The organism is Streptomyces curacoi, assembly GCF_001513975.1.
GTDB classification, from domain to species: Bacteria; Actinomycetota; Actinomycetes; order Streptomycetales; family Streptomycetaceae; genus Streptomyces; species Streptomyces curacoi.
Map to the genome: position 1 here is coordinate 1,105,486 of NZ_KQ947984.1, position 57,671 is coordinate 1,163,156.

A 57,671-nucleotide genomic window follows, 5' to 3' on the forward strand; every position below is an offset into this window, starting at 1 on the left:
CGACTTGTTCGGTACGACACGGGCGATACGGCCGTCGGGGAGGTACTCGACGTCGTAGAACGCCGGGATGTACACGCCGCCGGTCTTGGCCAGGCGGAACAGCACCTCCTCGCGACCGCCCGGGCGGCCCTCCGCCTTCCACTCGCGGATGATCCGCGTCATGTCGAGGACGGCCTGCTCGCCGTCGCCGATGACGGCGGCGTCGATGAAGTCGGCGATCGGCTCGGGGTTGAAGGCCGCGTGGCCGCCGGCCAGGACGATCGGGTCGTCGATGGTCCGGTCCTTGGACTCCAGGGGGATGCCCGCCAGGTCCAGGGCCGTGAGCATGTTCGTGTAGCCGAGCTCGGTGGAGAAGGACAGGCCCAGTACGTCGAAGGCCTTCACCGGGCGGTGGCTGTCCACCGTGAACTGCGGGACGCCGTGCTCCCGCATCAGCGCCTCCAGGTCCGGCCACACGCTGTACGTGCGCTCGGCGAGGACGCCCTCCTGCTCGTTCAGGACCTCGTAAAGGATCATGACGCCCTGGTTGGGCAGTCCGACCTCGTACGCGTCGGGGTACATGAGCGCCCAGCGGACGTCACAGGACTCCCACGGCTTGACCGTGGAGTTGAGCTCTCCACCGACGTACTGGATCGGCTTCTGCACATGCGGGAGCAGAGCTTCGAGCTGCGGGAACACGGACTCGGCGGCCGCAGCGGCTTCGGCAGGCATGTCGCGAACCTTCGTGAGCTGGACTGAACTGACAGGGGTGACCATCTAGCCTAACGCGACCGCGACGGCCCCCCGCACGCTCAGACCGCGGCCCGGGCCTTGAGCCCTCCCCCGCACGCTCAGACCGCGGCCCGCGCCTTGATCTCCGCCCAGGCCCGGGGCAGCTCCGCCTCGTCCGCCGCCGCCCGCCGCTCCTCGTACCCGTACAGCAGCCCGTAGGTGAACGAGCTCTCCCCCGCCGCGTGCGCCTGCCGCGCCAGCTGCCGCAGCGCCTCCCGGGCCATCACGCTGTCCTGGTGGTCGCCGAGCAGGGACTGCAGGCTCTTCATCGACCGCACCAGCCCGGCGGCCGGATCGCCCAGCGCCGGCACCGCGGACTCCGCCGAGTACCGCGTCCGCTTCGCCTCCTTGCGGGCCTCGTGCAGGGCGAGATCGCGGTCCTGGCCCGGTGGCAGGGCGAGGGCCCGCTCGACCAGCCCGGACAGCCTCCCGAAGTCCTTGCGCACGGCCGTGCCGATCACCTTGCCCGGCTTCCCGCCGGCCGCCTTCAGCAGGGGCGGCCGCTGGACCAGGGCGTCGAGGCTCTCCAGCAGCCGCACATACCGCTTTCCGTCCAGTACGGCGACGAGCCGCCGCCGTGATCCGCCGCTGCGGGCGTGCGACCAGGTGCGCAGCCGGGTGCGCACGGGCCCGGACACCAGGGTGCGCGGCAAGTCGTCGATGGCCCCCGTCAGCCGCTCGGTCAGCACCTCCTGGTCCCGGTCGACGCCCAGCTCCGCGGCCAGCCACTTCAGCTCCTCGGCGATCGGGCCGGTCACGGCCGGGTCCAGCACCTTGCCGTACGACCGGAAGGCGCTGCGCATCCTGCGCGTGGCGACCCGCATCCCGTGCACCGAGTCGTACACGTCCCTGCGGACGGCGGGGTCCAGCTCGACGATGGCGTCCCGCTGGGCGCGCAGGTAGGCGAGAACGTGATCACCGGCCGTCACCGGCTCTCTCGTCACCCGCCCCTTGCCGCCCCGCTTCTTCCTGGGTGCCGTCTCCGCCAGGGCCCGCGCCAGCTTCGACGCCGAGGAGGAGGGCCGCACGCCCGCCTTCCGCAGCCGTTTCTCCACCTTGTCGAGGAACGCCGGGTCACCGCCGTCAGCCAGCTCCACCTCGATCTCGGTCCACTGGGCGGTGCCACCGCCGGTGAGCCGCTCGGCGCGTACCGCGTCCACGCCGACCTCTGCCAGCACCCGGCCGTCGGCGTCGACGAGATCACGTACGTCACGGTCGGAGCGCAGCCGGACCACGGGCAGCAGCTCGGCATCCCGGACCCGGGAGCGGACCAGGCCGGCGAGGGCGCGGGGCAGGGTGTCGGACAGCGGGGCCCGGATCTCGTCCCGGACACCCGGGGCGACGGGGAACTTCAGATGCCAGCCCGCGTCGGAACCGCCCGTCCTGCGGCGCAGGGTGACCGACGAGGCGGCGAGACGCTCGTCCGCGGTGTCGTAGTAGGTGGCGTCCAGGTGCGCGACCCCCTTGTCGATGACGGCCGCCACCCCGGCGACGCCGGTCAGGTCGGGCAGGCCGCTGTCGTCGGACTCGTACTTCCGCTCGATCTCGCGCTTCGTGTCCGCCATGGACCGAATCTAGTGGGAGTCACGAGGCGACAACAGGGCTCACCGGCCAGGAACCCCGGGGGCCCGAAGGGTGCCGGCAACGCGGCACCGGGCGGGCCGGAGGCAGGGCCACCGGCCCCGGCCCCGGCCCGTCGCAGCGGCTAGGCGGACATCGGCCGTTGCACCCGGATCGACTGCAGCAACCCCACCGCCACCCACACGGCGAACATCGACGACCCGCCGTACGACACGAACGGCAGCGGCAGACCGGTCACCGGCATGATCCCCAGCGTCATCCCGATGTTCTCGAACGCCTGGAAGGCGAACCACGCCACGATCCCCGCCGCCACGATCGTCCCGTACAGCTCGGTCGTCTCGCGGGCGATCCGGCAGGCCCGCCACAGGATCACGCCCAGGAGGACGATGATCAGTCCGCCGCCGACGAAGCCCAGTTCCTCGCCCGCCACGGTGAAGACGAAGTCGGTCTGCTGCTCCGGCACGAACTGTCCGGTGGTCTGCGAGCCGTGGAACAGCCCCGCGCCCATCAGCCCGCCGGAACCGATCGCGATACGTGCCTGGTTGGTGTTGTAGCCGACGCCCGCCGGGTCCAGTTCGGGGTTGGCGAAGGCCGCGAAGCGGGCGATCTGGTAGTCGTCCAGGACGCCCAGCTGCCAGACCGTGATCGCGCCGATCGTCCCCGCGCCGATCAGCCCGAAGACCCACCGGTTGGAGGCACCGGACGCGAGCAGCACGCCCAGCACGATCACCACCATGACCATGACCGAGCCGAGGTCGGGCATGAGCAGCACGATGAGCATCGGCACGGCTGCCAGGCCGAGGGCCTGCACCACCGTGCGGTGGTCGGGGTACTGCTTGTCCCCCGCGTCCACTCTCGTCGCCAGCAGCATCGCCATGCCCAGGATGATCGTGACCTTCACGAACTCCGAGGGCTGGAGCGAGAAGCCGCCGGGGAGCTTGATCCAGGAGTGGGCGCCGTTGATGGTGGAGCCGAGCGGGGTGAGCACCAGCAGGATCAGGAAGACCGAGACGCCGTACAGGATCGGCACGGCCGTGCGCAGGGTGCGGTGGCCGAGCCAGACCGTGCCGGCCATCAGGGCGAAGCCGATGCCGGTGTTCAGCAGATGGCGGACCAGGAAGTAGTACTGGTCGCCCTGGTTGAGCTCGGTGCGGTTACGGGTCGCCGAGTAGACGAGGAGCGTGCCGAGCAGCGACAGGGCCAACGCCGACAGCAGTATCGGCCAGTCGAGCCTGCGGGCGAGCGAGTCGCGGGCGAAGAGGCGGGTCCAGCCCGCCCGTTCCGGCCCGTACCCGGAGACCTGGAAGCTGTTGGCGCCGGTCATGTGAGCATCCTCCGGCTTCCCCGGCCGCGGTTCCTGCGTCGCCTGCGCCGAGTGTCCCGGTTCTCCGGCGTGGGCGACGCCACCGTCCCGGCGAGCTGCTGCTCGTCCGGCGCGGTCTCGTCCTTCTGGCTGGCCCGCTGTTCCTTCGCCGGGTCCTTGGAGACCTTGGGCGAGGTGATGGTCCCGTCCGTCCGGACCTTCGGCAGGCTCTTCTGCGGCTTGGGCAGCAGCGCGTTCTTCTTGTCGATGGTGCCGTCGTCGGCGACGCCGTACAGCGCGTCGTAGATGTTGCGCACGGCCGGACCGGAGGCGCCGGAACCGGTACCACCCTGAGAGATCGTCATGACGATCGCGTAGTCCTTGGTGTACGTCGCGAACCACGAGGTCGTCTGCTTGCCGTAGACCTCCGCCGTACCGGTCTTGGCGTGCATCGGGATCTTGTCCTGCGGCCAGCCGTCGTTCGCGAACCGCCACGCGGCCGTACCGCGGGTGGCGACGCCCTCAAGGGCCTCGTCCATCTGGGCCAGCGTCTGCCTGCTCATGGGCAGCTTGCCGTGCGCCTTGGGCTCGATCTCCCGGACGGCCTTGCCGTCGGCGCTGATGACGGCCTTGCCGACGGTCGGGTTGTAGAGGGTGCCGCCGTTGGAGATGGCCGCGTAGATGGTGGCCATCTGGATGGGGGTGACGAGGGTGTCGCCCTGTCCGATGGAGTAGTTGACGGAGTCACCGGCGCGCATCCGGTTGCCTTCGAGGCAGTTCTCGTAGGCGATCTTCTCGGCGTAGCTGCCGTCCTTCTTGCCGTACTTGCACCAGGCGCCCTTGTTGGCCTTCCAGTAGTCCTGCTTCCACTGGCGGTCGGGGACGCGGCCGGTGACCTCGTTGGGCAGGTCGATGCCGGTCTCCGCGCCGAGGCCGAACTGGTGGGCCGTCTTGTAGAACCAGTCGTTGGCGTTCTTCTTCGGCTTGGTGCCGCCGTCCCGCTTCCACTCCTCGTGGGCGAGCCGGTAGAAGACGGTGTCGCAGGAGACCTCCAGGGCGCGGCCGAGGCTGATCGGGCCGTATCCCTTGGACTCGAAGTTCTTGAAGACCTGGCCGCCGATCGAGTAGGAGCTCGAGCACTGGTAAGGGCCGTCGAAGGAGTAGCCGGCGTTGACCGCGGCGGCCGTGGGGATCACCTTGAAGACGGAGCCGGGCGCCGACTGGCCCTGGATCGCGCGGTTGAGCAGCGGGTAGTTGGAGCTCTTGCCGGTGAGCTTCTTGTAGTCCTTGGCGGAGATGCCGCCCACCCAGGCGTTCGGGTCGTACGTCGGGTTGGACGCCATGGCGACGATACGGCCGGTCTTGGCCTCCATCACCACGACCGCGCCCGAGTCGGCCTTGTACTTCTCGCCCGTGTTGCGGTCCCAGACGTCACGGGCCTTCTTCATCGCGTCGTTCAGCTCGTACTCGGCGACCCGCTGGACCCGGGCGTCGATGCTGGTGACGAGGTTGGAGCCGGGCTCGGCGGGGTCGGCCTTGGCCTGGCCGATGACCCGGCCGAGGTTGTCGACCTCGTAGCGGGTGACGCCGGCCTTGCCGCGCAGTTGCTTGTCGTACTGGCGCTCCAGGCCCGAGCGGCCGACCTGGTCGGAGCGCAGATAGGGCGAGTCGGTGTCCTGGGCCTGCTGGAGCTCCTCGTCGGTGACCGGGGAGAGATAGCCGAGCACCTGGGCGGTGTTGGCCTCGCCGGGGCTCGGGTAGCGGCGCAGCGCCTGTGGTTCGGCGGTGATGCCGGGGAAGTCCTCGGCGCGCTCGCGGATCTGCAGGGCCTGCTTGGGGGTGGCCTCGTCGGTGATGGGGATCGGCTGGTACGGCGAGCCGTTCCAGCACGGCTGCGGGGTCTCGGCGTCACACAGCCGGACCTTCTCCATGACCTCCTTGGGCTTCATGCCCAGCACACCGGCCAGCTTGGTGAGGACGGCCTTGCCGTCGTCCGGCATCTTCAGCAGGTCGGTGCGGGAGGCGGAGACCACGAGCCGTGTCTCGTTGTCGGCGAGCGCCACTCCGCGCGCGTCCAGGATCGAGCCGCGCACGGCGGGCTGGACGACCTGCTGGACGTGGTTGCCGGACGCCTCCTTGGCGTAGGCGTCGCCCTCGCGGATCTGCAGGTACCACAGGCGTCCGCCGAGGGTGCCGAGGAGGGAGAGGACGAGGATCTGGATGACGACGAGCCGGATCTGGACGCGTGGCGTCCGGCCGGTCTCGGGGATGTTGGTCACTGCGGCTGTCTCCCCCTCTCAGTGCGCGTACGAAGGCGTGGGTACGAGTGACGAACGCGAGCGTGTGTATGCGAGTGACGGACGTCGGCGTGTATGTACGAGTGACGGACGCCGACGTGGGTGCACGAGTGACGGACGCCGGCGTGTGTGTACGAGTGAGGAACGACAGGCCCACACGGCCGGGTTCCTCCCGGGCTCACCCGATCCGGTGAACTCTCCTGACATCACAGCCGCTTGACCCCCTTGATGCGCCCGGCGCGAGCCGTCCGCGCCCGCACCGCCTTCACCTTCAGACCGCCCTTCAGCCCGCCCAGCCCGCCGCGCCCGCCGCGCTGGCCGCCGATGCGCAGGCCGGTGCCGCCGGAGAGCCAGCCGGAGGAGATGTTGGGCTTCTTCGCCTGGGAGTTGGTCTCGGCGAGCGGGTCGTTCTCCGCGCGCCGGGCCAGCGCCATGATCCCGGGGACCACGAACGGCGCGAGCAGCAGGTCGTACAGCGCGGCCGTGAACAGCAGGCTGCCGAGGCCCACATGGCGGGCGGCGGTGTCCCCGACGAGGGCGCCGACACCGGCGTACAGCAGGGTGGAGCCGATCGCGGCGGCGGCCACGACCACCATCGGCCCGGTGGCCGACTTGAGCCGGCCGTTCTCCGGCTTGACGAGCCCGGCGAGATAGCCGATGACGCACAGCACCAGCGCATAGCGGCCGGCGGCGTGGTCGGCGGGTGGGGCGAGGTCGGCGAGCAGGCCGGCGCCGAAGCCGACGAGGGCGCCGCCGACATGGCCGTAGACCAGGGCGAGGCCCAGCACGGTGAGCAGCAGCAGGTCGGGGACGGCACCCGGGAGGTGGAGGCGGGCGAGGACGCTCACCTGGAGCACCAGGGCGACGACGACCAGGGAGGAGGAGAGCAGGATTCGGTTGACGCGCATCAGGCTTCAGCTCCTACTGCTCTTGCTCGTACTGGTTCTGGCCGTCGGCCGGGGGCTGGTACTGACCGTCGGCCTGAGGCTCGTACTGACCGTCGGCCTGGGGCTGGTTCTGGCCGTCGCCCGGGACCTCGGCGCCCGGCGTGACGGTGACCGTCACGGTAGGCGTCGGGGTCGGCTCGGGTTTGTCGGGGAGCACCGTGTCGCGCGGGTCCTTCGCGGGGGCCTGCACGACGACACCGACGATGTCGAGCTTGCTGAAGCCGACATACGGCGTGACGTAGAGGGTGCGGGTCAGGTTGCCGCCGGACGGGTCGACACGGGAGACGACGCCGACGGGGACGCCGGGCACGAAGGGCTTGTCGGCCTGCGAGCCGAAGGTGACGAGCCGGTCGCCCTTCTTCACCTCGGCCTTGCCGTTGAGGAGTTCGACGCGCAGCGGGCGGTCGCCCTGGCCGGAGGCGAAGCCGAGTTCGTCGGTCGACTCCATGCGGGTGCCGACGGTGAAGTCGGGGTCGTTGGCGAGGAGCACGGTCGCGGTGTTCGGGCCGACGGTGGTGACCCGCCCGACCAGCCCGTCGCCGTTCAGGACGGTCATGTCGCGCTGGATGCCGTCGTTCGCGCCGGCGTCGATGGTGATGGTCCAGGAGAAGCCCTGGGCCGCTCCTATCGCGATGACCTCGGCGCCCTTGATGCCGTACTGGCCCTCGCCGGCGATCTTCAGCATCTTGTCGAGCTGCTTGAGCCGGCTGCGGTTGCGGTCGTCGCTGCCGAGCTTCGCCTTGAGGGCGGCGTTCTCCTGCTCCAGCCGGGCGAGCCGGTCGTGCCGCTCACCGGAGTCGCGGATCGCGGCGACCGCGTTGCCGACCGGGTCGACCGCCGAGGACACACTGTTCTCGATCGGGCCGAATACCGCGGCCGCGGCGGACCGGGCGCCGTCGACAGGGGAATCCTCACCGCCGCGGATGTCCACCGTGATCAACGCGAACGCGATGGCGACCAGCAGCACCAGCAGCAGCCGGCTCTCTCGTGTGTCCCTCACGTGCGGCGGCCGTGCCCTTCCTCATAGGAAATCGGGAAACCCCCGGGAAACCCCCGAGGGGCTCTGCATGCGGAGTTTGTATACGGACTCGAAGCGAAGTCGTCTGTGCGGTTTCGAGGCTCTCCGGGAAGCTTATGCCTCTATATCAACGATCCGCCGTACGAGAGGAGATCATCCCGTACGGCGGAATCGAAGAGTTACGTCATCTGCGCGGCTGGGCGTCCAGCACCTGCTGCAACGCCTCGAACTCCTCGACGCACTTGCCGGACCCGAGCGCGACGCTGTCCAGCGGGTCCTCGGCGATGTGGATCGGCATGCCGGTCTCCCGGCGCAGCCGCTCGTCGAGGCCACGCAGCAGGGCGCCGCCGCCGGTCAGAACGATTCCTCGGTCCATGATGTCGCCGGACAGCTCCGGCGGGCACTTGTCGAGGGTCGTCTTGACCGCGTCGACGATCGCGTTGACCGGCTCCTCGATGGCCTTGCGCACTTCGGCCGCGGAGATGACGACGGTCTTCGGCAGCCCGGAGACCAGATCCCGGCCGCGGATTTCGGTGTGCTCGTCGGAATCGAGATCGTACGCCGAACCGATCGTGATCTTGATCTGTTCGGCCGTCCGCTCACCCAGCAGAAGGGAGTACTCCTTCTTGATGTGCTGGATGATCGCGTTGTCCAGTTCGTCGCCCGCGACGCGGATGGACTGGGCGGTGACGATGCCGCCGAGGGAGATGACCGCGACCTCCGTGGTGCCGCCGCCGATGTCGACCACCATGTTGCCCGTGGCCTCGTGGACCGGCAGGCCGGAGCCGATGGCCGCGGCCATGGGCTCCTCGATGATGTGCACCTGGCGGGCGCCGGCCTGGGACGACGCCTCGATGACGGCGCGGCGCTCGACGCCGGTGATGCCGGAGGGCACACAGACGACGACCCGCGGACGAGCCAGATACCGCCGCTTGTGGATCTTCAGGATGAAGTAGCGGAGCATCCGCTCGGTGATCTCGAAGTCGGCGATCACGCCGTCCTTCAGCGGACGAACGGCAACGATGTTGCCGGGCGTGCGCCCGATCATCTTCTTGGCTTCGGCACCGACCGCGAGGATGCCACCGGTGTTGGTGTTGATCGCGACGACGGACGGCTCGTTGAGTACGATCCCGCGACCCCTGACGTACACCAGCGTGTTGGCGGTCCCGAGGTCGACAGCCATGTCACGGCCGATGAACGACATTGAGTTCCCCATCAGGATTCGTCTGGCCTTCCTGGGAGCTTTTTGACAGCTTTTCAGGTCGGCGAAGTGGGTGCTGTGACGTGAAGGCTTCCATCGTAGACGCGCTTTCACGAACACTGCGGGAGGGTCTTCGCCATTGTCATCAGATGACGAGCCGCCCCGCTTGTGGAGACGGGCCATCGGGGGCACTCGTTCCCTCGATCGCCACGCATATGCCGCAGGGCGGCCGGGTTTCTACGGCCGCCCCAGGTCGGGCCGGGTCGGCGGGCTCAGGCGCGGCCCGGGAAGAAGATCTTCACCTCGCGCTCGGCGGACTCCTCGGAGTCGGAGGCGTGGATGAGATTCTCGCGGACGATCACGCCATAATCACCCCGAATGGAGCCGGGTGCGGCGGCGATCGGGTCGGTCGGGCCGGCCAGCTGACGCAGCCCCTCGATGACCCGCTCGCCCTCGACGATCAGAGCGACGACCGGGCCGGAGGCCATGAATTCCACCAACGGCTCGTAGAAGGGCTTGCCCTTGTGCTCGCCGTAGTGCTGCTCCAGCGTCTCCTGGTCCAGCGTGCGCAGCTCCAGCGCGGTGATCTGCCAGCCGGCCTTGCGCTCGATACGGCTGATGATCTCGCCGGTCAGGCCTCGACGGACGGCGTCGGGCTTGAGGAGGACGAGGGTGCGCTGGGTCACGGGAGGGCTCCTTCTTACTGCCGGTGTGCGGTGGGATGAGGTTACAGGGCTGAGCTGGACATCCGTTACGGAGTGTCAGCTTGCGCAGGTGCCGTCCCCGTGGGTCTCTCGCTCTCAAGCGCCGGACGGGCTGGTTTTGTCACTCTGCGCTGCGAATCGGGCCTTCGCCTCGTCGACTTTCCTCCCGAAGTGCACCGAAGCCCACCACAGTGCCGCGAAGACCACGCCCAGGAAGAACATCGTCGGGACGACGAACCCGGAGGCGATGAGGGCGATCTGGAGAGCCCAGCCGAGGACGACACCGCCGGGGCGGGTCACCAGGCCGCACAGCACCAGGCACAGGAACATCGCGATGCCGCTGACCGTCCACACCTGTGCCATGGACAGGTCGGGGTCCTTCATGGCGACCAGACCGGCGAAGCCGATGACGAAGAACTCGCCGATCAGGGTCGAGGAACAGAGCGTACGCATCTTTCGGACTCAGCCCTTCTTCAGCAGCAGCCGGGCCTCGCCGACCGTGATGACGGAACCGGTGACGAGCACACCGCCGCCCGCGAACTCGCCCTCCTCCTCGGCCAGCGTGATCGCGGCCTCCAGGGCGTCCGGCAGCCGCGGCTCGACCTGCACCCGCTCCTCGCCGAACACCTCGACGGCGATCGCGGCGAGTTCGTCGGCGTCCATGGCGCGGTGCGAGGAGTTCTGGGTGACGACGATCTCGGCGAAGATCGGCTCGAAGGCCTCCAGGAGCCCCCGGACGTTCTTGTCGCCGCTCGCGCCCACGACCCCGATCAGCCGGCTGAAGTCGAAGGCCTCCCCGACCGCCTCGGCGGTGACCCGCGCGCCGGCCGGGTTGTGGGCGGCGTCCAGCACGACGGTCGGCGACCGCCGTACGACCTCCATCCGCCCCGGCGAGGCGACGGCGGCGAAGGCCTTGCGGACGGTGTCGATGTCGAGCGTCTCGGCCCGCGCGGCGCCGACGCCGAAGAACGCCTCCACGGCGGCGAGGGCGACGGCCGCGTTGTGCGCCTGGTGCGCGCCGTGCAGCGGCAGATACACCTCGGTGTACTCACCGCCCAGTCCGCGCAGGGTGACCAGCTGCCCGCCGACGGCGACCTGACGGGACACCACGCCGAACTCCAGCCCCTCACGGGCCACGGTGGCGTCGACCTCCACCGCCTTCTTCAGCAGCACCTGGGCCGCGTCCACCGGCTGCTGAGCCATGATCACGGTGGCGCCCTGCTTGACGATGCCGGACTTCTCGCCGGCGATCTCGCCCGGGGTCTCGCCCAGCCGGTCGGTGTGGTCGAGGTCGATGGGGGTCACGACGGCGACATCGGCGTCGATGACGTTGGTGGCGTCCCAGGAGCCGCCCATCCCCACTTCCACGACGGCGACATCGACGGGCGCGTCCGCGAAGGCGGCGTACGCCATGCCCGTGAGCACCTCGAAGAAGGACAGGCGGTACTCCTGCGAGGCGTCGACCATCTCGACGTACGGCTTGATGTCGTTGTACGTCTCGATGAAGCGCTCGGCGGAGATCGGGGCGCCGTCGAGGCTGATCCGCTCGGTGATCGACTGGACGTGCGGGGAGGTGTAGCGGCCGGTGCGGAGCTCGAAGGCGCCGAGGAGGGCCTCGATCATGCGGGCGGTCGACGTCTTGCCGTTGGTACCGGTGATGTGGATGGAGGGGTACGAGCGCTGCGGCTCGCCCAGCACGTCCATGAGCGCGGCGATGCGGCTGACCGACGGCTCCAGCTTGGTCTCACCCCAGCGGGTGGCCAGCTCCGCCTCGACCTCGCGCAGGGCCTTGTCGACCTCGGGATCCTCCGGACGCGCGGGCACGTCGGCGCTCGGCGGGCCGCCCTGGGTGCGCAGGGTGCGGCTGCCGGCCTCGATGACCGCGAGGTCGGGGTCGCGGTCGGTCTCGGTCGCGATGATCTCTTCGAAGGAGTCGAGGGGGTCGGGCTCGTTCTGGTCGCTCACGAGGTCAGTCTACGGACGGGGACTGACAGAGTGCCCATGGAGTGGGGTGGTGTGTGTTCGCCGCGGCTGCGGGTCGGTGGGGCTGGTCGCGCCCATGCGGCGGAGCCGCATATTGATACAGCCCCGCGCCCCTGGGTAGGCAAAGGCCCCCGGCGCCATGCAGCGCCGGGGGCCTTCAGTCACGTTTAAAACGACTCACGCTTCCGGCAGCCGCTCCAGCTGCGCAGCAATCCGCGCGATGTCCTCCTCGGCCTTCGCCAGCCGCCCGCGGATCTTCTCCACCACGTGGTCCGGCGCCTTCGCCAGGAACGCCTCGTTGCCGAGCTTGGCCGTGGCCTGGGCCTTCTCCTTCTCGGCGGCGGCGAGGTCCTTCGCCAGGCGCTTGCGCTCGGCCGCGACGTCGATCGCACCGGAGAGGTCCAGCGCGACCTCCGCGCCCGCCACCGGCAGCGTCGCCGTGGCCGTGAAGGCGTCGCCCTCGGGCTGGAGGCGCAGCAGCTGGCGGATGGCCGGCTCGTGCGGGGCGAGCGCCGTGCCGTCCAGGGACAGGCGGGCCGGGACGCGCTGGCCCGGCTGCAGGCCCTGGTCGGCGCGGAAGCGGCGGACCTCGGTGATGACCTGCTGGAGCGTGGCGATCTCCTGCTCGGCCGCCGCGTCCCGGAAGCCACTGTCCTTCGGCCACTCGGCGATGACCACCGACTCGCCGCCCGTGAGCGTGGTCCAGAGGGTCTCCGTGACGAACGGGACCACCGGGTGCAGCAGCTTCAGCGTGACGTCCAGGACCTCGCCGAGGACACGCTTGGAGACCTCCGCGGCCTCACCACCCGCGGCGAACGTCGTCTTCGACAGCTCGACGTACCAGTCGAAGACCTCGTCCCACGCGAAGTGGAAGAGCGCGTCCGACAGCTTGGCGAACTGGAAGTCCTCGTAGAACGCGTCGACTTCGGCGACGACGGAGTTCAGCCGCGACAGAATCCAGCGGTCGGTCGAGGACATCTTCGACGGCTCCGGCAGCGGGCCGTCCACCGTCGCGCCGTTCATCAGCGCGAAGCGCGTCGCGTTCCAGATCTTGTTGGCGAAGTTCCGGGAGCCCTGGACCCAGTCCTCGCCGATCGGGACGTCGACACCGGGGTTCGCGCCACGGGCGAGGGTGAACCTGAGCGCGTCGCTGCCGTACTTGTCCATCCAGTCCAGCGGGTTCACCGCGTTGCCGAAGGACTTCGACATCTTCTTGCCGAACTGGTCGCGGACCATGCCGTGCAGGGCGATGGTGTGGAACGGCGGGGTGCCGTCCATCGCGTACAGGCCGAACATCATCATCCGGGCGACCCAGAAGAAGAGGATGTCGTAGCCGGTGACCAGGACGGAGTTCGGGTAGAACTTCGCGAGCGACTCGGTCTGTTCGGGCCAGCCGAGGGTCGAGAACGGCCACAGGCCGGAGGAGAACCAAGTGTCGAGGACGTCGGTGTCCTGGTGCCAGCCCTCGCCGCTCGGCGGCTGCTCGTCGGGGCCGACGCAGACGACCTCGCCGTTCGGGCCGTACCAGACCGGAATCCGGTGACCCCACCACAACTGCCGCGAAATACACCAGTCGTGGAGGTTGTCGACCCAGTCGAAGTAGCGCTTCTCCATCTCCTGCGGGTGGATCTTGACCCGGCCGTCGCGGACCGCGTCACCGGCGGCCTTGGCGAGCGGGCCGACCTTGACCCACCACTGCATGGACAGACGCGGCTCGATGGTGGTCTTGCAGCGCGAGCAGTGGCCGACGGAGTGGACGTACGGCCGCTTCTCGGCGACGATCCGGCCCTCGGCGCGCAGCGCTCCGACGATGGCCGAGCGGGCCTCCAGGCGGTCCAGGCCCTGGAAGGGGCCGTGGGCCGTGATGACCGCGTGCTCGTCCATGACGGTCAGGGACGGCAGGTTGTGGCGCTGGCCGATCTCGAAGTCGTTCGGATCGTGCGCCGGGGTGACCTTGACGGCGCCCGTGCCGAACTCGGGGTCGACGTGCTCGTCGGCGACGACCGGGATACGGCGGCCGGTGAGCGGCAGCTCGATCTCGCGGCCGATGAGGTGGCGGTAGCGCTCGTCCTCGGGGTGGACGGCGACGGCGGTGTCACCGAGCATCGTCTCGGCGCGGGTCGTGGCCACGACGATGGAGTCGTCGCCTGCGCCGTACCGGATGGAGACGAGCTCGCCGTCGTCGTCCTGGTACTCGACCTCGATGTCCGAGATGGCCGTCAGACACCGGGGGCACCAGTTGATGATGCGCTCGGCGCGGTAGATCAGCTCGTCGTCGTAGAGCCGCTTGAAGATGGTCTGGACGGCCTGGGACAGGCCCTCGTCCATGGTGAAGCGCTCGCGCGACCAGGCGACACCGTCACCGAGGCGGCGCATCTGGCCGCTGATCTGCCCGCCGGACTCGCCCTTCCACTGCCAGACCCGCTCGACGAAGGCCTCACGGCCCAGGTCGTGCCGGGACTTGCCCTCCTTGGCCAGCTCCCGCTCGACGACGTTCTGCGTGGCGATACCGGCGTGGTCCATGCCGGGCTGCCACAGCGTCTCGTAACCCTGCATGCGCTTGCGGCGCGTGAGGGCGTCGATGAGGGTGTGCTCGAAGGCGTGCCCGAGGTGCAGGCTGCCCGTGACATTCGGCGGCGGGATGACGATGGTGTACGGCGGCTTGTCGCTCTTCTCGTCCGCCTCGAAGTAACCCCGCTCTACCCAGCGCTCGTACAGCGGCCCCTCTACGTCGGCCGGCGCGTACTGGGTCGGCAGTTCGGTGTCGGGCGCTGGTGGCTGCTGCTGAGCGTTCTCGGTCACGGGCTCAGTTTAGGGGTGTCGCGGGCGTGTCCCGAAACGCGTTTGTTCTGTAACGGTGGGCACCCCGATGCCGTGCGGTGGCTGCGTTTGCGCCAGGATGTCGTGAACACATAAGCATCTGGAGGGGAACCCAGAAATGAGCTACAACCAGCCGGGCCCGTACGGCGGGCAGCCCCAGCAGCCCGGACCGTACGGCCAGCCGGGTCCGTACGGCCAGCAGCCGCAGGCGCCCCAGCCCGGCTACGGCTACCCCCAGCAGGCTCCCCCGGCCCAGCCGCAGCCCGGCTACGGCTACCCGCAGCAGCCCCCGCAGGGCGTCCCGCCCCAGCAGGGCTACCCCCAGCAGGGCTATGCCCAGCAGCCCCCGTACGGCCAGCAGCCGCCCTACGGCCAGGCCCCGTACGGGATGCCGCAGCCGCCGGCTCCGGGGGGCGGCGCCAAGAAGACCGGCCTGATCATCGGCGCGGTGGCCGTCGTGGCCGCGATCGGCGTGGGGGCGTACTTCGTGTTCGGCGGCGGGGGCGGCGCGGGTGCCCTGGAGGACGACGGCGCGCACAAGCTGACGACGCCGCAGACGGTGCTCGGCGACTACAAGCTGTTCACCAAGACCTCCTCCAGCTCCAGCTCAGGCGACAAGGAAGACCTGGAGAAGAGCGGCGTCAAGAACGGCACCGGGGTGTCGGGCATGTACTCGACGGCGAACCTGAGCGACTTCGACGCCAACGACCCCAGCACCATTCCCGACGCGTCCGAACTCGCGACGAACAAGACCATCACGCTCTTCGGCGCCTACGGTGAGATCGCCGATCCCGAGGCAGCCCTGGACAAGTTCTTCGCCCAGGCCGAGAAGGAGTCCCAGGAGAACTCCTCCGGCAGCTCCGCCCTCAAGACCGAGCTGGTCGGCGAGCCGGAGGAGGCCGACATCGAAGGCGCCGTCATGAAGTGCCAGGCGGCCAAGGGCACCGACCCGACCACGAAGAAGGAGAAGACCGACTGGTTCTGCGTGTGGGCCGACTACAGCACGATGGCCATGGTCTCCCCCGGTGACGCCACCCAGAACATGTCGAAGGACGCGGCCGCGGACATCACCGCGAAGCTCCGCAAGGCGATCCGCGTCAAGGCCTGACGCCCGGCTCGTCCACCACGAAGGGCCCCGGTCGGCTGACCGGGGCCCTTCGTACGTCTGCGGTACGGCTACGCCGTCTTCTGCTCGCCCGACCCGCGCCCGCGCGCATCCCGCGGGATCAGCGTCGGGTTCACGTTCGAGTGAACGACGTCCGCTGTGATGACGACCCGCGCCACGTCCTTGCGGGACGGAACCTCGTACATCACGGACATCAGGACCTCTTCCATGATGGCCCTGAGCCCGCGTGCGCCCGTCTGGCGGAGGATGGCCTGGTCGGCGATGGCCTCCAGGGCCTCGCGCTCGAAGTCGAGTTCCACGCCGTCGAGTTCGAAGAGGCGCTGGTACTGCTTCACCAGGGCGTTGCGGGGCTCCACCAGGATCTGGAGGAGGGCTTCCCGGTCCAGGTTGTGCACGCTCGTGATCACCGGCAGACGGCCGATGAACTCGGGGATCATGCCGAACTTGACCAGGTCCTCCGGCATGACGTCCTCGAACTGGTCCTTGGCCTCCAGCTCGCGCTTGGAGCGGATCGTCGCGCCGAAGCCGATGCCCTTGGCGCCGGCCCGGGACTCGATGATCTTCTCCAGACCCGCGAACGCGCCGCCCACGATGAACAGGACGTTCGTCGTGTCGATCTGGATGAACTCCTGGTGGGGGTGCTTGCGGCCGCCCTGCGGCGGGACCGAGGCCGTGGTGCCCTCCAGGATCTTCAGCAGGGCCTGCTGGACGCCCTCGCCGCTCACATCCCGGGTGATCGACGGATTTTCACTCTTCCGCGCGACCTTGTCGATCTCGTCGATGTAGATGATCCCGGTCTCGGCCTTCTTGACGTCGTAGTCGGCCGCCTGGATCAGTTTGAGCAGGATGTTCTCGACGTCCTCGCCGACATACCCCGCCTCCGTGAGCGCCGTCGCGTCCGCGATGGCGAACGGGACGTTCAGCATGCGGGCCAGGGTCTGCGCCAGCAGGGTCTTGCCGGAGCCCGTGGGGCCCAGCAGCAGGATGTTGGACTTCGCCAACTCGATGGCGTCCTCGCGGCTTTGACCGCCGCCGTTCTCGCCGGCCTGGACGCGCTTGTAGTGGTTGTAGACGGCGACGGAGAGGGCCTTCTTCGCCGCCTCCTGGCCGACCACGTATCCCTCGAGGAACTCGTAGATCTCGCGCGGCTTGGGCAGTTCCTCCCAGCGGACCTCACTGGTCTCCGCGAGCTCTTCCTCGATGATCTCGTTGCAGAGATCGATGCACTCGTCGCAGATGTACACACCAGGGCCTGCGATGAGCTTCTTGACCTGCTTCTGGCTCTTGCCGCAGAACGAGCACTTGAGCAGATCGCCGCCGTCACCGATGCGTGCCACGGTGTGCTTCCCCTTCGCCTGGGAGACGCCTGGACGTTTTCGAATCCAGCGGCTCCTGGTGCTGCCTTATGTCCGACGGTACCTTGCCTGACCCCCCGTTCGGGCCCCCCTTGGCGCGGTTCACTTTGACGTGCACCGTCCCAAACCGTGCCAAGGGGCAGCAGACAATACCCGGTCCGCGTCAGCGAACCTCGGCGTTGTTCATCTTCCGGGTGGAGATGATCTGGTCGATCAGCCCGTACGACAGCGCGTCCTCGGCCGTGAGGATCTTGTCGCGCTCGATGTCCTCGCGGATCTTCTCGATCGGCGTGGTGGAGTGCTTGGCCAGCATCTCCTCCAGCTGCGAGCGCATCCGCAGGATCTCGTTGGCGGCGATCTCCAGGTCGGAGACCTGACCGCGGCCGGTCTCGCTGTACGGCTGGTGGATCAGCACCCGGGCGTTCGGGAGCGCCATGCGCTTGCCGGGCGTGCCGGCGGCCAGCAGGACGGCGGCGGCGGAGGCCGCCTGGCCCATGCAGACCGTCTGGATGTCCGGCTTCACGAACTGCATCGTGTCGTAGATGGCCGTGAGCGCGGTGAAGGAGCCGCCCGGGCTGTTGATGTAGACCGAGATGTCCCGGTCGGGGTCCATCGACTCCAGGCACAGCAGCTGCGCCATGACGTCGTTGGCGGACGCGTCGTCGATCTGTACACCGAGGAAGATCACGCGTTCTTCGAACAGCTTCGCGTACGGGTCGTACTCGCGGATGCCCTGCGAGGTGCGCTCGACGAAGCGGGGGATCACATAGCGGGACTCGGCGACGGGCACCGTGCTCTCGGCGCGTGCGCGGTCGAACAGGCCGCTGCCGGGGAAGTCGTTCACTGTCTGTCTCCTAGGGGCTGAGGCGGTCGGCTGGGGGCTGTGCGGGGCGCTGTGGCCATCCGCTGGGGCTCAGGCCCCGGTGCCGCCGCCGCCCGGCATGCCGGCGGCCGTGGCGATCACGTCGTCGATGAGGCCGTAATCCTTGGCCTCGAAGGCGTCGAACCAGCGGTCGCGGTCCGAGTCCCGGGTGATCTGCTCGATCGTCTGGCCCGTGTGCTGCGCCGTGAGCTCGGCCATGCGCTTCTTCGTGTGCAGCAGCCGCTCGGCGTGGATCTTGATGTCCGAGGCCGAGCCGGCCAGGCCCGCGGAGGGCTGGTGGATCAGGATCTCGGCGTTCGGCAGCGCGAAGCGCTTGCCCGGCGTGCCCGCGCTGAGCAGGAACTGGCCCATCGAGGCCGCGAGGCCCATGGCGATGGTCACCACGTCGTTCTTGATGTACTGCATGGTGTCGTAGATCGCCATACCGGCCGTGATCGAACCGCCCGGGCTGTTGATGTACAGGTAAATGTCCTTGTCCGGGTCGGCGGCAAGGAGCAGCAGCTGCGCGGTGATCTTGTTCGCGATGTCGTCGTCGACCGGCTGGCCGAGGAAGATGATCCGCTCGTTGAGCAGCCGGTTGTAGACATGGTCGCCGAGGCCACCGCCGATGGAAGGCTCGCCGGCGGCGGAGGGCATCAGATTCGTCACGTATCCACCTGCTCGTCTTACGACGGCGCCGGGCCGTCTCACGTGTCCTGCGTGGGCAACGGGGACTCCCCTGCCCTCATACTCATGGACCCTAACGCGGTGGCCCTGCGCTGCAATCCCGGTTCTGGTGGTGTTCGCTGTGAGCGCATGGCTCCGCCGGTGGGGCGATTGCCCGCGCGGTTCCCCGCGCCCCCCTCAGGGGCGCGGCACAGCCGTACGACAGAAGGGCCCCGGGGAGCATGCCTCCCCAGGGCCCTTCGTACGGCTTACAAGGCTCCGTGGGCTCAGCCCTCGGACTTCTCCTCGTCGGCGGCGTCAGCGGTGCCCTCGGCGGCCTCCACCGTCTCCGTGGCCTGCTCGGCCTCGTCCTCGTCGTCCAGGTCGATGATCTCGCCGTTGGTGTCCTTGACCGTGGCCTTCTCGACCACGAGGGCCAGGGCCTTGCCGCGGGCGACCTCGCCGACCAGGAGCGGCACCTGGCCGCCCTCGACGACCGCCTGGGCGAACTGGTCGGGGGACATGCCGGAGGAAGCGGCGCGGCGCATGAGGTGCTCGGTGAGCTCCTCCTGGTTGACGTTCAGCTTCTCCTGCTTGACGAGCTCGTCGAGCACGAACTGGGTCTTGATGCCCTTGACCGCGGCTTCCTTGGTCTCGGTCTCGAATTCCTCGGCGCTCTTGCCCTGGATCTCCAGGTACTTGTCGAGGGTGAGGCCCATCTGGCCGAGCTGGTGGTGCTCCAGGTTGTGCTTACGGGTGTTGATCTCGTCCTCGAGCAGCTTCTCGGGGACGGGCACCTCGACGAGCTCCAGCAGCTTCTCCAGGACGCGCTCCTGAGCCTGCGTGGCCTGGTCGTACTGCTTCATGTTCTCCAGGCGCTTGCGGCTGTCCGCCTTGAGCTCGTCGAGGGTGTCGAACTCGGAGGCGAGCTGCGCGAAGTCGTCGTCCAGCTCGGGCAGTTCGCGCGCGGCGACCTGGGTGACCTTGACGGTGACCTCGGCCTCCTTGCCGGCCGCCGAGCCGCCCTTGAGCTCGGAGGTGAAGGTGGCCTCCTCGCCGGCGGACAGGCCCTTGACGGCGTCGTCGATGCCGTCGAGCAGCTCACCCGAGCCGATGGTGTAGGAGACGCCCTCGGCGACGCCGTCCTCGAGGACCTCGCCGTCGACCTTGGCCTGCAGGTCGATCGTGACGACGTCGCCGTCCTCGGCGGCGCGCTCGACCGGGGAGGTCGACGCGAAGCGCTCGCGGAGCTGCTCGACCGACTTCTCGACGTCCTCGTCGGTGACCTCGACGGCGTCGACCTCGACCTCGATGCCGGAGTAGTCCGGGATCTCGATGGCCGGGCGGACGTCGACCTCGGCGGTGAAGTTCAGCGTCTCGCCGTCCTTCAGCTCGGTGATGTCGACCTCGGGCTGGCCCAGGACGTTGAGCTCGGCCTCGTTGACCGCTTCGGTGTAGAACTTCGGGAGCGCGTCGTTGACGGCCTCCTCCAGCACGGCGCCGCGGCCGAACCGCTGGTCGATGACGCGGGCCGGGATCTTGCCCTTGCGGAAGCCCTTCACCGTGACCTGCTGGTTGATCTTCTTGTACGCCGCGTCGAGGCTGTCCTTGAGCTCCTCGAAGGGCACCTCGACAGTGAGCCGAACCCGGGTCGGGTTCAGGGTCTCCACGGCGCTCTTCACGGTTCGGTCTCCTTGTGGCTGACTTCTTGGGTTCTGCCGGAGCCAGACTGGTCCGGCGGATTTCGCCGCCCGGAGGACTTCATCAGACGAGAGACACACGGGCGCGCAGCTTGCATAGTAACCGCAGCCGACGAACGCCCCAAAAGGCGATCGGGCGTGGTGATCGCGCAGGTGGCCGATGACCGGCCGGTCGTGGTCGGGGTGGCGGGATTTGAACCCACGGCCTTCCGCTCCCAAAGCGGACGCGCTACCAAGCTGCGCCACACCCCGTGCTGGTGCGACACGTAGGGTACATGCCCGCAGGCAGTGGGGCCGTCGCATTTCGCGGCCAGGAACGGTAGGGCGGCTGCGCGCGGCAATGGGGTGTGCGTCGAGGGGGCCCGAACCGCTACGATGCCTGCAGTGCCGCGGTCAGCTGACCTGCGGCGCGTCCCTGTGCGGGCGTAGCTCAATGGTAGAGCCCTAGTCTTCCAAACTAGCTACGCGGGTTCGATTCCCGTCGCCCGCTCTGTACGGCCGAAGGGCCCGGTTCCGCGGAACCGGGCCCTTCGCGTTGCGCGGGTGCCCTTCCCGGGCCCTGGTCTCAGAGGTTGCGTACGTCCACGGAGTACACCGAACGGATGCCGTACGGGACGTACAGGGCGTCGCCGACGAGGACCAGGGGGGCGCCGACCCCGCTGATGCCGGCGGTGCCGCCGTCGTCTCGGCCCTGGAGGGTGGCCTCGACGGCGCCGGTGCGCAGGTCCAGGGCCGCCAGGCGGCCGCTGGGGGAGGCCAGGTAGAGGTGGCTGCCGGAGACGATCGGGGGGCCGGAGGACTCCACGGTGGAGTTGCTCTCCCAGATCTGGCGCCCGGTGTCCGGGGCGACCGCGCGGACGCTGCCGCTGGGGAAGGTGAAGTAGAGCCTGTCGTTCAGCAGGGTGGGGGTCGCGGCCTCGGGCTGGGCGGGGGACAGCCGTACGTTCGTCACGACGTGCGAGGCCGTGTTGATCAGGGTCACCTCGCGGCGGGTGCCGGTCGTGTCGAGCACGACGAGGCGCCCTGCGGCCGCCCCGACGATGTCCTGCTCCCCCGTGACCTGCACGGTCCAGCGGGGACGGCCGGTGGCCGGGTCGAGCTGCGCGACGCTCGTGCCGGTGATGTCCTCCTCGCTCCACTTCTGGCAGACCAGGTAGGCGTGCCGGGCGGCGCTGCGGAGCAGGCACATCTGGGTGTCCGGGTCGGGCATCGGGCGCTTCCAGCGGACCTTGCCGTCGACGGCGTCGAGCAGGGCGTACTGCTGCCCCTTCGCGCCGTAGACGGTGACGATGCCCTCGGGTACGGCGGCGGAGGCGCCGTGGTCGCTGTTCGGCTCGGTGGCCTCGTCGCTGTCGCCGGTGACCGTCTTCCAGATCACCTTGCCGGTCTCGGCGTCGAGCGCCTGGATCGTGTAGCGGGTCGGGTTGAACTCGTTCTCGCCGACGGTCCGGTCGTCGGCGCCGTAGACGTACACGCGGCCGCTGCGGGCGGCGATGATCGTGCCCAGATCGCCGCTGCCGAGATCGTCGGTGGTCTCGTCGATCGGCCGGGCCCAGGTGTTGCGGCCGTCGGCGAGGGCGAAGCGGGTCGCCATGACGTCGTCACCGGCGCACACGAGGGAGCTGCCGGTGGCCGCGCAGCGGCTGAACGGGGCGTCGGCGCCGATCGGGTCCTTGTCGACGCTCGGGTCCTTGGACTTCTTGTGCCAGGCCTGCCATCCGGTGGGCAGATCGCGCTCGGCCGGGGTCGGCTCGGCGTTGACCGCCACGACGGTGAGGGCGGTCGCTGCGGCCAGCAGCAGGGCGCTCACCAGGGAGGCGAGCAGCAGCCGTCTGCGGCCGCGTCGGCGGGGTGCGGCCGGCTCGTCCGGGGTGGGGCCGGTCTCGGGCGCGGGGCGCGGCTCGGGGAGCCGGCCGTCGCGCAGCAGGTCCAGGAGCTCGCCCGCGCTCGGCCGTGATTTGGGGTGCTTTTCCAGACAGAGATGGACGAAGGGGAGCAACTCATCCGGGACGCCGTCGAGTTCCGGGTCGCCGTCGACGACCCGGATGGCCGTCTCGTAGGGGCTCGGGCTGTCGAACGGGCCGCGGCCGGTGGCGGCGTACGCGACGACCGAGCCCAGGGAGAAGATGTCGGCGGCCGGGCCCACGTCCTGCGGGGAGGAGAACTGCTCGGGGGACATGAAGGGCGGGGTGCCCATGACGCGGCCGGTCTGGGTGAGGACGTCCTGGGCCGCGAACTCGGCGGCGCGGGAGATGCCGAAGTCGATGACGCGGGGGCCGTCCTCGGCGAGCATCACATTGGCCGGCTTCAGGTCCCGGTGGACCATGCCCGCGCGGTGGATGTCGCGCAGGGCCTCGGCGAGACCGGCGGCCAGTTCGCGGAGCTTGGGCAGCGGCAGGGGGCCATGGCGGCGGACATGGGTGCCGAGGTCCTCGCCGGGGATGTAGAGCGTGGCCATCCAGGGGCGCGCCGCGTCGGCGTCGGCGTCCACGACGGGAGCGGTGAAGGCGCCGCTGACCTGGCGGGCGGCGGCCACCTCGCGGCGGAAGCGGATGCGGAACTCGTCGTCGTCGGCGTACTGCGCGTGCACGACCTTCAGGGCGAGGCGGCGGCCGGAGGCGGAGCGGGCCAGATAGACCACGCCCATGCCGCCGGAGCCCAGGCGGTCCTCGATGTGGTAGCCGCCCACCTCTGCCGGATCGGTCTCGCGCAGCGCCATCCCGTACGTTCCCCCGTTCCGGACCGTTCGACGATCACGAACGAGGGTATCCGTACTCTTCCGGGCCGCCCCAGGGACCCTAGAACTGGATCGAGTTGATGGTCTCGGCTATCGAGTTGAGGAACCGCTGGATGTCGTCCGCCATGCCGGTCGAGGCGAGGAAGAAGCCGAACAGCACGGCGACGACGGCGGGGCCGGCCTTCAGTGAACCGCCACGGATCAACACCACCAAGATGATCGCCAACAGCAACACCACTGACAGCGAAATGGCCACAACAGATCACACCCTCGGTCGGTCCGCTCTCCCGGCCCGGAGATGCAACCCCGCGCACCCCCGCCAGAACCATCGTGCCACCAACCGGGCTTCGCTATGCGGCACGTGACGTTTCGTTCGCCACACCTGTGCCGGATCTGTGCGGGCCTCGCGCGGGCACCGACCTCTCCTGTCGCGCCCGTACGGTCCCGTACGGTATTTCGAAGGGGCACCCGGTGGGGGAATTCGACGGAATCGTTTCCATCGCCACACAATGTGTTCGCGTGCCTTTCGAATTCTTCCCACGCAGATCATTACACCGGAGTCACATCCTGGCCCTATCCACCCTTTAGTCCGGATGAATCCGGACAAGGTGGGTGCCCAACGGGTGTCAGACAGGTGCATGTTCGTTGTACACGCGCCATCGAGCGCAATACCCCGGAATGACCTCGCAGGTTTTACGAAATCACACAGGCGACGCTAGGGTGCCTCAGATGTTCCACGCTGCCTCGTCCCCCGCATGCGCAGCGAGGTCCTGGATCGACTCCCCCGGATTCCGGCGGGAGGGTCTGTGACGAACTCGCTGCGACCGCAAGGCCACAACAGAGCGCCACTCCCCCCGGCACAGTCGTCGGCGGACGGAGTGCCGAGTCCGCGCTCGCCCCAGAACCAGAAGGCTCAAGCGAACAGCAGACCCGCGTCCAGCGGCGCCAAGCAGCGCGACGCGTTCTTCGACAACGCCAAGTACCTGGCGATCGTGCTCGTCGCCATAGGACACGCCTGGGAGCCGATCAAGGGCGACAGCCGGATCCTGGAGGCCGTGTACACCGTCGTGTACACCTTCCACATGCCGGCGTTCATCATCATCTCCGGCTTCTTCTCGCGCAGTTTCGACGCGAGCCCCAGCCGGCTCAAGCGCCTGATCACGGGCGTGGCGGTGCCGTACATCGTCTTCGAGACGGCCTATCCGCTCTTCAAGCGCTGGATCGACGAGGACCCGAGCCAGGAGATCAGTCTTCTGGACCCGTGGTATCTGACGTGGTTCCTGTGCGCGCTGTTCATCTGGCGGATGACCACCCCCATCTGGAAGATGGTGCGCTGGCCGCTGCCGCTCGCGCTCGGCCTCGCCATGGCGGCGACCGTCACCCCGGAGATCGGGGACGACCTGGACCTGCAGCGGGTTCTGCAGTTCCTGCCGTACTTCGTGCTGGGTCTGTGCATGAAGCCCGAGCACTTCCACATGGTCCGTACGCGCACGGTGCGGTTGCTGTCCGTGCCGGTGGGCGCGGTCGCGCTGGCCTTCGGCTGGTGGGCGGTGCCGCGTATGAACACCGCGTGGTTCTACCACCGTGACGCGGCGCAGGAGCTGGGCGCGCCGTGGTGGAGCGGGCCGGTCATGGTGCTGGCGATGTTCGGCTGCTCGCTGCTGCTGACGGCCTGCTTCTTCGCCTGGGTGCCGCGCCGCCACATGTGGTTCACGGCGCTCGGCGCGGGCACGCTGTACGGCTATCTGCTGCACGGCTTCTTCGTGAAGGCCGGTGACTACCAGGGCTGGTTCGAGGCCGCCTGGCTGCACCGTCCGCTCGGGGAGATCTTCGTCACCGTCTGCGCGGCCGTCGGTGTCACGCTGCTGTGCACCAAGCCGGTGCAGCGGGTCTTCCGGTTCGCCATGGAGCCCAGGATGGAGTGGGCGTTCAAGCGGGACGCGGCGGAGCTGGCCCGGGAGCGCGAGAAGCGGGACGGTGCGGCCGCGCGCGAGAAGGTCAACGCCTGACCGCAAGCCGCAAGTCCCCGTCGCGGGACGTCACTCATCGACCAGACCGAGAAGGGCGCGCATCCGCGCGTACTTCTCGGTCAGTCGTTTCCGGGTGGTCTCGTCGAGGGCCGCGAGGCGTGCCGGGTCCGCGTTGTGCGCCAGGTCCGCCGTCTTCACCAGCAGTGCGCCGTCTGTGGCGAGGATGCGTCCGGCGTAGGCCTCGGGGGGCTCGTCCGCGCGCTTGGTGACCGCGCGGACGATGTCCTTCGTACGGGGGCTCAGGGCGGCCTCTTCCAGCCACTGCTCGGAGAGTGCGTCGTCTTCTACGGCGTCGTGCAGCCAGGCCGCGGCGATCTGGTCGGCGTCGCCGCCGCGGGAGCGTACGCCTTCGGCGACGGCCCTGAGGTGCTCGGTGTAGGGCTGTCCGGCCTTGTCCGTCTGGTCGGCGTGGGCGGCTCGGGCGATGGCCTCCACGGCGGCGAGGGAGAGCGGGGCTCGGGGAGTCTCGGTCACGCGTCCAGTGTCTCGCCCCCGCCGCCCCTACCCGTCCCATCCCCCAGGGGCTCCGCCCCTTCAACCCCGGACCCCCCTGGGGGCCTGCGACCCCCAGACCCCCGCTTCGGCCCTGAACGGGCCTCGTCCTCAAACGCCGGACGGGCTGAAAGATGCCGACCGGCGTTGAGACGTGACCGCCGCCGGGTGCGCGGCCACAGCGGGTGGGTGGGGGTTAGGGATGGGGCGGGCCTCGGCCTCGAACGCCGGACCGGCTGAGGGACGCCAACCGCGCTGGGATGTGACCGCCGCCGGGTGCCCGGCCACAGCCGGCGGGTGGGGGCTGGGGATGGGGCGGGCCTCGGCCTCGAACGCCGGGCGGGCTGAAGGCTGCTGGGCCGGCGTTGGGAAGGGACCATCGCCAGGGGGGTGCGGTCCCAGCGGGTGGGTGGGGGTTGGGGATGGCGTGGGCTCGGCCTCGGATGCCGGGCGGGCCGACTGGTGCCGAGCGGCGCCGGGAAGGGGCCGCCGTCGGTGTGCGGCCCCAGCGGGTGGGTGGGGGCTGGGGGTGGGTCAGCGTGGTGGGGGCTGGGTCGTTGGGCCCTCTCGGCAGATCAGTAGGAGGGCTCTGTCGTCGTTGACGTCCTTCGCCACCGCTTCGATGAGGTGCCAGGCGGCGCCGTGGAAGCCGCCGGCGACATAGCGGTCGGCCTCGCCGGTGAGGCGGTCTATGCCCTCGACGATGTCGCGGTCGGACGTTTCGACCAGGCCGTCCGTGAAGAGCATCAGGACGTCGCCGGGGCGCAGCGAGCCCTTCACGGGGTCGAACTGGGCGCCGTCGTACACGCCGAGGAGGGGGCCCTCGGCCGCCTTCTCCTCCCAGCGGCCGCTGCCTGCGCTCAGTTGGAGGCCGGGCGGGTGGCCCGCGGAGTAGAGCTCGTAGTCTCCCGAGTCCAGGTCCAGGACCAGGTGGATCGACGTCGCGAAGCCCTCGTCCCAGTCCTGGCGGAGCAGGTAGCCGTTGGCCGCCGGGAGGAACGCGTGCGGGGGCAGGCTGCCCAGGAGGCCGCCGAAGGCTCCGGAGAGGAGCAGGGCGCGCGAACCCGCGTCCATGCCCTTGCCGGACACGTCCGTCAGGACGACCTCCAGCGTGCGGCCGCCGTTCGTGCGGGCCGCCACGACGAAGTCGCCGGAGAAGGACTGGCCGCCCGCCGGGCGCAGCGCCATCTCGCGGTGCCAGCCGTGCGGCAGGCTCGGCAGCTTGCTCTGGACGCGGATGCGTTCGCGCAGGTCGAAGAGCATCGTGCCGCCGCGCCGCCAGGGCACGCCGACGCGGCTGCGGAACTGCGCGATCAGCAGGCCGAAGAAGCCGCAGGCGGCCACGACCAGGACCACGCCAGGGGTTACGCGGGACGGGCCTTCCGTGTACGGGCCCAGCTGCACGGACTCGACGATCAGGGCAGTGGCGGCAGCGGCGTACAGGCCCAGCAGGCTCGCCGGGCGCAGCAGCAGCCCGCCCGCCACGATCGGCAGGACCAGTGCGGCCGGGGAGAACCACACCGGGTTGGCCATCGTCAGGGAGCAGATCAGCGGCACCATCAGGAGGAGGCCGGCCAGGGCGATCCAGTCCGAGCCGTCCCCGCGGAAGTAGTCCACGGCGCTTCTGCGCACGCCGACGCGGGCCCGGTGCCACTGCATCTTCAACCGGGCCGTGAACGTCTCGGCCGCCGTGCGCCGCTCTCGTCCTGCTGCCATTAGTTCGGGACCCTATCCATCGGACCAGCTGCTTGGCACGGGAGGTCCCACTTGTCCCCCGTCCGAGGTTCGACTTCACAGTGAACTTCACGGAAAGCCGTCCCGCCGCCGCCAACGAGAAATTCCCTCGCTGGTCCCGCAATGCCCTGGTACGCATGGTTCATGGCGAAAGACAGTGCGAGCGATCCCGGTCAGTCCGGCCGTCCCGAACTGCGGGTGCTGCGGCAGGACGAGTGGAACATTTGGTACGACAGCCTGATCCGCGCCTTCAGCGGAGTCCCGGAGGCGTCCGAGGAGCGGGAGTTGTGGGACGCCCTCACCGAGCTCGACCGTTCCATCGGCGCCTGGGACGGGGACGCGTGCGTGGGGACGGCGGGCGCGTTCAGCTTCCGGCTCACGGTGCCCGGCGGTGCGTCCGTGCCCGCCGCGGGCGTCACGATGGTCAGCGTCGCCGCCACGCACCGCCGGCGCGGTGTGCTGACGTCGATGATGCGACAGCAGCTGGACGATGTGCGTGCGTGGGGCTGGCCCCTCGCCGTACTGACCGCCTCCGAGCCGGAGATCTACGGCCGTTTCGGGTACGGCGTCGGCACCTTCCATGTGAACGCCGAGATCGACACGACACGCGTACGGCTGTCCGTGCCGCCCGGCACCGATGACGTCCGTCTGCGGTACGCCGTACCGGCCGACGTCCTCGACGTGTGCGAGGCGGTGTACGCGCGCAAGGTGCCCGGCCGGCCGGGGATGCTCGCGCGGCTGCCCGGCTGGGAGCGGCTCGGGCTGCTCGACCCGGAGAGCGACCGGGACGGCGCGTCACCGCTGCAGTGCGTGCTGGCGGAGCGGGACGGCGAGGTCGTGGGGTACGCCCGCTTCCGCGTCAAGCCGGAGTGGGATGCCTCCGGGCCCAAGGGCTCGGTGCTGCTGCGGGACACCGAGGCCCTCGACCCGGCGGCGCAGGCCGCGCTGTGGCGGTTCCTGTTCGACATCGACCTGACGGCGACCGTGAAGGCGTACGGGCGGCCGATGGACGAGGCCTGGCAGCACCAGGTGTCCGACATCCGGCGGTGTGCGCCGCGGGTGCGGGACTCTTTGCACGTTCGGCTGGTGGACGTCGGGGCCGCGCTGGAGGCGCGGACCTATCAGGCGCCGGTGGATGTGGTGTTCGAGGTGGAGGACGCCTTCTGCCCCTGGAACGCGGGGCGTTGGCGGCTGTCCGGGGACGCCAAGGGCGCGTCGTGCGAGCGTACGACGGACGCTGCCGATCTCTCCCTGTCCGTACGGGAGTTGGGGGCGGCCTATCTCGGCGGCGTGAGCCTGGGCGCGCTGGCCGGCGCCGGGCGGGTGCGGGAGCTGCGGCAGGGGGCGCTGGCGGAGGCGTCGGTGGGGTTCGCGTCGGCCGTGGCGCCGTGGCTGCCGCACGGCTTCTGAGCCGGGGCGACTGCCTTACGGGGTCTGGCAGTCCGGGCACCAGAAGAGGTTGCGGGCGGCGAGGTCGGCGGTGCGGATCTCGCCGCCACAGATGTGGCAGGGCAGGTTGGCCCTGCGGTAGACGTAGACCTCGCCGCCGTGGTCGTCGACGCGCGGCGGGCGGCCCATCGCCTCCGGGGTGTGCTCGGGGCGGACGGTGTCGATGCGGTTGTTGCGCACGCCCTCGCGCATGAGCTCGACGAGGTCGGTCCAGATGGCGTCCCACTGCGCGGGGGTGATGTCCCTGCCCGCGCGGTACGGGTCGATGCGGTGCCGGAAGAGGACCTCGGCGCGGTAGACGTTGCCGACGCCCGCGATGACCTTCTGGTCCATGAGCAGGGCGGCGATCGTCGTACGGCTGCGGGAGATCCTCTGGTACGCGGTGTGCGGGTCCGCGTCGGCGCGCAGGGGGTCGGGGCCCAGGCGGTCGTGTATCGCCTGCTTGTCGGTGTGCGTGATCAGGGCGCAGGTGGTGGGGCCGCGGAGATCGACGTACGACGTGCTGTTCGCGAGGCGGAGGCGGACGGTGTCCGTGGGCGGGGGCGCGGGGGCGGCGCCGAAGTCGACCTTGCCGAAGAGGCCGAGGTGGATGTGGATCCAGTCGGCGGCCTCGGCGTCGCGGAAGCCGAGGAAGAGGTGTTTGCCGTGGGCCTCGGTGCGGGTGAGCTCCGAGCCGTTGAGGAGTTCCGCGGCGTCCGAGAACTTGCCCTGGGGACTGGTGACGCGGGGGGTCGTGCCGAGGAACGCGGCGGCGTAGTCCTGGGCCAGCCGGTGGATGGTGTGCCCCTCAGGCACGGTGGCTCCTTCTTCGTGTGCGGGTGAGGGGGGCGGCGTGTGAGGGTTTCGCCCCCGCCGCCCCTGCCCGTTCCCCTCCTGAGGGGGCTGAGCCCCTTCGACCCCGGCCAGGGGGCTGCCGCCCCCTGGACCCCGCTTCGGCGGGCCGCAATGCGCGGCCGGAGTCGCGCGGAAGCTACTGCTGCGGGTGGTGCGGCGGGATCGGGGGCAGGTCGCCCGTCGTCTCGTACTCGGCCAGCATGGTGATGCGGCGGGTGTGACGGTCGTCACCGGAGTACGGGGTGCCCAGGAACGTCTCGACGAACTTCGTCGCCTCTTCCGTGGTGTGCATGCGCGCACCCACCGCGACGACGTTCGCGTTGTTGTGCTGGCGGCCCAGCGCCGCCGTCTCCTCGCTCCAGGCCAGCGCCGCGCGCACACCCTTCACCTTGTTCGCGGCGATCTGCTCACCGTTGCCGGAGCCGCCGATCACGATGCCGAGGGAGTCGGGGTCCGCGGCCGTCTTCTCCGCCGCGCGGAGGCAGAAGGGCGGGTAGTCGTCCTGGGCGTCGTAGATGTGGGGGCCGCAGTCGACCGGGTCGTGCCCCGCCGCCTTGAGCCACTCGACGAGGTGGTTCTTGAGTTCGAAGCCCGCATGGTCGGAGCCGAGATACACGCGCATGGAATGAGTGTGACACGACCGTTTCGGGGCAACAGCGCCGGGTGTCGATCGCGTCAAATGTGACGCACGCTATGGAAGCTCAAGAAAACCTCAAGTAACAATCCCGAATCAAAGGTTCCCGAATCCGATCTCCTCCGATTCACTGGTCCGACTCGTACACCGCTCGTTCACCCCCGGTACGAGAACTGCTCCCCATGGCGCAAAGGAAATCCGTTCCATGACTTCGCAGCCGACTCAGAAGACGGCCCCGCCGGCCCCAGGCGGCCACGGCCTGCAGGCCGGACTGAAGAACCGCCACCTCTCCATGATCGCCATCGGCGGTGTCATCGGTGCCGGGCTCTTCGTCGGGTCCAGCTCCGGTATCGCCACCGCCGGACCCGGCATCCTCCTGTCGTACGCCCTCGTCGGCACGCTCGTGGTGCTGGTGATGCGGATGCTCGGTGAGATGTCCGCGGCCAACCCGACGTCCGGGTCGTTCTCCGAACACGCCGACCGGGCGCTCGGGCGCTGGGCCGGGTTCTCCATCGGCTGGCTGTACTGGTTCTTCTGGGTCGTCGTGCTGGCGGTCGAGGCGACCGCCGGTGCGGCGATCCTGGAGGGCTGGATCCCGCAGGTGCCGCAGTGGGGCTGGGCCCTGATCGTGATGGTGGTGCTGACCGCCACCAACCTCGTCTCCGTCGGGTCGTACGGCGAGTTCGAGTTCTGGTTCGCCGGGATCAAGGTCGTCGCCATCGCGGCGTTCATCGTCATCGGCGGGCTGGCCGTGTTCGGGGTGCTCCCGGGCGTCGACAGCGAGCAGGCCGGGCTGAGCAACCTCACCGAGCACGGCGGCTTCCTGCCCAACGGACCGGGGGCGATCCTCACCGGTGTGCTGCTGGTCGTCTTCTCCTTCATGGGCAGCGAGATCGCCACCCTCGCCGCCGGTGAGTCCGAGGACCCGCAGCGGGCCGTCACCAAGGCCACCAACAGCATCATCTGGCGAGTCGCCGTCTTCTACCTCGGCTCGATCCTCGTCGTGGTGGCCCTGCTGCCCTGGGACAGCAAGGCGATCGCCGACAAGGGCTCGTACGTCGCCGCGCTCGACTCCCTCGGCATCCCGCACGCCGGTCAGATCATGAACTTCATCGTGCTGACCTCGGTGCTGTCCTGTCTCAACTCCGGCCTCTACACCGCCTCCCGCATGGCCTTCTCCCTCGGCCAGCGCGGTGACGCGCCGAAGTCCTTCGCTCGGACGACCGGCAGCGGTGTGCCGCGGACGGCGATCCTCGCGTCTGTCGTGTTCGGCTTCGTGGCCGTCTTCTTCAACTACAAGTTCCCGGACTCCGTCTTCCTCTTCCTCGTCAACTCCTCCGGTGCGGTCGCCCTGTTCGTCTGGCTGGTGATCTGCTTCTCGCAGCTGCGCATGCGGAAGATCATCAAGGCGGAGGCGCCGGAGAAGCTCGTCGTGAAGATGTGGCTGTACCCGTATCTGACCTGGGCGACGGCCGCGCTGATCGTGTTCGTGCTCGGTTACATGCTGACCGACACCGAGCACGACGGGCGCAAGACCGTGCTGCTGTCCCTGCTCGTGGCCGCGGTCGTGCTGATCGTCGCCCTCGTGAAGGAGAAGATCGGCGGCGGGCGCGCGACGGCCTCCGTGGAGGTGCGTGACGACGTCAAGGTCGGCTGACCTCTGACTGCGGGCCGGGGGCCCTGTGGTGTCGTACGGCGCACCGCAGGGCCCCTTGGCGTGCCTCAGAGCACGGTGAAGCTGTCCCTGACCTCACCGTAGGTCCTCAAGGCCTCCCTCTCGACGTCCGGCTGGTACCAGGTGTTGATCTGGTACGACTTGCCGTCCGCGGTGAAGCCCAGCAGCCGGGCGTGCCAGGGGAGGCCCTGGAGGGTGAAGGTGTACTCCCAGACGACCGCGGGGTGCCCGCGGAACGTCGTCCGCTCCAGGCGGATCTTGCGGTAGTCCTGGCCCTGGTGGGCGTTCTGCTCCGACTTCTCCCAGGAGTCCATCAGGTCGCCGCGGGCCAGGGCCGACTTGGCGGCCAGTTCCTGTCTGCCGTCCGGTGACGTGTAGTGCACCTCCGACCCGGTCTTGATGTCCCGCCGCCAGCCCTCGGGCGTCACCCACGCGAACCCGCCCGCCTCCCGGCGCGCCCCGGGCGGCAGGCTCTGCGGCCGCGATGTGCCCTCGACCGTGGGCGACGGGCTGCTGCCCGGGGAGGACGCGGCCGAGGAGGACGGCGACGCGGGGGAACCGGCCTGATCGTCGTCCCTGGGTGACCCGGAGTTGGTCGCCAGGACGACCGCCACGACAGCGCCCGCGGCGAGGACTCCCACGGCGATCATCCCCGTACGGCGACGCTCGCGCCGGGGCCCGGCCGAGGCCACAGGGCCGGGAAACCCGCCCGGCGGCACGGCGGGATACGACCGGGCACCGCCGGACGCGCGCCCCTCCGCCGGGGCGGGCCGCCGCTCGGTCATCGCTTCGGCACGGGCCAGGGAGGCGCCGGCCCTGCGGGGTGCGGGGCCGATGGGAGAACGTTCGGTCGGGGTTGCGGAGCGCACCTCCGAGCGCGCTTCGGAGACGAGTTCTGTGGAGGCGTTGGGGGGCTTGGGGAGTTCTGGGGCGGGAGTGGGTGCGGGGGCGGCGGTGGCGGCTTGGGGTGGGGTGGCTTCGGACCGGGGTGCGGCAGGGGTCACCGAGGTCGGCGGCGCGGTCGTGCGAGTGCGGTCGGGGGCGGGAGTGGGCGTGGGGTGCCGCGGGGTGTCGGTGGGGGCGGGGCGGACGTCCGCGGTCGGGGGCTCCTCGCCGAGGGGCAAGAGCTGGGGCGGTATCGCGTCGCGTACGGCATCCGGCTGCCGGGGATGGGGCCGGGTGGGGACGCGGGAGGCCTCCAAGTAGGCCGGGGTGGGCGATTCCCTCGGGGAGTTCGGCCTCCCGGGGAGGTGAGGGGTCGCCGCATCCGGTGAGGGCTGGTTAGGGGTCGGGCGCGTCGGGGTGGCCGGCGCGGGGTGTCGGTTCGGGGCCGGGTGGGGCTCGGGGGGCGGGGTGGGGGCATGTGCCGGCGCGGGCTCGGACGTGGGGATGGGGGGCGGCGGCTTCAGCTCTGGGCCGGTGGGTTGCGCGGGGGGCTGTTCGGACGCGGGGCCGGGGGTGGTCTCCGGCTCGGGGAGGGGCACGGGTATGGGCACGGGGTGGTCGGGGCCGGGGGTGGTCTCCGGCTCGGGGAGGGGCACGGGTATGGGCACGGGGTGGTCGGGGTCGAGGTCGGTTGTGCCTTCGGGCGTAGGTGGACGTACGGCTTCCGGCCCACGGACGGCTCCGGGCTCAAGTCGCCCCACGGGCTGGGCTCCACGGATGGCATCGGCCTCAACACCACTAACGGGCTGGGGTCGACGGACGGCTCCGTCCTCAACGCCCCCCACGGGCGGGCCTCCACGGACGGCATCGGCCTCAAGACCCCCCACAGGCTGGGTCTCACTGCCAGCTCCGGCCTCAGCGCCACCCCCGGATTCAGGCTCACGTGCAGCTCCAGGCTCCGAGCCATGCCCGGCTTCGGGCCCTCGGCGACCCATCGCCCCAGTCCCCGGCACGCCCCCGCCCCACGACTCGGACGTGGGCCCGGACCCAAACTCGGACCCGGTCCCGACCTCAGACCCGGACGCGAGCCCGGCCCCAGCCCCGGACGCGGGCTCGACCCCAGCCCCGGACCCAGCCCCGGCCGGGGACCCGGACCAGGCCCCGGACGCGGCCCGAGACCCAGCCCCGGACTCGGACTCGGCCCCAGCCGGGGGCCCAGACCCGATCTCAGACCCGGACGCGAGCCCGGCCCCAGGCCCAGACGCGGGCTCGACCCCAGACCCGGACCTAGGCCCCGGCCCAGTCCCAGTCGGGGTCCCACACCAGGCCCCAGGCCCGGACGCAGACCCAGACCCAGCCCCGGCCGGGGGCCCGGGCCAGGCCCCGGACTCGGCCCGAGACCCAGACCCAGACCCGGACTCGGACTCGGACTCGGCCCCAGCCGGGGGCCCAGACCCGACCTCAGACCCGGACGCGAGCCCGGCCCCAGGCCCGGACGCCGGCTCGACCCCAGACCCGGACCCAGGCCCAGTCCCAGCCCCAGCCGGGGTCCCACACCAGGCCCCAGGCCCGGACGCAGACCCGGACCCAGACCCCGGCCCAGACCCAGCCCCGGCCGGGGGCCCGGACCAGGCCCCGGACGCGGCCCGAGACCCAGCCCCGGACTCGGACCCAGCCCCGGACTCGGACCCAGCCTCGAACCCCGACCCGGACGCACCCCCGAACCAGGTCCCGGCCATCACCCCTCCCCCCACCCCACCCCCTCCCCCAACCACCGGCATCGTCGGTGTAGGTGTCGGAAACGCCACCGGCTGTAGGGCCGTTTCCAGGTCGTCCAGGGTCGGGCGGGTGGACGGGTCCTTTTCCAGGAGGGCGGCCAGGATCTCGCGCAACGGGCCTGCGGAGGGCGGGAGTTCGGGCTCCTCATAGAGGACCGCGTGCAGGGTGGCCAGCGTCGTGTCGCGGGAGAAGGGGGAGTGCCCGGCGAGGGCCGCGCTCAGGGTGGCGCCGAGGGACCAGATGTCGGACGGTGGGCCCTGGGGGCGGCCGGAGATGCGTTCGGGGGCCATGTAGTCGGGGGAGCCGACCAGCATGCCGACCATGGTGAGGGCCTTGGCGTCCTGGATCGCCGCGATGCCGAAGTCGGTCAGGACCACCCTGCCCCGCCCCCTCGTCACCACCGACTCCACCAGGACGTTGCCCGGTTTGATGTCCCGATGGAGCACTCCCCTGGCGTGCACCTGGCGCAGTGCCGCCACCAGGCCCATGCCGATGCGGGCCGTTTCGGCCGGGCGCAGGGGGCCTTCCTCCGCCATGATGCGTTCCAGGGAGCGGCCGGCCACCAACTCCATGACGATCCACAGGCGTTCGCCCTCGTCGACCACGTCATAGACGCGTACGACGTTGGGGTGGTCGATCCTCGCCGTCGCCCGCGCCTCACGCAGCGTGCGCTCCCGGCGTGTGCGTGTGTCCTCCGGGTCGAGGCCGTCGATGCGCATTTCCTTGACGGCGACCAGGCGATCGAGTATTTCGTCGACGGCTCGCCACACCCGCCCCATTCCCCCCTGGCCAATACTCTCGACCAGTCGGTAGCGCCCTGTCACGAGTAGACCTGGAACCCCGCCGCTCCTCGTGTTTCCCGTATTTCCCGGCAATCCGCTGCACCCCCTCCACGACGCCTCTGACATCCCCGACCGAAACACAATGGTCACACTTCACGCGGTACCAGCATAGTGCGGAGAAATCTTGTGGTAGCTCTTCAAGTACTGCGAATTCAGACGCAGGCAAGGGGGACGAACATGAGTTCTCGTCGCACGACGACCATCGCGGGATCGCTGGTCGCGGCATCTTTCTCGGCAGTGCTGATCCTTTCCGCCACTGCCGGTGCGGATGACCAGGGACCGGGAAGCAGCAAGGGGGGAAAGGTCATCGACGAGGCGCCGGCAGGGGTGAAGCTCACCACTGCGCTGCCCGGAAAAATCTCGGTGGACAACAGTTCGCAAGAGGCCGACATCACCGCCACGGTGAAGAACGAAGGGACCAAGGACAGCGGAGAGATCAGGCTTTTGGTCGTCGGTTTCGACGGCCTCACGGTCAAGAATGTCGAGGGCTGTTCAGCGATCGAGAAAAACGGCCTTCCGGAGGGCTCGAACAGCGGTTTCAGTTGTTCCCTCGACAATCTCCCGGCCGGTGAGTCGAAGTCGTACGCCGTCGCCGCGACGTACGACCTGAGCAAGACGGGCAAGATCTGCCTTCCCGTCCAGAGCGGCGACGGCAAGAAGACGTACTGGCAGCAGGGCCCGGTGCCGTTCGGCACGACGAACCCGTCACCCGACGCCCCGGCCACCCCGCTGCTCCTCGGCACCGACAACAAGCCGGTCGCACCGGGCGCCGACAAGCTGCCCAAGACCGGCGTCGGCCGTGACGTCCTGCCGCTGGGCGCGGCCGGCGCGACGCTGATCGCGGCGGGCGCGGCCGGGCTGTGGTGGGCGCGGCAGCGGCGGCCGGAGCGCCAGGCGGACTGAGCGGAAGTCGGCGGCGGAAAGTCGAGCGACGAATCGGCCGGTGAATCGGCCGGATAACCTGACGGCACCTGTCAGGTTATCCGGCCACTGTGCAGGCCATGACCTCCACGCAGCAGCTGACAGATCTGTCCCTCCTCCGCCCCGGCGACCCCGGCTACGACGACGAACTCGCCGGTTTCCAGACCGGGTTCGCCCAGCGGCCCGACATCGTCGTCCCGGCCGGTTCCGCCGCCGACGTGGCCGCCGCCGTGCGGTACGCGGCCGAGCGGGGGCTGCCGGTCGGCGTCCAGGCCACCGGGCACGGGCTGCCCGGGCCGGCCGAGGGCGGGATCCTCGTCACGACCCGGCGTATGGACCGGGTGACCGTCGATCCCGAGGCCCGCACCGCCCGCGTCCAGGCAGGTGTGCGCTGGGGTCAGGTCGTGGCGGCAGCGGAGCCGTACGGGCTCGCGCCGCTCAACGGTTCGGCCCCGTCCGTCGGAGCCGTGTCGTACACGCTGGGCGGCGGACTCGGCATCCTGGCGCGGCAGTTCGGGTACGCGGCCGACCACGTCCGCTCGCTCGACGTCGTCACCGCCGACGGCCGACCCCGCCATGTCACCCCTGAGTCCGACCTGTACTGGGGCCTCCTCGGCGGCGGCCACACCCTCGGCGTCGTCACCGAGCTGGAGATCGGCCTCGTACCGGTCAGGACCCTGTACGGCGGCTCCCTCGCCTTCGACGGACGCGAGGTCGGCCCGGCGGCCGTACTGCGGGCGTACGAGGAGTGGACGCGGACCGTGCCCGACGGGCTGACCTCGTCCTTCGCCGCCGTACCGTACCCGGCCATCCCGGGGCTGCCGTCGCGGCTGCGCGGGCGGTACGTCATCTCGGTGCGGGTCGCGTACACCGGGGCCGACGGGGACCGGCTCGTCGCCCCGCTGCGGAGGATCGGGCCGGTGCTCGCCGACTCCCTGCGCGAGATGCCGTACGCCGAGAGCCACACCATCCACAGCGACCCGGACTTCCCGCACGCCTACTACGGGGACAGCGCGGTGCTGAGTGAGTTGGACACCGACAGGGTGGCCGGCCTGCTCGCCCGTACCGGGCCGGAGGCCGCGGCCATGTGTGTCGTGCAGATCAATCATCTGGGCGGGGCGCTGGCCGAGCCCGCGCCGAACTCGGTGCCGTACCGCGAAGGGACGTTCCTGGTGCGGCTGTTGACCACGGCGGACCGGGAGCGGGCCCGGGAGATCCTGGACCCCGCCTTCGGCCTGCTCGCTCCCGTCACGCTCGGCCGGGCGCTCAACTTCGCCCTCGGGGCCGGGGACCGGGGCGCGGGTCTGTACGACGCCGGGACGCGAAAGAGGCTCGCCGGGCTGAAGTCGCAGTACGACCCGGCGAACCTCTTCCGCAGGAACTACGGCGTCAGCGGTTGATCAGCTTCCAGGCGGTGGGCAGCGCGCCCATCGCCAGGGCCGCCTTCAGGGCGTCGCCGATCAGGAACGGGGTGAGGCCGGCCGCGATCGCGGCGGACGCCGACATGCCGGTGGCCAGGGCCAGGTACGGGACGCCGATCGCGTAGATGACCGCCTCGCCCAGCAGCATCGCGCCGGCCGTGCGCAGTGCGGTGCGGTCGGCGCCGCGGCGGGCCAGGGCGCCGACGACGGTGGCGGCGAGGATCATGCCGAGGACGTAGCCGAAGGACGGGGCGGCGGCGCCGGAGGTGCCCTCCGCGAACCACGGCACGCCCGCGATGCCCGCGAGCGCGTACAGCGCGAGGGAGAGGAAGCCGCGGCCGGCGCCGAGGGCCGTGCCGACCAGCAGCACCGCGAGGGTCTGGCCGGTCACCGGCACCGGGGAGCCCGGCACGGGCACGGAGATCTGGGCGGCGAGGCCGGTGAACGCGGCGCCGCCGGCGACGAGCGCGAGGTCGCGGACGCGGGAGGCCGGGAGCAGGTCGGCGAGGACCTGTCCGGTGCGAGCGGGGGCGGCGGCAGCGGTGCTCATGGGGACTCCGCGGGGTGAGGGCAGTACGGGACGCTGTGACGCTATCCCAGAGTGTTTCGCTCGCTCACCGTCAGTGGTCGACAAAGGCTCGTTCGCGGGCTTGGTGGGCTCCGGACAAAGGATGGGTGTTACACCTGGTACGAGGTGACGCCGGTCACGGAGGCAGGGACGTCGAGCTCACATCCGGGGCGCCGAGCCGACTGTAGGGATTCACCAATCGACTCCCGCAGGCCCCGCACCCGGTGCCGGTCGCCGGGTGACGGCTCCACCACTTACAGTGCGCCAGGTGTCCGCATAGTGGGCAACCTCTGCTTCTGAGCGGAGAGGCTGCCCAGACTGTGGGCGTTTTTGCCCATCTCACGCATTGGACGAGCCGCGCCCATGCCCAGCAGCACCACGGAGTCACAGACGCCGCCGAAGGCGGACGACGTCTCCCTGTCCCACAGTCTGAAGCAGCGCCACCTGTCGATGATCGCCCTCGGCGGTGTCATCGGCGCGGGCCTGTTCGTCGGGTCCGGCGCCGGTATCGCCGCCGCGGGCCCCTCGATCGTCGTCGCCTACATCCTCTCCGGCCTCCTTGTGATGCTGGTGATGCGGATGCTGGGCGAGATGTCGGCCGCGTATCCGTCTTCCGGCTCGTTCTCCGCGCACGCCGAGCGGGCGATCGGCCCATGGGCCGGCTTCACGGCGGGCTGGTCCTTCTGGGTGCTGCTGTGCACCGCCGTCGGCCTTGAGGGCATCGGTGCCGCGAAGATCGTCACCACCTGGCTGCCGCACACGCCGGAGTGGGCCTGGGTGGCCCTGTTCATGGTCGTGTTCTGCGGCGCGAACCTGGCCGCCGTGAAGAACTTCGGCGAGTTCGAGTTCTGGTTCGCGGCGCTGAAGGTCGGCGCGATCTCGCTGTTCCTGGTGCTGGGCGGCCTGGCGATCGCCGGCGTCCTGCCGGGCACGGACGCGCCGGGCACCGCGAACCTCACCGGTGCGGGCGGTTTCCTCCCGCACGGCAGCGAGGGCCTGATCATCGGCCTGCTCGCCTCGGTCTTCGCCTACGGCGGCATGGAGACGGTCACCATCGCGGCGGCCGAGTCGGAGAACCCGGTCAGCGGTGTGGCCAGCGCGGTCCGCACGGCCATGTGGCGCATCGCTCTCTTCTACATCGGCTCGATGGCGGTCGTCGTCACCCTCGTCCCCTGGGACTCCAAGGAGATCGTCGAGAAGGGCCCGTATGTCGCCACCCTCGACCACCTGGGCATCCCCGGCGCCGGCCAGCTGATGAACGTGGTCGTGCTGGTGGCCCTGCTCTCCGCCATGAACGCCAACATCTACGGCTCCTCACGCATCGCGTACTCGCTCGTCCAGCGCGGACAGGGCCCGAAGGCCCTCGGCCGGGTGTCGGGCGGCGTCCCGCGCATCGCCGTCCTGGCGTCCTCGGTGTTCGGCTTCGTGTGCGTGGTGCTCAGCTACTGGCGGCCGGACGACGTCTTCCCCTGGCTGCTGAACATGATCGGCGCGGTGATCCTGGTCGTCTGGATCTTCATCGCCGTCTCCCAGCTGCGACTGCGCAGGCGACTGGAGCGTGAGGCACCGGAGAAGCTGGTCGTGCGGATGTGGGCGTTCCCGGTGCTGACCTGGGTCGCGCTGGCGGGCATGGCGGCGATCTTCGTCCTGATGGCCCGGGAGCCGGACACGCGCGTGCAGCTGTACTCGACGGGCGGGATGACGCTGTTCCTGGCGGCGGTCGGGTACCTGTGGCAGAAGGCGCGCGCCAAGGGCCAGTGACGCCCACCTGACGGAACCGAAGCCCCCCGTGTGATCCACACGGGGGGCTTTTTGCTGTTAGCTTGTTATTGCGAACAGCTTGCAACAAGGCGTCCTGCCTCGTGATCGTCTTCTCACCCTTCACGAACGGCAGGCGGAAGGAAGGAAGCCCCCGCGAGGACAGGACTCGCGGGGGCTTCCCGTTGCCGGGCGGGCGTCAGGGCTTGCGGCCCACCCCGCCGTGCTGGCCGATCGGCTGCGGCGCCTCGTCGCTCGGCTCGGGGCGCCACAGGGGGACGGAGACGATGCCGGGCTCCACCAGGTCCAGGCCCTCGAAGAAGGCGGCGATCTGCTCGACCGGGCGCAGGAAGTACGGCACCGCGCCGGTCTCGTTGTAGGCGTCCTGGGCCCGCTCGTAGGCCGGGTCGGTGCCGCGGGAGCCCTCGTTGAGGGAGAGGTAGCTGCCGGAGGGCAGGCCGGCCAGCAGGCCGCGGACGAGGGCGCGGGCCTGGTCGTAGTCGGCGACGTGGCCGAGGATGCCGCTGAGGATCAGGGCCGTGGGGCGGGTGAGGTCCAGGGTCCAGGAGGCCGCTTCGAGGATCTTCGCCGGCTCGAACAGGCTCAGGTCCTCGTAGGCCGTCACGCCCTGCGGAGTCGAGGTGAGCAGGGCGCGGGCGTGGGCCAGGACCAGCGGGTCGTTGTCGACGTAGACGACCCTCGACTCGGGTGCGAGGCGCTGGGCGACCTCGTGCGTGTTGTCGACGGTCGGCAGCCCGGTGCCGACGTCGAGGAACTGGCGGACACCCGCCTCCCCGACCAGGTACCGGATGCTGCGGCCCAGGAAGGCGCGGCTGCTGCGGGCGATGGTGACGATGCCGGGGAAGACGGCGGTGTAGGCGTCGCCGGCCGCCTCGTCCACGGGGTAGTTGTCCTTGCCGCCCAGCCAGTAGTTCCAGATGCGGGCCGAGTGCGGTACCGAGGTGTCGATCTCCGTCATGCGCCCATGGTGCTACGGCACGTCCGCCTCGCAGGGCACATTGAGGGAGAGAAGTGCGGCGGATCCGTCGGGGTTCAGGCGAAGTTCGCTGATCGCCACGTTGCGCAACCTTGGGAACACTCTGCGGTACTCCCGGGCCGGGATCGACAGCAGCGTGCACAGCACCAGACGGAACAGCGTGTTGTGGGCGACGACCAGGACCCGCCCGCCGGGGTGGGCCGCGGCGATGCGGCGCAGGGCGGCGGCACCGCGCTCGGCGGCGGCGGCAGGGTCCTCCGCCGCCGGGAACGGGTGGGCCACCGGGTCGGCGCGGAAGGCCTCCGCGGCGGCCGGGTCCTCGGCCGCGAACTCCGCGAGCGTACGGCCCTCCAGCACACCGAAGTCGCATTCGCGCAGGCCGGCTTCCCTCTGCGGGGTGAGACCGAGGGCCCTGCAGGCCGGGGCGGCGGTGGCGACGGCGCGGGAGAGGGGCGAGGTCCAGATCGCGTCGACCGGGTGGGCGGCGGCCCAGCGGCCGAGGGCCTCGGCCTGGGCGCGGCCCGTGTCGGTGAGGGGCACGTCGCTGACACCGGCGTAGCGGTTCTCGGCGTGCCAGATCGTCTGTCCGTGCCGGGCCAGCAGCAGTGTCGTACTCGTGGTCATGAGTCCGCAGTATCCCCGTCCAGACGGGCGTGCGCGTGTGCCGCGACCGGTGGGGGCAGCCAGCCCCGGGCGGTCAGTTCGTCGACCAGGCGGGCGTACGGCTCGGCGAAGCGGGCGGTGCGGTCGGGCCGGGGGTGGACGGTCGTGCCGATGCGGACCATGCCTTCCGCCGCCGCCGCCAGTTGCTGTTCCGCACCCGCGCCGTACGCCGCCAACGCGGCCATCCCCAGCGCCGGTTCCGTCTGCTGCGGTACCCGGGCGGCGCGGCCCAGGATGTCGGCGCGCAGCTGGTTCCAGTACGGGCTGCGGGCGGCGCCGCCCGTGAAGGTGAGGGGGCCGTCGAGGGGTGCGCCCAGATGGTGCAGATAGTCCAGGCACAGGCGTTCCGTGAAGCCGACGCCCTGCAGGAGCGCGGCCCACAGGTCGGCGTCCGACTCCGGTTCGCCCAGCACGAGCGCGGCGGCGTCCGGGGCCAGGAACGGGAAGCGCTCGCCGGGTGACACCAGGGGGTAGGCGATCGCGCCGGACGGCTCGTACGCGGCGGCCCGCTCGTCCATGGCCGCCGGATCGGCGCCCGCGAACGCCGCCGTGAGCACTCCCGCGCCGACGCTGGAGGCGCCGCCCGGCAGCCAGCTCCCGTCCGGGGCACGGTGGTTGTAGACCACGCCCGTCGGGTCCCGGACGGGCGTCGGGGACGCGCCCTTGAGGACCAGCGTGGTGCCGAGCACCGAGTTCCAGGAGCCCGGGCGCAGGGCGGCGGAGGCGATCTGGGCCGCGCAGCCGTCGGTCATCCCGGCGACGACGGGGGTGCCGGCGGGGATGCCGGTGGCGTCGGCGGCGGTCGCGGAGACCTCGCCGAGCAGGGTGCCGGGGCGTACGACGTCGGGGATCGCCGTGTCGGGCAGGCCCAGTCGGGGCAGCATCGACGGCCAGGCGTCGCGCTCCAGGTCGTAGCCGGTCTTGAGGGCGTGGCTGGAGTCGGCCGGCGGCAGCTTGCCGGTCAGCAGGGAGACGATCAGGTCGGGCTGGTGGGTGATCCGGCCCGGTCCGTAGGCGCCGGTCAGCCACAGGGCCTTCGGCAGCGCCCAGGTGTCCTGCACCTTGAGCCCCGCCATCCGCGCCCGCGCCGCCTCCGCCGTCGCACGCCCGTCGTCGTACATCAGCGCGGGGCTCATCGGCCGCCCCGCCCCGTCGGTCAGCAGCACGGTCCCGGACGTCCCGCACACCGCGAGCCCGCCGACCCGCACCCGCGACTGCCCGCGCAGCGCGGCCCGGGACGCCGCGCACAGCCCGTCCCACCACTGCGCCGGATCCTGCTCGTGCCGCACCCCGTCGCGCCGCCCGGCCAGCGGGGCCGCGCCGCTGCCGAGGACCGTGCCGTCGCGTGTCACCAGCAGCACGCGAACGCTCTGGGTGCCCAGGTCGATCCCGAGCCAGGCCTCGTCCCCGAAACCGTCATCCGCCATCCGGAACCTCCCGCATATCGCGATCCGATCCGTGAACTTCTCACTCTGCACTGAGATTTTCCCGTGCGCGAGGGATTGACGGCCAACTTCCGCCGTTCCACCCTCGGTTAACGAGTCGACTCGCCGTGTTAACCCGCAGCCTGACCGAGCCCCACGTGGAGGTCACGGATGGACACGCACGTGCACGACCGCCGCCGCTTCCTCGCCCTGACCGCCGCGGCCGCCGCCACCCCGCTGCTCGCGGCCTGCGGGGCCGGGTTCGGCGGTGACGACAACAAGAGCGAGGGCTCGGCCGCGGACGACGTCACCGGCTCCTTCGACTGGAGGCGGGAGAAGGGGACGACCGTCAAGGCGCTGCTGAACAAGCACCCCTACACGGACGCGCTGGTCGCCGACCTGAAGTCCTTCACCGAGAAGACCGGCATCAAGGTGGAGTACGACGTCTTCCCCGAGGACAACTACTTCGACAAGCTCACCGTCGACCTGTCCAGCGGGCGCGCCTCCTACGACGTCTTCATGCTGGGCGCCTACATGGTCTGGCAGTACGGCCCGCCCGGCTGGCTGGAGGACCTCGGCCCCTGGATGCGCAACTCCTCGGCCACCGGCGCCGAATGGGACCAGGCCGACTTCTTCCCGAACCTCCTCCAGGCCGACCAGTGGTCGCTGAAGGCGGGCGCGCCGCTCGGGCAGGGCGGGCAGTACGCGCTGCCGTGGGGCTGGGAGACGAACGTCGTCGCCTACAACACGGACGTCTTCAGAAAACTCGGCCTGAAGCCCGCCGAGACCTTCGACGAACTGCGCGACATCGCCCGGACGATCAAACGGAAAGCCCCCGGCGCCGGTTTCGACGGCATGTACGGGATCGCCGTACGGGGATCGAGGAGCTGGGCGACGATCCACCCGGGCTTCATGACGATGTACGCCCGTAACGGCCTCAAGGACTTCACAGTCGCCGACGGGAAGCTCACACCCGCCATGAACACCCCGGAGGCCGTCGCCTTCACCGAGGACTGGGCCGGCATGGTCAAGCAGGGCGGGCCGCCGTCCTGGACGTCGTACACCTGGTACCAGTGCTCCAGCGACCTCGGCGCGAAGAAGGCGGGGATGCTGTTCGACGCGGACACGGCCGCCTACTTCCAGGCGGTCGAGGGCGCGAGCCCCGCCTCCGGGAAGATCGCCTTCCACCCCGGGCCGAAGGGGCCGGACGGGTCCCTCGCGACCAACATGTGGATCTGGTCGCTCGGCATGAACGCCAAGAGCAAGAAGAAGAGCGCCAGTTGGCTGTTCCTGCAGTGGGCGACCGGCAAGGAGCACCTGCGCAAGAGCGCGATCACCCACAACCACATCGACCCGGTCCGCAAGTCGATCGCCGACGACGCCGCCTACAAGGACAAGATGAAGCACCTGCCCGGCTTCATCGAGACCTTCGAGACCGTCGTCGACCAGACGAAGATCCAGTTCACGCCACAGGCGCAGTTCTTCGACGCGACCACCAGCTGGGCCGCCGCCCTCCAGGAGATCTACGGCGGCGGCAGCGCCAGGTCGGTCCTCGACGGGCTGGCGGGCGACCTCGCCGACAAGGTGGGCTAGCGCGATGGGATGGCGGCTCGCCCTGCGCCCGTACCTCCTGATCGTCCCCGCGCTGCTGCTGACCTGCGGGATCCTCTACCCCTTCGGACTCGGCCTGTACTACACGCTCTTCGACTTCTCGGCGAGCAAACCGCAGCCCGACATGGTGGGGTTCGAGAACTACGAGACCGTCTTCACGCAGGAGGCCTTCTGGAACTCGGCGTGGGTGACGGTGCTGTACGCGGTGGGGGCCGCCGCCGTGGAGACGGTGCTGGGCGTGGCCGTCGCGCTGCTGCTGCACCGGTCGACGCCGGCCGGGCGGGTGCTGGAGAAGATCCTCATCCTGCCGCTGATGATCGCGCCGGTGATCGCGGCGATCATCTGGAAGCTGATGCTCCAGCCGTCGGTGGGGGTGATCAACTACCTGCTGAGACCCTTCGGGCTGGGCGGGGTCCAGTGGACGGACACCCCGACCGGCGCGCTGCTGTCGTCGATCGCCGTGGACGTGTGGGTGTACACGCCGTTCGTGGCGATCCTCGCGCTGGCCGGGCTGCGTTCGCTGCCCACGTCGCCCTTCGAGGCGGCGGCCGTCGACGGGGCGGGCTGGTGGTACACCTTCCGGCGGCTGACGCTGCCGATGCTGTGGCCGTACGTCCTGGTCGCGGTGATCTTCCGGTTCATGGACTCGCTGAAGGTGTTCGACATCATCTACGCCCTGACGGAGGGCGGCCCCGGCGACTCGACGGTCGTCCTGCAGATCCGGGCGTATCTGGAGGCGATCCGCTTCCAGCGGTACTCCTTCGGGATCAGCTACACGATCGTGCTGTGGGCCGTGGTGTATCTCGCCGCGATGGTGCTGGTGAAGCACCTGGGGAAGATCCAGCGGAAGGCCGCGGAGGTGGCTGCCAAGTGACCTGGAGGAAACGCCTGTCTGGGTGGCTGGCGGATGCCGCCCTCATCCTCTACTTCGTCTTCGCGCTGTTCCCGATCGCCTGGATGGTGATCCTGTCGCTGAAGCCGGCCAACCAGCTCTTCTCCACCTACTTCTCCTTCTCCCCCACCCTCGACGGCTACCGCACGGTCCTCGGCGACAGCGAGGGCATCCCGTTCGTGCGGTTCTTCGTCAACAGCCTGGTCGTGTCGCTGGGCGCGGTGGCCCTGTCGCTGCTCGTCGGTCTTCCGGCGGCGTACGCATCGGCGCGCTGGCGGTTCAGGGGCTCCGAGAACCTGATGTTCACGCTGCTGTCGTTCCGGTTCGCACCCGAACTCACCGTGATCATCCCGCTGTTCGTGCTGTACCAGAAGCTCGGCCTGTTCGACACGTACGTCGGCATGGTGTGGGTGCTCCAGCTCGTCACCCTGCCACTGATCGTGTGGATCATGCGGTCGTACTTCGCCGACCTCACCCCCGAGCTGGAGCAGGCGGCGCTGCTGGACGGCTACAGCCGCAAGCAGGCGTTCTTCAAAGTGGCGATCCCGCTGGTCAAGCCGGGCATCGCGGCCGTGTCGCTGCTCGCCTTCATCTTCGCCTGGAACAACTTCGTCTTCCCCCTCATCCTGACCTCCAACGAGGCCCAGACCGTGACCGTGGGCGCGCTGTCCTTCCTCGGCGGCGACCGGCCCAAGTACAACCTGACGGCCGCGGCGGCCCTGGTCTCCGTCGTACCGCCGCTGCTGCTCGCGCTGACGATCCAGCGGTATCTGGTGCGGGGGCTGTCGTTCGGGGCGGTGAAGTCATGACGAGCGCCATTGCCGTGCGGGGAGTGCACAAGCGGTTCGGCAAGGTCAACGCGCTGGACGGGCTGGACCTGGAGGTCCGTGAGGGCGAGTTCTTCTGCCTGCTCGGTCCGTCGGGGGCCGGGAAGACGACCACCCTCAAGACCGTCGCCGGACTCGAACTCCCCGACTCCGGCACCGTCGAGCTCGGCGGCGCGGACATGCGCGGCGTCGAGCCGTACGACCGCGGCGTGGCGATGTGCTTCGAGAGCTACGCCCTCTACCCGCACAAGTCGGCGTACGACAACCTCGCCTCACCCCTGCGCTCCCCGCGCCACCGGCTGCCCGCCGCGCAGGCCCGCGAGCGCATCGGCGAGATCGCCGAACTCCTCGGCATCTCCGCCCTGCTGGACCGCCCCGTGGGCCGGCTGTCCAACGGCCAGCGCCAGCGCGTCGCCCTCGGCCGGGTCCTGGTCCGCCCGGCCCGCGCCTTCCTCCTCGACGAGCCCCTCTCCCACCTCGACGCCAAGCTGCGCCAGCAGATGCGGGCCGAGCTGAAGGCGATCGGGGCGGTGCGGCACACGACCACCCTCTACGTCACCCATGACTCCGTCGAGGCACTCGCTCTCGGCGACCGGATCGGGGTCCTGCGCGACGGGCGGATCGTGCAGACGGGAACCCGGGAGGAGATCTGGTACCGCCCCTACGACACGGAGGTGGCGCGGGCCTTCGGACGGCCCCGTATCAATCTGCTGCCGGGGGCCGTCACAGCCGAGGGCGGCTTCCGCTCGGCGGACGGGAAGGTCGAGCTGCCGATCCCGGCCGGGGCCGCCCCCGGCACGGAGGTGCTGATCGGCGTCCGGCCCCGCGATCTCAGCCTCGGCGAGGGCCCGGGACACCAGCTCACCGGCACCGTCTACGTCACCGAGGTGCTCGGCCGGTCCGTCGAGGTCACCGTCCGGCTGGGCGAGCAGCATGTGTCGCTGGTCGCCCCGCGCGGCGACGCGGCCGGTCTTCGCCCCGACGATCCGGTACGACTGTGGGTCCGGCCTGAGAACCTGCTGCTGTTCGAGGCCGACCGGCCGCAGCGTCCAGGACGAAGGATCGGGCAGTGAACAACGCACAGCAGGGCCCCGCCGCCCGCCAGGCCGCCATGGCCGAGCAGGTCCTCGCCGACGGCTCGGCGACGGCCGCCGAGCTGGCCGAGCGGTTCGGGGTGAGCCTGATGACCATCCACCGGGACCTCGACGAGCTCGAACGGCAGGGCATCGTCAGGAAGTTCCGGGGTGGCGTGACCGCGCAGCCCTCCGGGGTCTTCGAGTCGAACGTGCAGTACCGGCTGAAGACCATGCGCGCGCAGAAGGCCGCCGTCGCCGACCGCGCCCTGAAGCTCATCGAGCCCGGCATGGCGATCATGCTGGACGACTCCACCTCCACCCTGGAGATAGCCCGCAGGCTGCGCCTCGGCGAGGTCACCCCGCTCACGGTCGTCACCAACTTCCTGGAAGCGATCAATCTCCTCTCCGACCAGCGCGGCATCCACCTCATGGCCCTCGGCGGCGACTACGACCCGCTGCACTCGTCCTTCCTCGGCGTGTCCTGCGTCGAGGCGATAGAGCAGCTGCGCGTGGACGTCTGCTTCGCCTCGACGTCGGCCGTGCGCGGGGGCTACGCCTACCACCAGGAGCAGCACATCGTGTCGGTGAAGCGGGCCATGCTCGACGCGGCCGCCCGCAACATCCTCCTGATCGACCACACCAAGCTCGCCCGGGTCGCCCTGCACCGAGTGGTCCCCCTCTCCCGCTTCGACCTCCTCCTCGTCGACGACGGAGCGTCGGCGGAGGCACTGCGGGACCTGGACGAGCACAAGGTCCGTTACGAAGTCTGCGCGACGAAGGGCAGCGATGACCGAGCTGGAGCTACGTGATCTGCGCAAGACCTACCGGGCGCGGGGCCGTCCGGCGGTGGACGCCGTCCGCGGTATCGACCTCGCCCTGCGCTCCGGCGAGCTGCTCGGCCTGCTCGGCCCGTCGGGCTGCGGAAAGTCCACCACCCTGCGGATGATCGCCGGGCTGGAGACGGTGACCGGCGGAGACATCCTGGTCGGCGGCGCGTCGGTCATCGAGCGCCCGGCCCAGCAGCGCAACATCGGGGTCGCCTTCGAGAACTACGCCCTCTACCCGCCGCTGACGGTGGCGGAGAACCTGGCCTTCGGCCTGAGGGCACGCAAGAGAGCCCACCGGGGTGACGTCGACCGCAAGGTCAAGGAGATCGCCGAACGCGTCGACCTCACCGGCATCCTCGACGCCCGCCCCGCGGGCCTGTCCAGCGGCCAGAAGCAGCGCGTGTCCCTGGCCCGCGCCCTGGTCCGCGAACCGGACGTCCTCCTCCTGGACGAGCCCCTGTCCCACCTCGACGCGGCCCAGCGCGACACGACCCGCCGCGAACTGAAACGCATCCAGCGCGACCTCGGCCACACCACCATCCTGGTCACCCACGACCAGGAGGAGGCCCTCTCCCTCGCCGACCGGATCGCCGTGATGAAGGACGGCGTCATCCAGCAGCTCGGCACCCCGTACGAGATCTACGACAGCCCGGCCAACGTCTTCGTCGCGGACTTCGTCGGCGAGCCCGCGATCAATCTCCTGCCGGGCGCGGCCACGGACGACGGTCACGCCCGTCTGTCGGCCTCGGTGCGGATCGCGCTGCCGGTGCCGGTGGCCGCGGGCCGGCAGGTGGTGGTCGGCATCCGCCCGGAGGACCTGAGCCTGACCGGCGAGGACGGTCTGCCCGCCCGCGTGGTGGCCCACGAACCCCTCCTCGAATCAGGCATCGCCACCCTCGCCCTCGATGGCGTCGAACGTCCCCTCGTGGTCCTGACCGACCCCGAGGTCCGCCTCGCCCACGACGACCGCGTGCACATCACCGCCGACCCTCACCTCACCCATGTCTTCGACGCCGAGACGGGAGACTCCCTGCGATGACCAACGGGAACAGCGTGCGTGTGGTGGCCGCCGGCGACCACTTCATCCTGCCGTCGCTCATCACGGAGGCGCTCGGCCGCGAACTGGCCGCGGAGGTACGCGAAGTGACCCTCGGCTGGCCGCTGGAGCCCTTCGGCCCGGTGGCCGAGGTGACGGAGGCGAGCGACGCCGAGGACGAGCTGATCGAGGCGCTCGCGGGTGCCCAGGTGCTGGTCACCCAGATGGGCCCGGTGACGGAACGCGTCCTCGACGCCTGCCCCGGCCTGCGGCTGGTGGTCGTGTGCCGGGGCGGCCCGGTGAACGTCAACCTGGACGCGGCCAAGCGGCACGACGTCCGCGTGTGCTACGCCCCCGGCCGCAACGCGGCGGCCACGGCCGAGTTCACGATCGGCCTCATGCTGGCGGCCCTGCGGCGCATCCCCCAGGCCCATGACCTGCTCGCCCGGCAGGGCAGTTGGGAGGGGGCGACCTACTACACGTACGAGCACAGCGGCCTGGAGCTGGAGGACCTGCCGGTCGGGCTGGTCGGCTACGGGGCGGTGGGCAGCCGGGTGGCCCGGGTGCTGTGCGCCTTCGGGGCACGGGTGACGGTCTACGACCCCTACGTCCACCACCACGAGATCCACGGCCTGCGGGTTCCCACCCTGGACCGGCTCCTGCGCGACTCAAGGGTGATCACGCTGCACGCCCGCCTCACCGACGAGACCCGCGGCCTGATCGGTGCCCGTGAGCTGGCCCTGCTGCCGAAGGGCTCGGTGGTGGTGAACGTGGCGCGCGGACCGCTGCTGGACGAGGGCGCGCTGTGCGATGCGCTGGAGAGCGGCCACCTCTCGTCGGCGGCCCTCGACACCTACGGGCAGGAGCCCCTGCCCCCCGACTCACGCCTGCGCACCCTCGCCGACCGGGTCGTGCTGACTCCTCACCTGGGCGGCGCGTCCCGCGCGGTGGCGGAGAAGGCGGCCCGCATCGCCGCCGCGGAGGTGGGCCGCTGGGCACGCGGGGAACCACTGGCCCACTGCCTCGGGTAAGTGCCCGCCCACGCTCACCGTGCCGACCGCACCGGCCGCGAAAGGGCCGCAGGGGCGCGCCGGCACGTCTCAGCCGACCGAGCACCAAGCATGAGGAGCCGTCATGTACGTCGGGATCGATGTGGGCACGTCCATGGTGAAAGCCGCCGCGTTCGACGACACGGGCCGTGAACTGGCCGTCGCTTCCCGACCGGTGGGCCTCACCCTGCACGGCGGCGTCGTGGAGCAGGACATGGAGGAGGTGTACGGCGCGGTGGTCGCCGTACTGCGCGAGATCACCGAACGCGCCCCCGAACCGGTCGAGCTCGCCGGCCTCACCGGCCAGGGCGACGGCGTGTGGCTGGTCGACGCGGAGGGGCGTCCGGTCCGTCCCGCCGCCTCCTGGATGGACGGCCGGGCCCACGAGCTCGTCGACCGCTGGCTGGCGGACGGCACCTTCGAGACGGTGTTCCGGCGCACCGGCAGCGCGATGTTCCCGGGCTGCCCGGGCCCGCTCCTCGCCTGGCTGGACAGCCACGAGCCGAAGGCACTGGACGCCGCGAAAGCCGCCTTGTACTGCAAGGACATGGTGTTCCAGCGGCTGACGGGAGCCGGTCCGACGACGGACGTGTCGGACGCGTCGATGCCGTTCCTGGACCCGCGTACACGCACCTACGACAACCGGGTCGTCGAGCTGCTGGGCCTGACCCACCGCCGCGGCCTCCTCGCCCCCGTCAGCGACCCGGTCGCGACGGCGCGGACGCGCGGCGAGGGCCTGCCGTCCGGCACCCCGCTCGCGAACGGCCCGTACGACCTGCCTGCCTGCGCGCTGGGCGCGGGGGTGACGTCTCCCGGGGACGGTCTCCTGATCGTCGGCACCTGTCTGGCCAGCCTGGTCGCGACGACCGAACTCGACCTGACCGGCGAGCCGGCCGGCCTGTACATCAGCACCGACCGTCCCGGGCACTGGCTGCGCGCGATGCCGGCGATGGTCGGTACGGCGGCGCTGGACTGGGTGCTGTCGACGACGGGCGTCCGTCACGAGGAGGTCGACGGGCTGCTGGCCGAGACGCCGCCGGGGGCGAACGGCGTACGCGTGCTGCCGTACTTCGCGCCTTCCGGTGAACGGGCCCCCTTCGTCGAACCCCGCCTGCGCGCCGAACTCACCGGCGTCTCCCTGGAGTCCACCCCCGCCGACCTGATCCGGGCGACCTGCGAGGGCATCGGTTACGCGGCCCGGCACTGCCTTCAGGCGGCGGGGCTGTCCGGCACGCTGGCTGTCTGCGGGGGCGGCACCCGCAGCCCCGCCTGGATGCGGCTGCTCGCCGACGTCCTCGGACGGCCGCTGAGGGTCGTGGAGGGCGAGGTGGGCGCGCGGGGCGCGGTGCTGGCGGCGGCCGAGCGGTACGGGGTGGCGCTGGACGCGGAGGCGTGGACGCGGCCGACGGGGGTCGTCGAGCCGGACGGTGGGCGTGCGGCGTACTACGCGAAGGGCTTCGAGGAACACCTGTCCCGCCTGACGGAGGCGCGCGGCCGGGCCCGCGGCTGAGCGGCCGTAGCCGAATCACCCTGCGACGAAAGGGAGTCTCATGCAACCGAGCCGTAGATCCCTGCTGCTCGCGGCCGCCGGCACCACGGCGGCCGCTGCCGTACCGGAGACGGCCACCGCCGCCTCCCGCCCCCCGCGACCGCTCGTCATCGGCCACCGCGGTGCGGCCGGCTGGCGTCCGGAGCACACGGCGGCCTCGTACACGTACGCCGTGCAGACCGGCGCCGACTGGATCGAACCGGACCTGGTGCCGACGAAGGACCATGTCCTCGTCGTCCGGCACGAGAACGAGATCTCGCAGACGACGGACGTGGCCGCCCGCCCGGAGTTCGCCGGCCGCCGGACGACGAAGACGGTGGACGGCCGGTCGGTGACCGGCTGGTTCACCGAGGACTTCACGCTGGCGGAGCTGAAGACGCTGCGGGCGGTGGAGCGGCTGCCGCTGGTGCGCAACCGCAACACCGTCTTCGACGGCCGCGAGGAGGTGCTCACCTTCCAGGAGGTGGTGGACCTGGCGCGGCGCCTGTCGCGGGCGCACGGCCGGACGATCGCCGTCTTCCCGGAGACCAAGCATCCGACGTACTTCCGTTCGCTCGGCCTGCCCCTGGAGCCGGGGCTGGCGGCCGCGATACGGCGCAACCGGCTCGGCCCGCGCGAGTGCGTCGTGCAGTCCTTCGAGCCGACGAGCCTGAAGCGGATCGCGGCCGAGCGGCTGGGGGTGCCGCTGTGGCAGGCGCTGGGGACCACCGGTGGGCCGTACGACCTGGTGTCGTCCGGTGATCCGACGACGTACCGGGACATGATGACCCCGGCGGGGCTGGCGCGGATCGCCGAGTACGCGGACTGGATCGGGCCGGACAAGTCGTCGGTCGCCGGCACGTCCCTCGTCGGGGACGCGCATGCGGCGGGGCTGCGGATCGGGCCGTACACCTTCCGGGCGGAGAACCAGTTCCTGCCGGCGCACTTCCGGCGCGGTACCGGAGCCAACGATTTCGGGGACGCGTTCGCGGAGTACGCGTTGTACTACGGACTGGGAGTCGACGCGGTGGTGACCGACTTCCCGGATCTGGCGGTGATGGCGAGGAGGGGCTGATGAGAACACGCAAACTGGACTGCCCGACCTGCGGCACCATGCAGGTCTTCCGGTTCCTCGACGACGAGGAGAAGGCCGCGGTGCGGGAGAGGGAAGGGCCGCGTTTCTTCGTGGGCAACCTGTGGCGGTGCACCGCCAAGGGCTGCCTGACGTACTACCCCCAGTTCAACAAGGCCGGCTACGGCCTCCTCCCCGAGAGGTTCCGTGCGGAGGAGGCCGCCGGGGAGTGACTCCTACAGGTTGCTGAAGTCCGGGCCCTTGGTCCGGGTCCGCTTGATCTCGTAGAAGCCGGGGACGGAGGCCACGGCGAGGGTGCCGTCCCACAGCTTCGCGGCGTCCTCGCCCTTGGGGGCCGGGGTGACGACCGGGCCGAAGAAGGCGATCTGCTCGCCGTCGGCGCCGGGGAGCGCGATGACCGGCGTGCCGACCTCCTGGCCGACCTTCTCGATGCCCTCCTTGTGGGAGGCGCGCAGTTCGGCGTCGAACTCGAAGTCCTGCTGGTCGGCGTAGTCGATGAGGTCGGCGGGCAGGCCGACGTCGGCGAGGGCTCCCGCGATGGCCTCGGTGGTCGGGCCCTCGCCGTTGTTGTGGAAGCGGGTGCCGAGCGCGGTGTAGAGGGGGCCGAGGACGTCGGCGCCGTGCTTCTGCCAGGCGGCGGTCACCACGCGTACCGGCTTCCACGCGTGCGTGGCGCGCATCTCGCGGTACTCCTCGGGCAGTTCATCCAGTTTGTCCTCGTTCAGCACGGCCAGGCTCATGATGTGCCAGCGGACCTCGATGTCCCGGACCTTCTCCACTTCCAGCACCCACCGGGACGTCATCCAGGCCCAGGGGCAGAGCGGGTCGAACCAGAAGTCGACGGGAGTCTTCTCGGAGGGGGTCGTGCTCTCGGACATGGCGCTCCTCGGAAACGGTGTTTGAAGCGGCAACATCAACGGTCCGCGCGTCATTCCCTCCTGTCCGCCGTCAGGGGCGCATGGCAGGATCAGTGCTGTCCGCATACTGAACACCACCCCCAGGGAGTGCCACTCGTGCCCGGTGAGAATCTGTCCCGCGACGAGGCCCGGGAGCGGGCCGCCCTGCTGTCCGTCGACGGGTACGACGTGTCCCTCGACGTGCGTTCCGCCATCGGCGACCCGGACGCCGAGAGCAAGGCGCCGCGCACCTTCCGCTCGGTCACCACGATCCGCTTCCGCTGCGCCGAACCCGGCGCCACCAGCTTCGCGGACCTGATCGCGCCGAGTGTGACGGCCGTCTCCCTCAACGGCAGGGACCTGGACCCCAGCGAGGTCTTCGACGGCTCGCGGATCACCCTGGAGGACCTCGCCGCCGACAACGAACTCGTCGTCGACGCCCAGTGCGCCTACTCCCGCACCGGCGAGGGCCTGCACCGCTTCGTCGACCCCGAGGACGGCGAGGTCTACCTCTACACGCAGTACGAGCCGGCCGACTCCCGCCGGGTCTTCGCGGGCTTCGAGCAGCCGGACCTCAAGGCGCCGTTCCGCTTCGAGGTGCGGGCGCCCGAAGGCTGGACGGTGTGGGGCAACGGGGCCGGTGAACTCGCCGACGGAGTGTGGCGGTTCGCCGAGACCAAGCCGATCTCGACGTACATCACGTGCGTCGTGGCGGGCCCGTACCACTACGTCACGGACTCCTACTCGCGCACCTTCGCCGACGGCACGACGCTGGATATCCCCCTCGGCGCCATGTGCCGCAAGGGCCTCGCCCCCTACTTCGACGCCGACGACGTCTTCCTGGTCACCAAGCAGGGCCTGGACTTCTTCCACGACCACTTCGACTACCCGTACCCCTTCGGGAAGTACGACCAGGCGTTCGTGCCCGAGTACAACCTCGGCGCGATGGAGAACCCGGGTCTGGTCACCTTCCGGGAGGAGTTCATCTTCCGCGGCAAGGTGACGCGGGCGTCGTACGAGGGCCGGGCCAACGTCGTCCTGCACGAGATGGCACACATGTGGTTCGGCGACCTGGTCACCATGGAGTGGTGGGACGACCTGTGGCTGAAGGAGTCCTTCGCCGACTTCATGGGCGCGTTCTCGCTGGTCGGCGCGACCCGCTTCAAGGACGGCTGGATCACCTTCGCCAACCGCCGCAAGGCGTGGGCGTACCGCGCGGACCAGCTGCCCTCCACGCACCCGATCACGGCGGACATCCGTGACCTCCAGGACGCGAAGCTGAACTTCGACGGCATCACGTACGCCAAGGGCGCCTCCGTCCTGAAGCAGCTGGTGGCCTACGTCGGCCAGGACGCCTTCCTGGAGGGCGCGCGGCGCTACTTCAAGCGGCACGCGTACGGCAACACACGCCTGGGCGATCTGCTGTCGGTGCTGGAGGAGACCAGCGGCCGGGACATGGGCGCCTGGGCGCGGGCGTGGCTGCAGACGGCCGGCGTCAACGCGCTGACTCCGCAGGTGCTGCTGGACGCCGAGGGCCGGATCGAGGAGCTGGCCGTGCTCCAGGAGGCCGCCGAGTCCCACCCCGAGCTGCGCCCGCACCGGGTGGCGGTGGGCCTGTACCGGCGGAACGCGGACGGGGCGCTGGAGCGGTACACGCGGGCCGAGGTGGACGTCGACGGTCCGCGGACGGTCGTGGCGGAGCTGGCCGGGGCCGAGGCGCCGGAGCTGGTGCTGGTCAACGACGACGACCTGACGTACTGCAAGACCCGCTTCGACGAGACGTCCCTGGCGACGCTGCGGGAGCACCTGGGAGCGCTGACCGACCCGCTGGCCCGTGCCCTGTGCTGGTCGGCGCTGTGGAACATGACGCGGGACGCGCTGCTGCCGGCGCGGGACTTCGTGGCTCTGGTGCTGCGGTTCGCGGGGCGCGAGTCCGACATCGGGGTGCTGCAGATGCTGCACGCGTGGGCGGACTCGTCGCTGGTCCACTATGTGGCGCCGCAGTGGCGGCCGACCGGCGAACGCATGCTCGCCGAGGGCGCGCTGCGGGAGCTGCGGGCCGCGGAGCCGGGCGGCGAGCAGCAGCTGGCGTGGGCGCGGTTCTTCGCGTCGGTGGCGTCGCGGCCGGAGGACCTGGCGCTGCTGCGGGGGCTGCTGGAGGGCACGGAGAAGATCGAGGGCCTGGACGTCGACCAGGAGCTGCGCTGGGCGTTCCTGACCCCGCTGGCGGCCCACGGCGTCGCCGACGAGTCGGTGCTGGCCGCCGAACTGGCCCGGGACGACACGGCGTCCGGCAAGCGCCATCAGGTGCGCTGCCTCGCCGCGCGGCCGTCGGCGGCGGTGAAGGCGCAGGCGTGGGCGCAGGTCGTCGAGTCCGACGCGCTGTCCAACGCCCTCGTCGAGGCGACGATCGTGGGCTTCGCGCGGCCGTCGCAGCGGGAGCTGCTCGCGCCGTACGCAGAGAAGTACTTCGCGGCCATCGAGCGGGTGTGGGCCGAGCGGTCCATCCAGATCGGCATGGACGTGGTGCGGGGCCTGTTCCCGGCGTTGCAGCAGTCGCAGGCCACGCTGGACGCGACGGACGCGTGGCTGGCGGCCCACGAGGACGCGGCGCCGGCGCTGCGGCGGCTGGTGCTGGAGGCGCGGGACGATCTGGCGCGGGGGCTGCGGGGGCAGGCGTGTGACGCGGCGGCAGCTGACGCGTAGGAGCACCGGAGTACCACCTTTGGCCAACGATCACGGCCCTCCGTGACCGTTACGGAATTCAGGCAATCACAGCCGTAACCCCTGGCCCAACCCGATTGGACCAGGGGTTTTTCCGGCCTACTCGGCATCCGAACACCCGTCCTTTAGTAATGGGTTGTCCGTATTTGTCGACGGGCCTGTAACAGCGGTTAAAGAGCCGATCGGACGCGGGAACCTCCGGGTCATGAACCACAACGCCCCGCTCCCCCCGCTCTCCCCCCGCCCCCTGCGCCACCTCTCCGACGTGCACCGCCGCGTCATGACCGCCGCGCAGCTGAAGTCGCACGGGGTTCCGCCCGCCGAGATGAACGAGCAGTGCCGCCCCGGCGGCCCCTGGCAGCAGATCCTCCCCGGCGTCCTCGTGCTCCACCCCGGCCCGCCGACCAGCGAGGAGCGCCTGCACGCGGTGCTGATGTACGCGGCGCGGGAGCGCACTCCGGGAGTGCCGTCCCAGCCGAACGCGGGCGAGGGACACGCCCCCGCCTACGCCGAGGCGGTGATCACCGGCCTCGCGGCACTGACCCTGCACGGCTTCTCGGCCACGCCGCCACTGACCGCGCTGGACACCATCGACGTCCTGGTCCCCCGTATGCGCCGGCTGCGCTCCACGGGCTGCGCGCGCATCGTGCGCACCCCCGCGCTGCCCACTCCCGAGCAGGTCACGGGCCTGCCCGTGGCCCCGGTCCCGCGCGCCCTGGCCGACGCCGTGGCCGAGCTGACGGACGCGGGCGCCGTGCGCCGGCTGCTGACCGAGGCCGTGCGCGGCGGCCACTGCGAACCGGCGTCGGTGGTACGGGAGTTGAACCGGGCGAAGCTGCTGAGCCGCCCGCACGTGGTGGACGCGGTGGACTCCCTGCTCGCCGAGGGCCGCGCGATCGCGGAGGACCGCCTGTACGAGATGGTCCACGACTACG

Annotated in this window: 46 protein-coding genes, 2 tRNA genes and 1 pseudogene (2 of these 49 only partly in view); 20 read left to right on the top strand and 29 right to left on the bottom strand. The window is 70.5% G+C overall.

Going from position 1 to position 57,671, the window contains the following annotated elements; all coding sequences use genetic code 11:
* From AQI70_RS04865 to AQI70_RS04915, 11 genes are all read right to left on the bottom strand, one after another.
* Window positions 1-711: the 5' end (the start) of a TIGR03960 family B12-binding radical SAM protein gene (locus AQI70_RS04865; protein WP_062144549.1), read on the bottom strand. It extends 1,263 nt beyond the left edge of the window; the window shows 711 of its 1,974 coding nt (coding positions 1-711); the start codon lies at window positions 709-711; the stop codon falls past the left edge of the window.
* A 119-nt stretch (window positions 712-830) separates the two neighbouring features.
* Window positions 831-2,336: a CYTH and CHAD domain-containing protein gene (locus AQI70_RS04870; RefSeq protein WP_062144552.1), complete on the bottom strand. Its 1,506-nt coding sequence runs from the start codon at window positions 2,334-2,336 to the stop codon at window positions 831-833.
* A gap of 140 nt (window positions 2,337-2,476) precedes the next feature.
* Window positions 2,477-3,676: a rod shape-determining protein RodA gene (gene rodA / locus AQI70_RS04875; RefSeq protein WP_062144555.1), complete on the bottom strand. Its 1,200-nt coding sequence runs from the start codon at window positions 3,674-3,676 to the stop codon at window positions 2,477-2,479.
* A complete protein-coding gene (gene mrdA / locus AQI70_RS04880) occupies window positions 3,673-5,934 on the bottom strand; it encodes a penicillin-binding protein 2 (RefSeq protein WP_062144559.1) in 2,262 nt (753 codons plus the stop codon). Before mrdA ends, rodA begins: the two co-directional genes overlap by 4 nt.
* Window positions 5,935-6,158: 224 nt before the next feature.
* Entirely contained in the window at window positions 6,159-6,860 is a 702-nt protein-coding gene (gene mreD / locus AQI70_RS04885; RefSeq protein WP_062144561.1) for a rod shape-determining protein MreD, read from the bottom strand.
* Between the two features lie 13 nt (window positions 6,861-6,873).
* Window positions 6,874-7,899 (bottom strand): rod shape-determining protein MreC, encoded by a 1,026-nt coding sequence (gene mreC / locus AQI70_RS04890; protein WP_062144563.1) that lies wholly within the window; start codon window positions 7,897-7,899, stop codon window positions 6,874-6,876.
* Between the two features lie 202 nt (window positions 7,900-8,101).
* Window positions 8,102-9,121 carry a rod shape-determining protein gene (locus AQI70_RS04895; protein WP_004001297.1) on the bottom strand — a complete coding sequence of 340 codons (1,020 nt, stop codon included), beginning with the start codon at window positions 9,119-9,121 and terminating at the stop codon, window positions 8,102-8,104.
* Between the two features lie 269 nt (window positions 9,122-9,390).
* On the bottom strand, window positions 9,391-9,804 hold the full coding sequence (gene ndk / locus AQI70_RS04900; RefSeq protein ID WP_004001296.1) for a nucleoside-diphosphate kinase: 414 nt from the start codon (window positions 9,802-9,804) through the stop codon (window positions 9,391-9,393).
* Between the two features lie 114 nt (window positions 9,805-9,918).
* Window positions 9,919-10,275, bottom strand: a complete 357-nt coding sequence (locus tag AQI70_RS04905) for a DUF4233 domain-containing protein (RefSeq protein WP_062144565.1) — start codon at window positions 10,273-10,275, stop codon at window positions 9,919-9,921.
* A gap of 9 nt (window positions 10,276-10,284) precedes the next feature.
* Complete coding sequence (gene folC / locus AQI70_RS04910) at window positions 10,285-11,787, bottom strand: bifunctional tetrahydrofolate synthase/dihydrofolate synthase (RefSeq protein WP_062144567.1); 1,503 nt, start codon at window positions 11,785-11,787, stop codon at window positions 10,285-10,287.
* A 195-nt stretch (window positions 11,788-11,982) separates the two neighbouring features.
* The gene (locus tag AQI70_RS04915) at window positions 11,983-14,607 is read right to left on the bottom strand and encodes a valine--tRNA ligase (protein WP_062144569.1); all 2,625 of its coding nucleotides are present in this window, start codon (window positions 14,605-14,607) and stop codon (window positions 11,983-11,985) included.
* A gap of 136 nt (window positions 14,608-14,743) precedes the next feature.
* Between AQI70_RS04915 and AQI70_RS04920 the strand changes: the two genes are divergently transcribed.
* On the top strand, window positions 14,744-15,733 hold the full coding sequence (locus tag AQI70_RS04920; protein WP_062144572.1) for a hypothetical protein: 990 nt from the start codon (window positions 14,744-14,746) through the stop codon (window positions 15,731-15,733).
* A 68-nt stretch (window positions 15,734-15,801) separates the two neighbouring features.
* Here AQI70_RS04920 and clpX read toward each other — a convergent pair whose 3' ends face one another.
* The 5 genes from clpX to AQI70_RS04945 all read right to left on the bottom strand — a co-directional run bounded on the left by clpX (window position 15,802) and on the right by AQI70_RS04945 (window position 20,586).
* Entirely contained in the window at window positions 15,802-17,088 is a 1,287-nt protein-coding gene (clpX, locus tag AQI70_RS04925) for an ATP-dependent Clp protease ATP-binding subunit ClpX (RefSeq protein ID WP_004001291.1), read from the bottom strand.
* 181 nt (window positions 17,089-17,269) lie between these two features.
* Complete coding sequence (locus AQI70_RS04930) at window positions 17,270-17,950, bottom strand: ATP-dependent Clp protease proteolytic subunit (protein WP_062144575.1); 681 nt, start codon at window positions 17,948-17,950, stop codon at window positions 17,270-17,272.
* A gap of 69 nt (window positions 17,951-18,019) precedes the next feature.
* The gene (locus tag AQI70_RS04935; protein ID WP_062145095.1) at window positions 18,020-18,625 is read right to left on the bottom strand and encodes an ATP-dependent Clp protease proteolytic subunit; all 606 of its coding nucleotides are present in this window, start codon (window positions 18,623-18,625) and stop codon (window positions 18,020-18,022) included.
* A gap of 296 nt (window positions 18,626-18,921) precedes the next feature.
* Window positions 18,922-20,316: a trigger factor gene (tig, locus tag AQI70_RS04940; RefSeq protein ID WP_062144579.1), complete on the bottom strand. Its 1,395-nt coding sequence runs from the start codon at window positions 20,314-20,316 to the stop codon at window positions 18,922-18,924.
* Window positions 20,317-20,509: 193 nt separating this feature from the next.
* Window positions 20,510-20,586: transfer RNA gene (locus AQI70_RS04945), tRNA-Pro, on the bottom strand.
* Between the two features lie 167 nt (window positions 20,587-20,753).
* On the opposite strand from AQI70_RS04945, the gene AQI70_RS04950 reads away from it, so the two are divergent.
* Window positions 20,754-20,824: transfer RNA gene (locus tag AQI70_RS04950), tRNA-Gly, on the top strand.
* Window positions 20,825-20,899: 75 nt separating this feature from the next.
* Here the strand turns inward: AQI70_RS04950 and AQI70_RS04955 are convergent.
* The gene (locus tag AQI70_RS04955; RefSeq protein ID WP_062144581.1) at window positions 20,900-23,053 is read right to left on the bottom strand and encodes a serine/threonine-protein kinase; all 2,154 of its coding nucleotides are present in this window, start codon (window positions 23,051-23,053) and stop codon (window positions 20,900-20,902) included.
* Window positions 23,054-23,132: 79 nt separating this feature from the next.
* Window positions 23,133-23,327: a hypothetical protein gene (locus tag AQI70_RS04960; RefSeq protein ID WP_030044846.1), complete on the bottom strand. Its 195-nt coding sequence runs from the start codon at window positions 23,325-23,327 to the stop codon at window positions 23,133-23,135.
* Window positions 23,328-23,877: 550 nt separating this feature from the next.
* Here AQI70_RS04960 and AQI70_RS04965 point away from each other — a divergent pair.
* Entirely contained in the window at window positions 23,878-25,080 is a 1,203-nt protein-coding gene (locus tag AQI70_RS04965) for an acyltransferase family protein (protein WP_062144583.1), read from the top strand.
* A 30-nt stretch (window positions 25,081-25,110) separates the two neighbouring features.
* On the opposite strand, the gene AQI70_RS04970 is transcribed toward AQI70_RS04965, so the two are convergent.
* Together AQI70_RS04970 and AQI70_RS04975 are read right to left on the bottom strand one after the other, a co-directional pair.
* Entirely contained in the window at window positions 25,111-25,575 is a 465-nt protein-coding gene (locus tag AQI70_RS04970) for an HD domain-containing protein (RefSeq protein ID WP_062144586.1), read from the bottom strand.
* Window positions 25,576-26,127: 552 nt separating this feature from the next.
* Entirely contained in the window at window positions 26,128-27,309 is a 1,182-nt protein-coding gene (locus AQI70_RS04975) for a PP2C family protein-serine/threonine phosphatase (protein WP_062144589.1), read from the bottom strand.
* Between the two features lie 162 nt (window positions 27,310-27,471).
* On the opposite strand from AQI70_RS04975, the gene AQI70_RS04980 reads away from it, so the two are divergent.
* Window positions 27,472-28,737, top strand: coding sequence for a GNAT family N-acetyltransferase (locus AQI70_RS04980; protein WP_062145097.1), 1,266 nt, complete (start codon window positions 27,472-27,474; stop codon window positions 28,735-28,737).
* Between the two features lie 15 nt (window positions 28,738-28,752).
* Here AQI70_RS04980 and AQI70_RS04985 read toward each other — a convergent pair whose 3' ends face one another.
* Entirely contained in the window at window positions 28,753-29,571 is an 819-nt protein-coding gene (locus tag AQI70_RS04985) for an Fpg/Nei family DNA glycosylase (protein WP_062144592.1), read from the bottom strand.
* Window positions 29,572-29,746: 175 nt separating this feature from the next.
* A complete protein-coding gene (locus AQI70_RS04990; RefSeq protein WP_037888923.1) occupies window positions 29,747-30,232 on the bottom strand; it encodes a ribose-5-phosphate isomerase in 486 nt (161 codons plus the stop codon).
* Window positions 30,233-30,449: 217 nt separating this feature from the next.
* Between AQI70_RS04990 and AQI70_RS04995 the strand changes: the two genes are divergently transcribed.
* A complete protein-coding gene (locus tag AQI70_RS04995; RefSeq protein ID WP_062144595.1) occupies window positions 30,450-31,901 on the top strand; it encodes an amino acid permease in 1,452 nt (483 codons plus the stop codon).
* A gap of 65 nt (window positions 31,902-31,966) precedes the next feature.
* Here the strand turns inward: AQI70_RS04995 and AQI70_RS39505 are convergent, their stop codons facing one another.
* Window positions 31,967-33,121: a hypothetical protein gene (locus AQI70_RS39505; protein ID WP_167358874.1), complete on the bottom strand. Its 1,155-nt coding sequence runs from the start codon at window positions 33,119-33,121 to the stop codon at window positions 31,967-31,969.
* Window positions 33,122-34,681: 1,560 nt separating this feature from the next.
* A pseudogene (locus tag AQI70_RS37035) lies at window positions 34,682-35,491 on the bottom strand (serine/threonine-protein kinase); the annotation flags it as partial.
* A gap of 111 nt (window positions 35,492-35,602) precedes the next feature.
* Here AQI70_RS37035 and AQI70_RS05010 point away from each other — a divergent pair.
* Window positions 35,603-36,328, top strand: a complete 726-nt coding sequence (locus AQI70_RS05010; RefSeq protein WP_062144605.1) for an LPXTG cell wall anchor domain-containing protein — start codon at window positions 35,603-35,605, stop codon at window positions 36,326-36,328.
* A gap of 98 nt (window positions 36,329-36,426) precedes the next feature.
* Window positions 36,427-37,746, top strand: a complete 1,320-nt coding sequence (locus tag AQI70_RS05015) for an FAD-binding oxidoreductase (protein ID WP_208607281.1) — start codon at window positions 36,427-36,429, stop codon at window positions 37,744-37,746.
* Here AQI70_RS05015 and AQI70_RS05020 read toward each other — a convergent pair.
* Window positions 37,736-38,317, bottom strand: a complete 582-nt coding sequence (locus tag AQI70_RS05020; RefSeq protein WP_062144608.1) for a biotin transporter BioY — start codon at window positions 38,315-38,317, stop codon at window positions 37,736-37,738. The two genes, AQI70_RS05015 and AQI70_RS05020, sit on opposite strands and share 11 nt — an antisense overlap.
* A 381-nt stretch (window positions 38,318-38,698) precedes the next feature.
* Between AQI70_RS05020 and AQI70_RS05025 the strand changes: the two genes are divergently transcribed.
* Window positions 38,699-40,096: an amino acid permease gene (locus AQI70_RS05025; RefSeq protein WP_062144611.1), complete on the top strand. Its 1,398-nt coding sequence runs from the start codon at window positions 38,699-38,701 to the stop codon at window positions 40,094-40,096.
* A 196-nt stretch (window positions 40,097-40,292) separates the two neighbouring features.
* Here the strand turns inward: AQI70_RS05025 and AQI70_RS05030 are convergent, their stop codons facing one another.
* Genes AQI70_RS05030 through AQI70_RS05040 form a run of 3 tightly spaced genes read right to left on the bottom strand, consistent with a single transcriptional unit; the run spans window position 40,293 to window position 43,180 of the window.
* Window positions 40,293-41,072, bottom strand: a complete 780-nt coding sequence (locus AQI70_RS05030) for an SAM-dependent methyltransferase (RefSeq protein ID WP_062144613.1) — start codon at window positions 41,070-41,072, stop codon at window positions 40,293-40,295.
* Window positions 41,073-41,084: 12 nt separating this feature from the next.
* Window positions 41,085-41,714 carry a histidine phosphatase family protein gene (locus AQI70_RS05035; protein ID WP_062144616.1) on the bottom strand — a complete coding sequence of 210 codons (630 nt, stop codon included), beginning with the start codon at window positions 41,712-41,714 and terminating at the stop codon, window positions 41,085-41,087.
* Window positions 41,711-43,180 carry an FGGY-family carbohydrate kinase gene (locus AQI70_RS05040; RefSeq protein WP_062144619.1) on the bottom strand — a complete coding sequence of 490 codons (1,470 nt, stop codon included), beginning with the start codon at window positions 43,178-43,180 and terminating at the stop codon, window positions 41,711-41,713. Before AQI70_RS05040 ends, AQI70_RS05035 begins: the two co-directional genes overlap by 4 nt.
* A 168-nt stretch (window positions 43,181-43,348) precedes the next feature.
* Here AQI70_RS05040 and AQI70_RS05045 point away from each other — a divergent pair, with 168 nt between their 5' ends.
* The 10 genes from AQI70_RS05045 to AQI70_RS05090 all read left to right on the top strand — a co-directional run bounded on the left by AQI70_RS05045 (window position 43,349) and on the right by AQI70_RS05090 (window position 53,328).
* Window positions 43,349-44,770 (top strand): ABC transporter substrate-binding protein, encoded by a 1,422-nt coding sequence (locus AQI70_RS05045; RefSeq protein WP_062144622.1) that lies wholly within the window; start codon window positions 43,349-43,351, stop codon window positions 44,768-44,770.
* Window positions 44,771-44,774: 4 nt separating this feature from the next.
* A complete protein-coding gene (locus tag AQI70_RS05050; RefSeq protein WP_062144624.1) occupies window positions 44,775-45,662 on the top strand; it encodes a carbohydrate ABC transporter permease in 888 nt (295 codons plus the stop codon).
* Complete coding sequence (locus AQI70_RS05055) at window positions 45,659-46,489, top strand: carbohydrate ABC transporter permease (RefSeq protein ID WP_062144627.1); 831 nt, start codon at window positions 45,659-45,661, stop codon at window positions 46,487-46,489. The genes AQI70_RS05050 and AQI70_RS05055 overlap by 4 nt, the downstream gene beginning before the upstream one ends.
* On the top strand, window positions 46,486-47,580 hold the full coding sequence (locus AQI70_RS05060) for an ABC transporter ATP-binding protein (protein ID WP_062144630.1): 1,095 nt from the start codon (window positions 46,486-46,488) through the stop codon (window positions 47,578-47,580). The genes AQI70_RS05055 and AQI70_RS05060 overlap by 4 nt, the downstream gene beginning before the upstream one ends.
* A gap of 38 nt (window positions 47,581-47,618) precedes the next feature.
* Window positions 47,619-48,392, top strand: coding sequence for a DeoR/GlpR family DNA-binding transcription regulator (locus AQI70_RS05065; RefSeq protein ID WP_208607296.1), 774 nt, complete (start codon window positions 47,619-47,621; stop codon window positions 48,390-48,392).
* Window positions 48,370-49,449, top strand: coding sequence for an ABC transporter ATP-binding protein (locus tag AQI70_RS05070; RefSeq protein WP_062144636.1), 1,080 nt, complete (start codon window positions 48,370-48,372; stop codon window positions 49,447-49,449). The genes AQI70_RS05065 and AQI70_RS05070 overlap by 23 nt, the downstream gene beginning before the upstream one ends.
* Window positions 49,446-50,477: a 2-hydroxyacid dehydrogenase gene (locus AQI70_RS05075; protein WP_062144639.1), complete on the top strand. Its 1,032-nt coding sequence runs from the start codon at window positions 49,446-49,448 to the stop codon at window positions 50,475-50,477. The genes AQI70_RS05070 and AQI70_RS05075 overlap by 4 nt, the downstream gene beginning before the upstream one ends.
* 103 nt (window positions 50,478-50,580) lie before the next feature.
* Window positions 50,581-52,005 carry an FGGY-family carbohydrate kinase gene (locus AQI70_RS05080; RefSeq protein ID WP_062144642.1) on the top strand — a complete coding sequence of 475 codons (1,425 nt, stop codon included), beginning with the start codon at window positions 50,581-50,583 and terminating at the stop codon, window positions 52,003-52,005.
* A 40-nt stretch (window positions 52,006-52,045) separates the two neighbouring features.
* Complete coding sequence (locus tag AQI70_RS05085; RefSeq protein WP_062144645.1) at window positions 52,046-53,098, top strand: glycerophosphodiester phosphodiesterase family protein; 1,053 nt, start codon at window positions 52,046-52,048, stop codon at window positions 53,096-53,098.
* A complete protein-coding gene (locus tag AQI70_RS05090; protein WP_062144649.1) occupies window positions 53,098-53,328 on the top strand; it encodes a hypothetical protein in 231 nt (76 codons plus the stop codon). The genes AQI70_RS05085 and AQI70_RS05090 overlap by 1 nt, the downstream gene beginning before the upstream one ends.
* 3 nt (window positions 53,329-53,331) lie before the next feature.
* Here the strand turns inward: AQI70_RS05090 and AQI70_RS05095 are convergent, their stop codons facing one another.
* Complete coding sequence (locus AQI70_RS05095) at window positions 53,332-53,994, bottom strand: mycothiol-dependent nitroreductase Rv2466c family protein (RefSeq protein WP_062144652.1); 663 nt, start codon at window positions 53,992-53,994, stop codon at window positions 53,332-53,334.
* A 135-nt stretch (window positions 53,995-54,129) separates the two neighbouring features.
* On the opposite strand from AQI70_RS05095, the gene pepN reads away from it, so the two are divergent.
* The gene (pepN, locus tag AQI70_RS05100; protein ID WP_062144655.1) at window positions 54,130-56,718 is read left to right on the top strand and encodes an aminopeptidase N; all 2,589 of its coding nucleotides are present in this window, start codon (window positions 54,130-54,132) and stop codon (window positions 56,716-56,718) included.
* A gap of 223 nt (window positions 56,719-56,941) precedes the next feature.
* Window positions 56,942-57,671: the 5' portion of a hypothetical protein gene (locus AQI70_RS05105; protein ID WP_062144658.1), read on the top strand. The gene runs 329 nt beyond the window's last position; only the first 730 of its 1,059 coding nucleotides appear in the window; it begins with the start codon at window positions 56,942-56,944; the stop codon falls past the right edge of the window.

Excerpts from the sequence above, each read along its gene's own strand:
- AQI70_RS04870 (WP_062144552.1), bottom strand. The coding sequence starts at position 2,336 with ATGGCGGACACGAAGCGCGAGATCGAGCGGAAGTACGAGTCCGACGAC.
- rodA (WP_062144555.1), bottom strand. The coding sequence starts at position 3,676 with ATGACCGGCGCCAACAGCTTCCAGGTCTCCGGGTACGGGCCGGAACGG.
- mreD (WP_062144561.1), bottom strand. The coding sequence starts at position 6,860 with ATGCGCGTCAACCGAATCCTGCTCTCCTCCTCCCTGGTCGTCGTCGCC.
- AQI70_RS04895 (WP_004001297.1), bottom strand. The coding sequence starts at position 9,121 with ATGTCGTTCATCGGCCGTGACATGGCTGTCGACCTCGGGACCGCCAAC.
- AQI70_RS04905 (WP_062144565.1), bottom strand. The coding sequence starts at position 10,275 with ATGCGTACGCTCTGTTCCTCGACCCTGATCGGCGAGTTCTTCGTCATC.
- AQI70_RS04920 (WP_062144572.1), top strand. The coding sequence starts at position 14,744 with ATGAGCTACAACCAGCCGGGCCCGTACGGCGGGCAGCCCCAGCAGCCC.
- AQI70_RS04935 (WP_062145095.1), bottom strand. The coding sequence starts at position 18,625 with ATGCCCTCCGCCGCCGGCGAGCCTTCCATCGGCGGTGGCCTCGGCGAC.
- AQI70_RS04955 (WP_062144581.1), bottom strand. The coding sequence starts at position 23,053 with ATGGCGCTGCGCGAGACCGATCCGGCAGAGGTGGGCGGCTACCACATC.
- AQI70_RS04975 (WP_062144589.1), bottom strand. The coding sequence starts at position 27,309 with ATGGCAGCAGGACGAGAGCGGCGCACGGCGGCCGAGACGTTCACGGCC.
- AQI70_RS04980 (WP_062145097.1), top strand. The coding sequence starts at position 27,472 with ATGGCGAAAGACAGTGCGAGCGATCCCGGTCAGTCCGGCCGTCCCGAA.
- AQI70_RS04990 (WP_037888923.1), bottom strand. The coding sequence starts at position 30,232 with ATGCGCGTGTATCTCGGCTCCGACCATGCGGGCTTCGAACTCAAGAAC.
- AQI70_RS04995 (WP_062144595.1), top strand. The coding sequence starts at position 30,450 with ATGACTTCGCAGCCGACTCAGAAGACGGCCCCGCCGGCCCCAGGCGGC.
- AQI70_RS05010 (WP_062144605.1), top strand. The coding sequence starts at position 35,603 with ATGAGTTCTCGTCGCACGACGACCATCGCGGGATCGCTGGTCGCGGCA.
- AQI70_RS05015 (WP_208607281.1), top strand. The coding sequence starts at position 36,427 with ATGACCTCCACGCAGCAGCTGACAGATCTGTCCCTCCTCCGCCCCGGC.
- AQI70_RS05020 (WP_062144608.1), bottom strand. The coding sequence starts at position 38,317 with ATGAGCACCGCTGCCGCCGCCCCCGCTCGCACCGGACAGGTCCTCGCC.
- AQI70_RS05025 (WP_062144611.1), top strand. The coding sequence starts at position 38,699 with ATGCCCAGCAGCACCACGGAGTCACAGACGCCGCCGAAGGCGGACGAC.
- AQI70_RS05030 (WP_062144613.1), bottom strand. The coding sequence starts at position 41,072 with ATGACGGAGATCGACACCTCGGTACCGCACTCGGCCCGCATCTGGAAC.
- AQI70_RS05035 (WP_062144616.1), bottom strand. The coding sequence starts at position 41,714 with ATGACCACGAGTACGACACTGCTGCTGGCCCGGCACGGACAGACGATC.
- AQI70_RS05040 (WP_062144619.1), bottom strand. The coding sequence starts at position 43,180 with ATGGCGGATGACGGTTTCGGGGACGAGGCCTGGCTCGGGATCGACCTG.
- AQI70_RS05045 (WP_062144622.1), top strand. The coding sequence starts at position 43,349 with ATGGACACGCACGTGCACGACCGCCGCCGCTTCCTCGCCCTGACCGCC.
- AQI70_RS05050 (WP_062144624.1), top strand. The coding sequence starts at position 44,775 with ATGGGATGGCGGCTCGCCCTGCGCCCGTACCTCCTGATCGTCCCCGCG.
- AQI70_RS05060 (WP_062144630.1), top strand. The coding sequence starts at position 46,486 with ATGACGAGCGCCATTGCCGTGCGGGGAGTGCACAAGCGGTTCGGCAAG.
- AQI70_RS05065 (WP_208607296.1), top strand. The coding sequence starts at position 47,619 with ATGGCCGAGCAGGTCCTCGCCGACGGCTCGGCGACGGCCGCCGAGCTG.
- AQI70_RS05070 (WP_062144636.1), top strand. The coding sequence starts at position 48,370 with ATGACCGAGCTGGAGCTACGTGATCTGCGCAAGACCTACCGGGCGCGG.
- AQI70_RS05075 (WP_062144639.1), top strand. The coding sequence starts at position 49,446 with ATGACCAACGGGAACAGCGTGCGTGTGGTGGCCGCCGGCGACCACTTC.
- AQI70_RS05080 (WP_062144642.1), top strand. The coding sequence starts at position 50,581 with ATGTACGTCGGGATCGATGTGGGCACGTCCATGGTGAAAGCCGCCGCG.
- AQI70_RS05085 (WP_062144645.1), top strand. The coding sequence starts at position 52,046 with ATGCAACCGAGCCGTAGATCCCTGCTGCTCGCGGCCGCCGGCACCACG.
- AQI70_RS05090 (WP_062144649.1), top strand. The coding sequence starts at position 53,098 with ATGAGAACACGCAAACTGGACTGCCCGACCTGCGGCACCATGCAGGTC.
- AQI70_RS05095 (WP_062144652.1), bottom strand. The coding sequence starts at position 53,994 with ATGTCCGAGAGCACGACCCCCTCCGAGAAGACTCCCGTCGACTTCTGG.